Raw genomic sequence first — 57,193 nt, 5'->3', positions numbered from 1 at the left:
CCGACGCACGCCCCGACGGACACCTCGCCGACGGAGAGCATCATCGGACGCGAGGCGGCGTCGAGAATCGCCATGGCCGTACGCTCCACATCGAGCAGATCCTGAATGTCACGCATGATCACCGCGAATTCGTCGCCACCGAAGCGGGCAATCACATCGCCCTCACGCACGCTCGCGATCAGTCGCTTGGCCAGACGTCGCAGCAATTCATCGCCAAGCGCATGACCCCACGTATCGTTGACCAGCTTGAAGCGATCCAGGTCGACGAACAGGAGGGCCTGTGCGCCCGCGCCTTCGCGTGCGCGACGCACCGCGCCGGACAATGCCTGATCGAAGCCTTTGCGATTGAGCAATCCGGTGAGATGGTCCGTGTGCGACTCGCGCCGCCAGCGCCGCTCGTTCGAGCGCTCGACGGTAATGTCGCGCACGAATACGTGAACGCCGGCCAGCACGTTATGCGACGCCCACTCGGGCTGATAGCTCACCTCGAAACACCGGTAGGCGGCGTCTTCGCCAAAATCCCAGACGAAGGTTGCGGCCTCCCCCGCCATCGCGCGCGCGAGATGCGGGGCGAACTCGCGATACAGGGACGGACCCAGCAACTCGCGGGCCGTTGCCCCGAGAATGCGCTCACGCGGGCGTCGCATCCGGACTTCGCACGCCCGGTTCACGAACGCGAAGCGTTCGTCCCCGTCGAGAAACGCCACAAGATACGGCACGCGATCCGCCACTTCCTGCATGCGACGCACGTTCGCACGGGCCGCCTCGCGCGACATCTCGAGCGCTTCGGTCCGGTCGCTCAGTTGCTCCATCATGCTGCGAAACGTGTTGGCCAGCGCGCCGATTTCATCGGCTCGCTGCACGGGCAGCGACTGCACCGCACGCATGTCGCCCGCGCTTCTTTGCACCAGATCGCGCAGCGTGTCGAGCGGGCGTAGCAAGCGGCGCGTCACCCACCACATCACGAGTGCCGCGATGCCGATGGCGGCAATCGCCAGCAAGACGACCTGACGACGCACGCGCGAAATCGGACTGAACGCCTCTGCGCCGGGAAGCACCGCCACAACGAACCAACCGGTCGTCGTCATCGGGGCGCGCGCAACCAGCGGGATCATGTGGACCAGGTCGTTGGAGCCGGCATCGCGCACACCGCATAGCGTCTGCGAAGGACCGACCGTCGTCAGAATCTTGGTGACGTCCGCCTGAATGACGTAGCGTGGGGGACTTTCGGCAGTGATCAGACAGTAGCGACCGGTCTCGCCCACACGGCTGCTCGCCAGATCGACGATGAAGTTCTGCCGCAGCAGATTGACCGCACCGCCGACCACGGCGATCACCTTGCCGCGCGCGTCCGTCACCGGCACGGCGAGGACCACGCCGGGCGAGCGCGTGATCTTGCCGGCAATCACGCTCGACGCCGCTTGCGGCGCGCCCGCGAGCACCTCTCGGAAATAGTCCCGGTCGGCAACGTTGATGGGGGTGTCGGGGAACGTCGAGTCGTAGAGCATGCGGCCATCGGGCGCGGCCACAAAAATCGTGTTGAAGGTCTCCGGCATCGAGACCGAGAGTTTGGCGAAGGTCTCGAACTGCGCGCTCGTCATGACATTGGGATCGCCAATGTTGCGGGCCATGCGATGGAGAACGAGAAATTTGGAGCGCAACTTGTCGTCAAGCTGGTCGGCGGCAAGCCTGACATGCGTGTCGAGCTGCGCCTGCATCGAGCTTCGCAACTCTCCATAGACGAAAAACTCGATCCCGACGGCCAAACCGACGATCAATACCATCGAGACAAGTGCTGTCGCCGCTGCGACCCGTCCCTTCAACGACTTCACCATGCTGGCCCGTACGAGAGTAGCTTTTGTCTTGCTTTTGCATATTTTTGCGAGAGCTTACCACCCGAAACGGCACATTTTCGGGAAACTTGAGAAAAACTCGATGCCATCGTGTAGCGCCCTCATCCACCGTCCCCGGCGAACTCGATGGCGATCGTCGAGCATTCGATGACGGCACACCCCGAACCCGTCGTAAAATTGCGCATCCAACGCGCCACGATGGTGCGAACCGACGGGATCGACGACGGCCATGCGCGCGTCGCTCGCCGGCTCGCAGCGCCGACCGCGACAAGCGCCAGGCACCTGGTGGACGTTACCGTCGTGATGCCGGCGTTCATCGTGACCCGCATCGTGACTCGATACGCCCGACCCGAATTCATTCATGACCACCCAAGCGACCACCGTCCCCGCAGCATCGGCCCCAGCCGCGACCACGCCCGCCATGCCCACCATGACGCCGATGATGCAGCAGTACACGCGCATCAAGGCCGAGCATCCCAACATGCTCGTGTTCTATCGCATGGGCGACTTCTACGAGCTCTTCCATGACGACGCGGCCAAGGCCGCGCGTCTGCTCGACCTGACGCTGACCGCGCGCGGCCAGTCCGGCGGTCAACCCATTCGCATGGCGGGCGTGCCGCACCACGCCGTCGAGCAGTACCTCGGCAAGCTGGTCAAACTCGGCGAATCCGTCGCCATCTGCGAGCAGATCGGCGATCCGGCCACATCCAAGGGGCCGGTCGAGCGCAAGGTCGTTCGCATCGTCACCCCCGGCACGCTGACCGACGCAGCACTGCTCAGCGACAAGGTCGATCAATACCTGCTTGCCGTGCAAATGCCTGCCGCACGACGTGCGAGCGAGCGCGTAGCCGGCCTTGCGTGGCTCTCGCTCGCGAGCGGCGAGCTGCGTCTGATGGAAGTCGCCGCCGACAAGTTGCCGCGCGAACTGGAACGCATCCGTCCGGCCGAAACGCTCGTTCCCGACACTGCCGCAGAAGCCTTCGGCGGCCTCTCGCTCGGCACCACGACACGCGTGCCCGACTGGCACTTTGACACCGCTGCCGGCACCCAACGCCTGCGCGACCAACTCGGCGTGGCCAGCCTCACCGCCTTCGGTTGCGACGGACTCGACCCGGCACTCGGGGCCGCCGGCGCCCTGCTTCAGTACGCAGCCGCAACGCAGGGACAATCGCTGCGCCATGTGCAAAGTCTGAACGTGGAGCGGGAAGCAGCCTATATTGGTCTGGACGCCGCCACACGCCGCAATCTGGAACTGACCGAGACGCTGCGCGGCACGGAATCGCCAACATTGCTTTCGTTGCTCGATACGTGCGGCACGACGATGGGCAGCCGTCTGATGCGTCATTGGCTGCATCACCCGATGCGCGACCAGCAAGTGCCGCAGTCGCGACAACTGGCGATCGCGACGCTGCTCGAAGGCCCTGGCACGTGGCGTGCGCTCAACAGCGAACTGCGTCACGTGGCCGATGTGGAGCGCATCACGGCGCGTCTGGCGCTGCTCACCGCTCGTCCGCGCGACTTGTCGAGTTTGCGCGACGCGTTGCGACGTCTGCCCGAATTGCACACCACGCTGCGCGCGGTCGAAGCCCGTTCGCCGTTGCTGGCCATGCTGCATGAAGACCTTGCCATCCCCGACGACGCGCTCGCGCTGCTCACCAGCGCCATCGCCGAAGAACCGGCCGCCATGCTGCGCGACGGGGGAGTCATCGCGCGCGGGCACGATGCCGATCTCGACGAGCTTCGCGACATCTCGGAGAACTGCGGCCAGTTCCTCGTCGACCTGGAAGCGCGCGAGCGGGCGCGCACCGGCATCAACAATCTGCGCGTCGAGTTCAACAAGGTGCATGGCTTTTACATCGAAGTCACGCGCGGCCAGACGGACAAGGTGCCCGACGACTATCGCCGCCGTCAGACACTCAAGAATGCCGAACGCTACATCACGCCGGAACTGAAGACGTTCGAGGACAAGGCCCTGTCCGCACAGGAACGCTCGCTCGCGCGTGAAAAGATGCTGTACGACGCACTCCTGCAATCGCTGCTGCCGCACATCACCGAGTTCAAGCGCATTGCGCAGGCGCTCGCGCAGCTCGACGTGCTCGCGTCGCTTGCCGAGCGCGCGGAAACGCTCGGCTGGGTGAAGCCCGAGCTGGTGCAGGACCGCGTGGTCGACATTCGCCAGGGACGCCATCCGGTCGTCGAACAACAGGTGGAGCGCTTCATCGCAAACGACTGCTCGCTGGGCGACGCTCGCCGTTTGCTGCTCATCACGGGTCCGAACATGGGCGGTAAGTCGACGTTCATGCGCCAGACCGCGCTCATCGCGCTGCTCGCGTATGTCGGTTGCTACGTGCCTGCCGAATCCGTACGACTCGGGCCGCTCGACGCCATCTTCACGCGTATCGGGGCATCGGACGACCTTGCGGGCGGGCGCTCGACATTCATGGTCGAGATGACCGAATCGGCCGCGATCCTGCATACCGCGACCGACCAGAGTCTCGTACTGATGGACGAGATCGGACGCGGCACATCGACCTTCGACGGTCTCGCGCTCGCGTGGGCCATCGCGCGCCATCTGCTCGGCCACAATCGTTGCTACACGCTGTTCGCCACGCACTACTTCGAACTCACGCAGTTGCCCGACGAATTCCCGCAATGCGCGAATGTCCACCTCTCAGCCGTGGAGCATGGGGAAGGCATCGTGTTCCTGCACGCGGTGCAGGACGGTCCCGCCAGCCAGAGTTACGGCTTGCAGGTCGCACAGCTCGCAGGCGTGCCGATGCCGGTCATCCGTGCGGCGCGCAAACATCTCGCACTGCTCGAACAACAGGCGCTCGATCCTGCCGCGCCGCAGCTTGACCTCTTCGCGCCGCGCGCGGCGCCCGAGACCGACCTTGACGACATCGGGCACGCAACCGATGCCGGGGCGTCTCATGCGCTCCATGGCGCCATGTCCGAAGCAACGGCGCTCGATCCGGCTGCGGAAGCCACGCTTGCACGGCTGGCCGCAATCGATCCGGACGACTTGCGCCCACGCGACGCGCTGGATCTGCTCTACGAGCTGCGCGGTCTGTTGAACGGTCATACGCGCGACTGAGCACGCCATGCCAAGCCAGCGTCGTCTGCGCGCATCCCGTCGAAACGGCCACGGCCTGATGGCCGTGCGCCTCGTGACGCTCGCGCTGACGACCGGCCTGGCCTTGACGTGCGCGCCGCCGGTGAGCGCGAAGACCACCGCGAAAGGCGCCGCCAAAGCACAGCCAAAAGCCCCCTCCAAACCACCGCCGTTTGAGTTTGCGGTGTTGGGCAACACGCCCTTTGGCAACGCCGAAGTCCCTGTCACCCGCAACGTATTGGCCGGCATCGGCGATAGCCAGGCGGCGTTCGTCGTCCATGCCGGCAATCTGAAGAGTGCGTCCGAGTCGTGCCGAGACGACCTCATCACGCAACGCCTGAGCCTGCTCGCCAGTTCCCCCAAACCGCTGATTTTCGTGCCGGGCGCGAATGACTGGGCTGATTGCGAACGGGCATCCGACGGCGGCTACAACCCGGTGGAGCGTCTGGATTTTCTGCGCGATCATGCGTTCGACGACGATGCTCTGCTTGGCCCGGGCCCCGTCGGTTTCGCGCAGTTCGACCTGACGCGCCAAAGCGATATGGCGCGCTTTCGTCAATATCACGAGAACGTGCGCTGGTTCTATCGCGGCGTGGTCTTCGTCGGGATCAATCTTCCGGGCAACAACAACAATTACCGATCGGCGGGTGGGCGTAACGGCGAATTCGAGGATCGTGTGATTGCCACGCGCGTCTGGCTGCAACACGCACTTGTCTATGCTCAGCAGAACGACGCCGTCGGCATGGTCATCGTCGCGCAGGCGGATCCGGAGTTCGAGCCGGCACGCAGCGGCGGGATGGGTGGCATTTTCTCGGATCGCAACGGGCGTCGCGGCGTGGATGGCTACAAGGATTTTCGCGCCCAATTGCAGCGGCTGACGTCACGCTTCAAGGCACCGGTTCTGCTGATCGATGCCGGCAAGACGATGCGCCACGTGCAGCCGTTGCGCGATGCGCATGGCGCACAAGTCAAGTCGTTCACGCAACTCACCACCTATGGATCGCCAACGATCAACCGCTGGATTCGTGTGACGGTCGATCCACGAACACCGCAACTCTTCCGTTTCGAAAGCGCCCTGCTTTCTCCCAACAACGCCGCAGCGCCTGCGGCCAACGCGCCGCGTCCGGCAACCGGCGCCTCGGTGCAGGCAGCGCAGGGCACGGCGATTTACGGTGATGCCGCACGCGTGCCGTCAGGCGCTTCGGCAGCGTCACCGGGCGGGGCGTCGACGCCCGGTTCGTCGGCTCCATCTTATTCGGCGCTTTATCCCGCCTCCGGGCTCCCTGGCAACGCCAGCGCTGCCAGCTCGAATCCAAACCAGGGTGTGACCCCGATCGGGCCGATGCGACTGCCGAACGTCCCCTCACGCAGCGCGGCTCACGGCAACTGAGCGCCTCACCGCTTGCCCGGCCTACCTTCGTCTCGTCGCATCAGGTAGCGGTCTCACTTCAACATGCAAACGCCGGACAGACGCACCGCCATTCGACGATGCGCCTGTCCGGCGTTCGCTGCTGTCCTGCATTGCCGCGCGTTACATGCTTCGCCCTTGCGCGATCATTTCCATCGCCCAAGCGCATCGCGGCAATTCGCCATTAATGCAGCGTAGGGGCGTCGTCCTCGTCTTCGTCGACGATTTCGAGACCCGATGCACCATGGGCATGCTGGTGCTCGATTTCCTCTTCCGTCGCCTGACGCACGTCGGTCACCTTCAATTCGAAGCGCAGTGCCATTCCCGCGAGCGGATGGTTGCCGTCGAGCACGACCTTGTCGTCTGCCACGTCCGTCACCGTGTAGATCAGCGTATCGGACTCTTCGTCGCCATCTTCCGGCGTGCCTTCGAACTGCATGCCGACTTCGAGCGGCTCCGGGAAACGGCCACGCTCTTCGATCTTGATCAGCTCGGAATCGTAGTCGCCAAAGGCGTCCGTGGGCTCCAGCTGCAATTGGGTTTCAAAGCCGACGTCCTGACCATCGAGCGCTTCCTCGATTTTGGGGAACGTGCCATCATAGCCGCCGTGCAGATAAACCATCGGCTCGGCGCCGCTTTCTTCGATCAGGTTGCCCTGAGCGTCCGACAACTTGTAAGTCACCGAGACGACGGTATTCTTTTCGATCTTCATCAAACTCTCCGAAAAACAGCCCGCATTATACGCGCAGCCGTATGACAGCGCCCCGGCCGCGGCTGTATCGACGACATCGGTAACGCATGACGACATCTCGCCACCCTCTCGCCCTGTTGGGCGACCTCACGCCAGACGCGTTCATGAAACGCTACTGGCACAAGCGCCCCCTACTCATTCGGCAAGCCATGCCCGGCTTTACCGCACCGCTCACGCGTGACGCCTTGTTCGCCCTTGCCGCACAGGACGATGTCGAATCGCGTCTCATCAGCCAGACCCGCAAGCGCTGGCAGCTCGAACACGGCCCGTTCGAAGCCGACGACCTGCCCGCGCTCACGCGCAAGCAGTGGACGCTCCTCGTGCAAGGCGTGAATCTCCACGCACCGGCTGTCGACGCCCTCATGCAACAGTTTCGCTTTATTCCCGATGCGCGTCTCGATGACGTGATGATCAGCTACGCGACAGACGGCGGCGGTGTCGGCCCACACCTCGATTCGTACGACGTGTTCTTGCTGCAAGCGCATGGCAAACGTCGCTGGCGCATTGGACCGCAACGCGATACGACGTGGCAGGAGAACGTGCCGCTGCGCATTCTCAAGCATTTCGAAGCGGAGCAGGAGTGGGTGCTGGAGCCGGGCGACATGTTGTATCTGCCACCGGGTTACGCACACGATGGCGTCGCCGAGGGGGAATGCATGACCTACTCCATCGGGTTTCGCGCGCCGCTCGAACAGGAGATGCTTCAGAACTTCCTGTACTACCTCGCGGAAAACGCCGCCGAACTGCCCTTTGCGCGCCATTTCGCTGGCCGATACGCAGACCCGGATCAACCCGCCGTCAAACATCCCGCCGCACTACCCGATGCCATGATCGACACGCTCGTGTCGCAGCTCGAACGCGTGCGTTGGGGACAGAAAGAGGTGGAGGATTTTCTCGGTCGCTGGCTGAGCGAGCCGAAGTCGCATGTGTTTTTCGACCCTCCGGAGAAGCCGCTTTCGGCGACTCGTTTCGCACACGAAGCATCTTCGCGTGGGCTTGGGCTGTCGCCGAAGACGCACTTGTTGTATCGACGCAACCGGTACTACGTCAATGGCGAACCGCTGGAAGTCCCCGTCAGCGCGCGCTCGACGTTACGCCTGCTGGCTGACAGACGCGAGCTGAAAGCGGGTGAATGTGCGAATTTCGGGCAAAAAGACCAAGAAATCGTTGAAATTCTGTACGATTGGTACGCTTCGGGATGGTTAGCGCTTGGACCTGACTCGGGGCCCGTGCGAAAGTTGCGCGCCGTAAGGAAAAAAGCGGGGTAAATGCGCGAGATTGACGTGACGCGTTGGGGAAAACCCAATATAATTTCTCGCCAAGCAGCTTGCATGACCAAGGGTAATCCTCAATTGCCAATGTCTCGCAATCGGCTTTGCGCTGGCAAGAGCGTATTACCGTAACTAATATTTATTCGCTTGTCTTCTACCATAAAAGGACGTGATCATGAAGAAGTCTCTCCTCGTCGCTTCGTTGTTGGCTATCGCCCTGACCGCCTGCGGCAAGAAGGAAGAAGCCGCTGCTCCGGCTGCTGACGCTGCCGCTTCGGCTGCTACGGCTGCTTCGGACGCCGCTTCGGCTGCTGGCGCTGCTGCTGATTCGGCTGCTTCGGCTGCTGGTGCTGCTGCTGACACGGCCGCTTCGGCTGCTGGTGCTGCTGCTGACGCCGTTGCTTCGGCTGCTGACGCTGCTGCCAGCAAGTAAGCTCTCGCTGCCGCAAGGCAGTTGAGCAAAAAAAGCCGGTCTTTCGACCGGCTTTTTTACGTCTTTACGTACCATCTGCAGTCTGATACGCCCCACCTCACCAGCGCGCAGTCGTGCGCGCACCCCGTCAGCACATCAGCCAGTCGAACCCGCCTGCCTGCGTTGCCACGAGAATCTCCGTCGCCTGAGCGCCGATCACCGCCGACATGGCCGCCATGGCCAGTTCCGGCGTATTGTTCTGCTCGCTCAGATGCGCACAGATCACCCGCTGAAGTTTGGCCCGGTCGATAGCCCCGAGAATCTCGGCAGCCGCGTCGTTGGCGAGATGGCCGTAGGTGCCGCCAATGCGCGCCTTGAGCGACGGGGGATACTTACTGTTGGCCAGCATCTCGCGATCATGATTGCATTCGAGCACCAGTGAATCGCAGCCACCGAGCCTCTCGATCAGATGCGTCGTCGGACAGCCCGCGTCCGTGAGCACCCCGAGACGGCGAGCGCCATCCGAGAACACGAATTGCAGAGGTTCGCGCGCGTCGTGCGGCACCGTGTACGGATGGAGTTCGATGGCGCCAACAGCCAATCGCTCGTCCGAGCGACACCACCGCACGAGGGCTGCCTTATCGTCGGCCCTGAGCGTATCGCCGACCTTGACGGCCTGCCCCGTGCCCCAGCTCATGATGAGCGGGATCCGATACTTGCGAGTGAGGGAGAGCGCACTGCCGATATGGTCGGCATGCTCATGCGTGATGACAATGGCGTCGAGCGACGCCACGTCGATCGAGCGAGCCGCCAGGCGCCGCTCGACCTCTCGCATGGAGAATCCGCAATCGAGGAGGATACGTGTCGTGGAGACGCCTTCCGACGCCTCCACCAGCAGGGCGTTACCTTCGCTGCCGCTGCCTAAACTGGCGAACCGCACGCGCCGCCTTAACGGAGCTGGTTGCCGATCACGCTGATGATCGTTTGCGCAATCTGCGAGTTGTCGACGTTACCCTTGTCGTCGAGCACCTGCACACGCGTCTGGTTGTCGCCACGACCCTGCACGTTGACGCTGTACTTCTTCGCCTTCTTCTGGTCCTGCACTTCCTTGGCGTGGAAGAGACTATAGAAGAAACCGTTGTCCTTCGCGAGCGACGCCGGATCGACGTAGCTCACGAAGTACAGCCCCTTGGCGCGATCGCGATCGTCCACGGTGAAGTTACCACGGTCGAGCGCCACGCCGACGCGACGCCATGCGCGATCGAACGGCTCGTTGATGTCGAGGTACGACGCGTCGGCCGTCTTCACCACCTGGCTCGTCGGACCGCCCGCCTTGGCGCTTTCGACCTGCGCCTTGGCCTGATCGGCCTGCGCACCGAAGCGCTGCATCAGCTTGGTCAGCATGATCGCCTCGAGACCCGGATCGTTCGGCGCCGGTTCCCACTTCGTCGTGTCCTTCTGCGAGTTCGTGAACACTTCGACCATGCGACGGTGCGTGATGTAAATGTCGGTGCCGCCGTTCGGATCGCGTTCGACCCGGGTACGGAAGCGATCACGTTCGCCCGTCGAATACAGACCATCGAGCACCTTGCCGAGCAGATCGCGAATGATGTCCTGATTCAGCTTGGCGCGGTTCTCCGCCCAATCCGTCTCCATCACGCCCGTGTCTGCCGAGTCGATCGTCAGCACAAAGCCGTTTTCCTGCCAGAACTCACGCAGCGTCGGCCACAGGTCGCCGGCCGGCTTCTGGATCACGAGCCAACGCTCGTTACCGTCGCGCACGACCTTCATGCCCGGCACGCTCGGCAGCACGTTATCCGTGGGGTTGGCGGCCACGACCTTTTGCTGGGTCTCATAGTTCGACAGCGTGGCGGTGCCGCCCGGTGTCACGTACTTGCGGTCAGCGGCCTGAACGTTGGTCAGATCCGGCGGAACGTCGAGCGAGGGGCCGGTCTTCGAGCTCTTGTAGTCAACCTTGTCGGACGACAAGGCGCTCGAAAGCGAGCTACATCCAGCGACGAGGGCCAACGAGGCAATAGCGGCCCATGCCAGCACGGGACGAGCTACGGAATTACTGACGATTCGTTTCATGAGTCGCAAAAAAATGGGTGGGCAATCGAACCCGGGTGCCTGAACGACAGCTTAGACAACGGCGATGTTGGCCGACTTGAGGGCTTGGAGCACCGTGTCCTGATACGGCTGCGCCAGCGGCGTGAGCGGCAGGCGGATGCCCGACGCGATCATGCCCATCTTTTGCAGCGCCCATTTCACGGGGATCGGATTGGCTTCGACGAACATGGCACGATGCAGTTCGAACAACTGGAATTGCAGTTCACGTGCCTTGGCCACATCGCCGGCCAGCGCCGCCGCGCACAGATCGTGCATCGCACGCGGTGCCACGTTGGCGGTGACCGAGATATTACCCCGACCGCCCATGAGCATGAGCGCAACGGCAGTCAGGTCGTCGCCGCTATACACGGCGAAGCTCTTCGGGGCGCGCCGGATCAGGTCGATGCCGCGATCCAGATTACCCGTGGCGTCTTTCACGCCGATAATGCCCTGCACCTGCGCCAGACGCAGCAGCGTTTCGTTGCTCGCGTCCGCCACAGTACGGCCGGGCACATTATAGAGGATGACCGGAAGCTCGCCGGCTTCCGCAATGGCGCGGAAGTGCTGGTACTGGCCTTCCTGCGTCGGCTTGTTGTAATAGGGAACTACCTGCAGCGAAGCATCGGCGCCCACCTTTTTCGCGTGCTTCGTCAACTCGATGGCTTCCGCCGTGGAGTTGCCGCCAGTGCCGGCGATCACGTGTACCTTGCGGCCGCGCGACTGACCGGCTTGCGCCGTTTGCTGGACGGCGATCTCGATGAGCTCGCAGTGTTCTTCCACGTTGACCGTCGGCGACTCGCCGGACGTGCCCACGATGACGATACCGTCCGTGCCTTCGTCGACGTGCCAGTTGATCAGGTTGCGCAGTGCTTCACGGTCAAGGCTGCCGTCCTCTTTCATCGGCGTGACAATCGCGACGATACTGCCTTGAATCGGGGTTTGGGTAGTCATGTTTGATCGAACAATTCAGCGATAAGGGTGGATTGTAGCGGATTACGCTGTCGCCTCGTACAGCGCCGCAGTGCCGGGGTTTTCCCCGGGGGTCGCCGCACGTGTGGCACACAGCCGTTGCACACACGCCGCGCGCGGCGCCGGCATCGTGACATCCTCGAAACCCGCGACCCGCAACCCCGCCTCGCGCGCGATATCGAGCAATTCGCCCGGCGCCAGCAGAAACGCGGGATTCGACGGTTTGCCGTACTTTTCGTTTCCTTGCGCGAAGGTTTCGTAAATCAGGACACCGCCCGGCGCAACGCTCGCCGCAATGTGCGCAAACAAAGGACGGTGCAGGTAATTTGTGACGACGACCGCATCGAACGTCGAGCGCGCCGGCAATGGCCACGGCGCCCCCTCCAGGTCGGCGGCCAGCGTCGTGACGTTCGGTAGCGTTGACATCGTGGCAAGCGCAGCCGTGTCCCGATCGATCGCGGTGACGTACGCCCCCCGCTCGATCAGCCATCGCGTGTGCCGCCCCTGACCGCAAGCCAGATCGAGCACACGCGCGCCCGGCGCGATGAGATGCGCCCAGCGCACCAGCCACGGCGATGGCGCGCCGGCGCTGTGCGATGCGGGAGCGGCTTGCGTCATGAATACTGAAGTCCCATGGCTTCGCGCACGTCTCGCATGATCTCCTGCGCCGACTTGCGCGCCTTCTCGCAGCCGTCGGCGACGATCGCGCGCAGCAGCGACGGATCGTCCATGTACTTCTGCGCACGCTCGAGCATCGGCTGCTGCTCGCGCAGAATGCCTTCGATGACCGGCTGCTTGCACTCGAGACACCCGATGCCGGCGCTACGGCAGCCCTTCTCGGCCCAGTCACGCGTGTCGTCGTCGCTGTAGACCTGATGCAGTTGCCATACCGGGCACTTGTCCGGGTCGCCCGCATCGGTGCGGCGCACGCGCGCCGGATCGGTCGGCATCGTACGCACTTTCTTCGTGATCGACTCGGCGTCTTCGCGCAGACCGATGGTGTTGTTATAGGACTTCGACATCTTCTGACCGTCCAGACCCGGCATGCGCGACGCGGGCGTGAGCAACGCCTGCGGTTCCACGAGAATCAGCTTGCGCGCGCCTTCGAGATAACCGAACAGACGTTCGCGATCGCCCATCGACAACGACTGCGACTCGGAGAGCATGGCGCGTGCCTGCTCGAGGGCCTCGTCATCCCCCTTTTCCTGATAGGCGTTACGCAGTTCGAGATAGCGCTTCGAGCGTTTGCCGCCGAGCTTGCGCGCTGCGGCGAGCGCCTTGTCTTCGAAGCCCGCTTCGCGGCCATAGAGGTAGTTGAAGCGGCGCGCGATTTCACGCGTCATCTCCACGTGCGGCACCTGATCTTCGCCCACGGGCACGTGCAATGCGCGGTACAGCAGGATATCCGCCGCCATCAGCACCGGGTAACCGAGGAAACCGTACGTCGACAGATCCTTTTCCTTGAGCTTCTCGATCTGCTCCTTGTACGTCGGCACGCGTTCGAGCCAGCCCAGGGGGGTGCTCATGCCGATGAGCAGCGCCAGTTCGGCATGCTCGGGCACCTTGCTCTGGATGAAGAGGGTCGCCTGATTCGGATCGATCCCGGCGGCGAGCCAATCGATCAGCACGTCCCATACGTTCTGTTCGATGACGTCGGGCGTCTCGTAATGCGTAGTGAGCGCGTGCCAGTCGACCACGCAGAAGTAGCAGGGATACTCGGACTGGAGTTGAATCCAGTTCTTGAGCACACCGTGATAATGGCCGAGGTGCAAACGACCGGTCGGTCGCATGCCGGAGAAAACGCGTTCGGGGTACATGGTCTAGTTATCAGTCTGCAAAAACGTCAGGAAACCAGCGAGAGCAGCGGGGTCAGCATCCACTTGATCACATCACGCCCCCACTGAATCAGCGGCCACAGCCACACGCGACCGAGCACACCGCTGACCACCAGCGCCATCACAATGAAGAAGCCATAGGGCTCGACGCGCGAGAGCGCGTAGGCCGCGCGCGCCGGCAACAGCGATACGAGCACGCGCCCGCCATCGAGCGGCGGCACGGGAAACAGATTGAACATGCACATCACGAGGTTCACCACGAGGCCCGCCTGCGCCATCATCATGAAGAAAGGCTCCCGAACGCCCGCGAGTTGCAGCCCGAGGCCGAGCAGCACCCAGAGAATTGCCTGCACGAAGTTGCAGACCGGCCCGGCCAGGGCCACCCAGATCGTATCGACGCGCGGATTGCGCAGACTGCCGAACGCCACGGGCACCGGCTTGGCGTAGCCGAACAGGAACGCGCCGCTCGTCATGAAGTAAAGCGCCAGCGGCACGACAATCGTGCCGATCGGGTCGATGTGCTTGAGCGGGTTGAGCGTGACGCGCCCCATGAGAAATGCCGTGGGGTCGCCGAAGTGCTTCGCGACATAGCCGTGCGCGGCCTCATGCAACGTAATCGCGAAGAGGACGGGGAGCGCGTAGACCGCAATGGTCTGGATCAGGTCTGCATTCATAGCCGGCTATTGTAACAAGCGGACCTGCACGCCAGTATGACCCGGCCTGACAAAGTTCGGAACGCCCGCCCCTCAGGACAGACCGAACGGTGTCAGCGGCCCGCGCCCGCGACGCAGCACCTCCGGCGGCGTCACCGTCAGATCGACTACCGTGGACGGCTCTTTCGGACAGGCCCCGCCGTCGATGACCAGATCCAGTTGCTTTTCCAGGCGCTCGCGGATCTCCTCCGGATCGTTGAGCGGCTCCGTTTCGTTCGGCAGAATCAGCGTCGTCGCGAGCAGCGGCTGCCCCAACTCCTCCAGCAAGGCCAGCGTAATGGCGTGCTCCGGCACACGCAGGCCGATGGTCTTTCGCGAAGGATGCGAAAGGCGACGCGGCACTTCCTTCGTCGCTTCCAGGATAAAGACGTACGGCCCGGGCGTAGTCGCCTTGATCAACCGATATTGGCGGTTGTCGACGATGGCGAACTCGGCCAGTTCGGACAGGTCGCGCACGAGCAGCGAGAGCATCTGCTTCTCGTCGAGGCCCCGAATGCGGCGCAAACGATCGACGGCCTGCTTGTCGTCGATGTGACAGGCGATCGCGTAGCTCGAATCGGTCGGCAACGCAACGATGCCCCCCTTGTCGATGATCTGAGCGGCTTGCTTGATGAGACGCGACTGAGGATTTTCCGGGTGAATCTGGAAGAATTGCGACATGTTGTCGGAGGGTTACTGCCAGCGGCTCCAGACCGGCGTGAGATCGTCTGGCAGTGCAGGCAATTTGCCGAGCAGCGCGCGGCTCTCGGTCGGTCCATGGAAATCCGAGCCGCGCGAGGCAAGAAAACCATACTGACGCGCGACATCGGCATACTCGCGATATTGTTCCGGCGTATGACTGCCGGTGACCACTTCGATGGCCTCGCCGCCCAGATCGCGAAACTGATCGAACAGCGCACCGAATTCGAGCGGTGTGAATTTGTAACGCCCGGGGTGAGCCACGACAGCGATACCACCCGCGCCTCTAATCCATTGCACGGCGTCCTGAAGCGTCGCCCAGCGATGGGGCACGTAACCCGGACGGCCCTCCGACAGATACTTCGCGAACACGTCGGAGACCGACGCACACTTGCCGATTTCCACCAGGAATCGCGCGAAATGCGTGCGCGAAATCAGATCGGGATTGCCGACGAAGCGCAGCGCGCCCTCGTAAGCGCCGGGGATACCGGCGGCGGCCAGCTGGTCGCTCATCAGTTGCGCCCGGGCGGCACGACCGCCGCGCGTTGCCGCAAGACCATCGATCAGCGTGGGATTGTCGGGGTTGATGTTCAGACCGACGATGTGCACCGTGCGGTTCGCCCACGTAATCGAAATCTCGACACCGCTCACGTAACGCATGCCAAGCGCTTCGGCCGCCGCGCGCGCTTCGCGCTGTCCGCCGATCTCGTCGTGGTCTGTCAGTGCCCACAGGTCGACGCCGGCCTCGAAGGCGAGCTGCGCCACTTCGGAGGGCGCCAGGGTACCGTCCGACACCTTGGAATGACAATGAAGATCCGCGTTGAGCATGTTGATCCGCCGGGATGATGTGGCCGCTGCATGCGCTGGCATCGCTGCACATCGGAGACCACGAGATACCGGCGTATGACTGGATAATGACAGGTCCATTCTACCGCTCAAGTGCACGCGACGCGAGTTGCCCGATGTCTGCCGCCAACGGCATCGTCGTGGCGCCGTTCCGGCTACGGTATCACCGCGTGCATTGCGCCCGCCCCCATCCGTCGGACTACGCGCGGCAGAAGTCCTCGATCAGGCGGGCAACGGCTTCCGGCTGGTCGTGATGCAACATGTGACCGGCATCCTCCACGAAGGCTTCGGTCAAATTCGGAAAGGCCTCGAACCGTTCGCGGAAGGCCTCCCTGCCCTGCGTCCCCGCGAAATGGCGCAGCACGTCGGAATCCGTCGCCTCCACGTTCAACACGGGCGCACTCACGTTGCCCCACACTGCCATCGCTTCGTCGAGGCGATAGGGGTAAGGGTTCGCGATCTTGTGAGCCGCATCCGCGAGCAGATGCCACATGCCGTCGGGCGCCTGCCGCGCCCAGCGCTGCGACAACCAGGCTGCACGCTCCGGCGTGAGGCGCGGGTTGGTCTTGCACAACCGCGCGGCCACATCGTCGAGCGATGCGTACGGGCGCAGCGTCGGCATCGTCTGCACGTCGTCGAGCCAGCGGCTGAGCTGGCGAATCGCCGCGGTGGGCGCGGACGGCGGCAGGCCGAAGCCCTCCAGATTCACGAGACGTCGCACACGCGCGGGACGCACCCCGGCATACAGGCAGGCAACATTGCCACCCATGCTGTGGCCGATCAGGTTGACGGCCTCCCCCGGCTCGGCGTAGACGTCGAGCAAAGCATCGAGATCGGCAAGGTAATCGGGGAACCAGTAGCTGCCGGCGCGCCCCTCGGCGACCGGCCAGTCGGTGAGGCCGAACCCCCGCCAGTCCGGGGCCAGCACATGCCAGCGCTGCGCGAGCGTTTGCGCCACGAACTGGAACGAGGCCGACACGTCCATCCAGCCGTGCAACGCGAACAGCTTCGGCGCACCGGGGGTGCCCCATTGACGGACGTGATGGCGCAAGCCGCGCACTGTCAGAAACTCGGATCGGGAGTCGATCATGATGCCGGCAGACAATGAATATCTGAACGATTGAGGAACGTCGAGTATATCGGCGGACGTCGACAGCCCGGTAGCGAGGTCAAAAACCGACGCCTTGCCGAATCAGCGGAAACAAAGCGACCACGACAAGACGGCGACGAGATCATGACGAAAGGATCGCGAACCTTGCAACGTCGCCATTCGCTCGTCACTCGCTGGCTTGCAGCGCCGCCAGTTCGTCGTCGTCGAAGCCGGCAGCGCGCCGTGCCGCGAGGTTGAAGGGTCCGCGCAAACGCGGCGCCCCGTACTGCGCGGCCAAACGCGCATAAGTCTGCACCGGTTCGAGACCGGCACGCTCGCAGCCCCAGCGATACCAACGGTTGCCGATGGCCACGTGGCCGATTTCGTCTCGCAGGATGATGTCGAGAATCGCCGCCCCGGCCTTGTCGCCCGCACTGGAGAGCTTCGCCCTGATCGGCGGACTGGCATCGAGCCCACGGGCCTCCAACGTGCGAGGCACGAGCGCCAGACGCGCCAGCCAGTCGCCGGCAGTGCGTCGCGCCATATCCCAGAGGCCGTCATGCGCGGGGAAACAGCCGTAGACGTACGCGTCGCCCAGCGTCTTCAAATGCGCGCACAGCAACGAGAAGTGATAGGCCTCCTCCGCCGCAACCCCGAGCCAGTCCTCGTAATACTCGGCGGGCAGGTCGTCGAAGCGCCATAGCGCGTCGAGGGCGAGATTGATGGCGTTGAACTCGATGTGAGCGAGCGCGTGCAGCAAGGCAGCGCGCCCCTCGACGCTCGTCACTGCGCGTTGCTTCAGTTCGCGCGGCGACACCAGTCTCGGCAGCGCCGGACGCCCCGGGATTCCCGTGTCGAGTGCCGGGTCGTGGCGAGCGGCGTCCGGTGCCGGGGCCGTCGCTTCTGGTGTCGCTTCTGGTGTCGCTTCTGGTGTCGCTTCTGGTGTCGCTTCTGGTGTCGCTTCTGGTGTCGATTGTGCCGTCACGCCTGGCGTCGCGTCAGAAGTCATTCCGGCATGCGCGAGCACAAAGCGGCGTGCCGGGTACCAGCGTGCAGCCCCTTGTCGCACCTGCTCACGCAGCGCGGTGACGCCTGCGGCCTTCTCGTACGGATCGCAACAGCGCAGCAGTTCCAACGCGCGTTCACGCGCGCAATCGACGGCAGCCTGCTCGTCAGCGAACGGGGTTGATTCGGCGGGATGAGCGTCCCGGACATCGTTACGGACATCGCACCCGAAATGCGCGCCGGGAGCGGTAGTGAAATCGGCCATGACGTTACAATAGCGGTTTCGTCGATTTTAACCGCGAACCGAAGCCGCCATGCCGATCTATAAACTTGGAGACAAGACCCCGCAGATCCACGAGAGTGCTTTCGTGGCCGACACTGCGACCATCATCGGCGCGGTTGTGCTCGCAGAGAACAGCAGCGTGTGGCCGGGGGTGGCGATTCGCGGCGACAACGAACCGATCAGGATCGGCAAGGCGACCAACGTGCAGGAAGGCGCCGTGCTGCATGCCGACCCTGGCTATCCGCTGACACTGGCCGAAGGCGTCAGCATCGGCCATCAGGCCATGCTGCATGGCTGCACGGTCGGAGAGAATTCGCTGATCGGCATCCAGGCCGTGCTGCTCAACGGCGCCGTCATCGGCCGCGACAGCCTCGTGGGCGCCGGCGCTCTCGTCACCGAACGCAAGACGTTTCCGGACCGCTCCCTGATCCTCGGCGTGCCCGCCAAGGTCGTGCGCGAATTGACGGACGAAGAAGTCGCGAACCTCAAGCGTAACGCCGACGTCTATGCCACGCGTCGGCAGGTGTTCAAGGAACAATTGGTGCGTATCGGCTGAGTGCGCGTCCGGTGGCGGCGCGCGCGGCAGTCGGGCGCGTGGGCCTTTGCCGCCGGCGTGTTGAAAATGCGGCGTGCGCCCCCAGATAGTGCAACATTGACGCGCCATACCTCGGCTCGTGTGAAAGCAAGGCTCGCGCAAACGAGCGAATGACGGAAGTCCTGTGCGTTTTTCGCACGATTCTCGTCTCTCGCCATCGCTTGACGTCTCGGACCGTCTGCCACACCCATCCGCCGTTGCCGCATTTTTCAGGAATTCGACCGTGTCCGACCAACTTCAGAAATTCATGTTCGACGCCGCCCCCGTACGCGGCGAATACGTCAGCCTCGACGCCACCTGGCGCGCTGTGCTGGAGCGCCACGATTACCCGGTAGCGGTACGCCATTTGCTTGGCGAAATGATGGCGGCCGCCGCACTGCTCACCGCCAATGTCAAATTCGACGGCGCGCTCGTCCTTCAATTGCATGGCGACGGCCCCGTCACGATGGCGGTCGTCGAGTGCAATGCCGACCTCACCATGCGCGCGACGGCCAAGTACAGCGGCGACATTCCCGAGGACAGCTCGCTCAAGTCGCTGGTCAACGTGCACGGTCGCGCCCATTTCGCGATCACGCTCGATCCCCGCGTGAAGCAACCCGGCCAGCAGCCGTACCAAGGCGTGGTGCCGCTCTCGGATGAGCATGGCCCGCTCCCGGACATGGCCTCGGTGCTCGAGCATTACATGCATCACTCGGAACAGCTCGATACCCGGCTGTGGCTGGCGTCGGACGAGAACCACGCGGTCGGTATCCTGCTGCAAAAGCTGCCGGGATATGGCGGCACGGCGGGAAGCGTCGCGGAGCACGCTCCGGAAGAAGACGAGGACACCTGGAATCGCGTCTGCCAACTGGGCAACACACTCAAACGCGACGAAATGCTGAGCACCGAGCGCGAGACTATGCTGCATCGGCTGTTCTGGGAAGAGACGGTACGGGTGTTCGACCCGCAACCGACGGCGTTCCGTTGTACCTGTTCGCGCGAGCGCGTCGCCAATATGCTCCGGACGCTGGGAGAAGCGGAAGTCATGAGCGTGTTCGACGAACGCCCGAACGTGGAGGTCGCGTGCGAGTTCTGCCGCCAGACTTACCAGTTCGACAAGGTGGACGCGGCACAACTGTTCACCGAGTCGCCTCACGTGGCACCGGCTGGGCAGCATTGATATCGAGCGACGGAAAAGCACTGGCGCGCGGAACGACCGGCGTGCCAGTGAATCTCAGACGTCAATCGGCGTGAGATGAACCGTCGGCCCAGCGACGGACCGAACCGCCGTCAATCCACGGGTTATTGCGCCATGCCCCGACTCGCTACCCCCACCTGTTCCGCCGTGCCGTCGCAACGACGACGTCGACGTCGTCGTTCCGTGCGCGCGACCGCAACCGTGTTCAGTCTGCTTGCACTGACGTTAGCCGCGGGTTGTGCGCAACTGCAACTGCCGCCGCCAGACGCGCCCGCCGCACGTTTGCCTCCGTCCGACAACGTGACGCCCGCTGCAACGATGACAGATGCGCAGAAGCAGGCGTTGACGCGCCTGAACCAAAGCATCTACGACGAACAGGAAAACGCCATCGAGCGTGAGCGCGTGCAGCGCGCGCTTAACGACGCCATTCGCAGCTACAACAGCAACGCATACTTTTACGGCGGATGGGGCAGTCCCGGGTGGTATGGGCCAGGATGGTACGGTCCGGGCTGGTATGGCCCGCGATCGGGTGTCGGCATGAGCGTCGGCTTCTGACGAATGACGTCGACCTGGGCCCACGGGGCCGAAACAGGTTGAGGCCATCCGTTCGACCCAATACAGTTCGGCCCAATACAAAAGGCGCTCCCGAGGGAGCGCCTTTTGCGTTCTACTGCGTGAATTCGCTTGATTGCCGACGTCGGCGCACGGCGGTTAGTGATGCTGAGCCTTATGCCCTGAGCGCTCCTTGCCCTTCGTCTGCGACGGAGGCGGTGGCGGCGTGGCCGCTACCGTTTTGTGGGCGGGCTCGGTCGACGAGACTAGGGGCGCATCGGTACCGGACGCCCCTTGCGGCGCGCTGGCGCCATCGGCGCCCACGAATTGCACGAACACCTCGCCGTCCTTGACCATGCCCAGCTCGAAACGAGCACGCTCTTCGATCGCTGCCGTGCCGTCCTGCAAATCCTGCACTTCGCCGGCAAGGCGATCGTTACGTTCCTTCAACTGCTCGTTTTTCTGCTGTTCGGCGCTCAGCTCGTCGCGCAGTTCGTGCACGTACAACCAACCACCGTGGCCGAACCAGAGCGGATACTGGATGACTACCAAGAGCAGCACCAGTACCAAGGTCACCATTCGCATGCTTTCGCCTGGCAAGAGTTCCGGAAAGCCCGATCCGATCGAAATCAGGACCTAACTTCCCGGGGAAACGGAATTAGCGCAGATTGTAGAACGTTTCCTTGCCCGGATACGTAGCGATATCGCCGAGATCCTCTTCGATGCGCAGGAGCTGGTTGTATTTGGCGATACGGTCGCTGCGCGAGAGCGAACCGGTCTTGATCTGACCGGCATTCGTGCCCACGGCGATATCGGCGATCGTCGAATCTTCGGTTTCACCCGAACGATGCGACACGACTGCCGTGTAACCGGCGCGCTTGGCCATCTCGATCGCAGCGAACGTTTCCGTCAACGTGCCGATCTGGTTGATCTTGATGAGGATCGAGTTGGCCACGCCTTGCTCGATGCCTTGCTTCAGGATCTTCGTGTTGGTCACGAACAGGTCGTCGCCGACCAGTTGCACCTTCTTGCCCAGCTTGTCCGTCAGGATCTTCCAGCCGGCCCAGTCGTCTTCCGACATGCCGTCTTCGATCGAGACGATCGGGAACTTGTCGCACAGATTCGCAAGGTAGTCGGCGAACTCTTCCGAGGTCAGCGACAGGCCTTCACCGGCCAGTTCGTACTTGCCGTTCTTGAAGAACTCGGTCGACGCGCAGTCCAGCGCGAGCAGCACGTCATCGCCCAGGCGGTAGCCGGCGTTTTCCACGGCTTGCTGGATGGTCGTCAGGCACTCCTCGTTCGACGCGAAGTTAGGTGCGAAACCGCCTTCGTCGCCCACCGCCGTGCTCATGCCCTTGTCGGCGATCAGCTTCTTGAGCGCATGGAAGATCTCCGCGCCGCAGCGCAGCGCTTCACGGAAGCTCGACTGACCGACCGGCATCACCATGAATTCCTGGATATCCAGGCTGTTGTTGGCGTGCGCACCGCCGTTGACGATGTTCATCATCGGCACCGGCATTTGCATCGCGCCCGAACCACCGAAATAGCGGTACAGCGGCAGGCCGGCTTCTTCGGCGGCGGCCTTGGCGACTGCCATCGACACGGCGAGCATCGCGTTCGCACCGAGGCGCGACTTGTTGTCGGTGCCGTCGAGTTCGATCAGGGTCTTGTCCAGGAAGGCCTGTTCGGCAGCATCCAGACCCATGATCGCCTCGGAAATTTCGGTGTTGATGTGCTCGACCGCCTTTTGCACACCCTTGCCAAGGTAACGTTCCTTGTCGCCATCACGCAGTTCGATCGCTTCACGCGAACCGGTCGACGCGCCCGACGGCACTGCCGCGCGGCCCATCACACCCGACTCCAGCAGCACGTCGCACTCGACCGTCGGATTGCCGCGCGAGTCCAGCACTTCGCGCCCGATGATATCTACGATTGCACTCATGTATTCCTCGGTATCTATAAGACAAAAACGCTAAAGGGAACCTGCTTCGCGCCGCCATCCCGTCCGTCATTTGCCAGGTTCACGCCGGGCGCTGAGCGTACACCGGCAGCGTGCCGAATCCTGACGTGGATACCGATGCTGCGCATCGTGTGCGCGCATCGGCGGGGCAATACGTGGACGGGGGAACAACGGCGCCTCGAAATGAGGCACGGCGGCCTGTGGAATGACATCGATGTCGACGGTGCACTCGGCGTACTGCACGCGGGCATCTCCTCCGGAACTCGCCCTCGCGGCGGCCACTGAAGACCACTGCGCGACAAGCTTAACGATTCGACGCCATGCTGCCAAGGCGTCCGACCGCTATACCCGTCCTGTGGGCGTACTGATAGTGGCCCCAGGACGGTGTGTCTCATTTCAGTTGAAATTGTTTTCCAGAAACTCGCCTTGCTTCACCGCCGCGTCAATGGTCTTGAGCGTGGTGAGCAATTCGCGCATGCGCCCGAGCGGCACGGCATTAGGGCCATCCGAGAGTGCGCACGCCGGGTCCGGGTGCGTCTCCATGAACAGACCCGACACGCCCACGGCAACGGCTGCGCGCGAGAGCACCGGCACGAACTCGCGCTGACCGCCCGAGCTGGTGCCCTGCCCGCCGGGCAACTGTACCGAGTGCGTGGCATCGAACACGACTGGCGCCCCCGTCTCGCGCATGATCGCAAGCGATCGCATGTCCGAGACGAGATTGTTGTAGCCGAACGAAACGCCACGCTCGCAGGCCATGAAGACATCATCGGGCAGGCCGGCTTCACGCGCGGCGTCGCGCGCCTTGTCGATGACGTTGATCATGTCGTGCGGTGCGAGAAACTGCCCCTTCTTGATGTTCACCGGCTTGCCCGACTGGGCGCAGGCACGGATGAAATCGGTCTGGCGGCACAGGAATGCCGGCGTTTGCAACACGTCGACGATCGGCGCTGCCACGGCAACGTCTTCCTCGGTGTGTACGTCCGTGAGAACCGGCACACCGAGCTGACGACGCACTTCCTCGAGGATCTTCAGGCCCTGTTCGCGCCCCGGGCCGCGATACGACTTGCCCGAGCTGCGATTCGCCTTGTCGAACGACGACTTGTAGATGAAAGGAATGCCGAGCGCGCTCGTGATTTCCTTGAGCTGACCCGCGACGTCGATCGTCATTTGCTCCGACTCGACGACGCAGGTACCCGCAATCAGGAAAAACGGCTTATCCAGGCCAACGTCGAAACCGCACAGTTTCATGGGAACTCCTTGTCTCTCGCTCGCTGCGCGTCTCAGGCGGCCTTCTTGCGCGCTTGCTGACCGGCCAGCGCAGCTTCAACGTATGCCTTGAAGAGCGGGTGACCGTCGCGCGGCGTCGAGGTGAACTCGGGGTGGAACTGAACGCCCACGAACCACGGGTGCACCTGTTGCGGCAGTTCCATCATCTCCGGCAGGTTTTCGGTCGGCGTACGCGCCGAGATCACCAGACCCGCAGCTTCGAGCTGCGGCACGTAATGATTGTTGACTTCGTAACGGTGACGGTGACGCTCGTTGACCGTCTCGCCATAGATGCGCGAAGCCAGCGTGTCTGCCTTGACCGGCACGCGTTGCGAACCCAGACGCATCGTGCCGCCCAGATCCGAATCTTCGGTGCGTTGCTCGATCTTGCCGTCGCGATCCTGCCACTCCGTGATGAGTGCAACGACCGGATGCGGCGTGCCCGGCTCGAATTCCGTGCTGTTGGCGTCGGCCAGATTGGCGACGTCGCGCGCAAATTCGATCACGGCCAGTTGCATGCCGAGGCAGATGCCGAGGTACGGCACGCGATTTTCGCGAGCGTATCGAATGGCCTTGATCTTGCCTTCGGTACCGCGACGACCGAAGCCGCCCGGCACCAGAATCGCGTCCAGATGCTTGAGGGCGTCGGTGCCGTCCTTTTCGATCTGTTCCGAATCGATGTACTCGATATTCACGCGCGTTTCCGTGTGGATCGCGGCGTGACGCAGCGCTTCGATCAGCGACTTGTACGATTCGGTAAGATCGACGTACTTGCCGACCATACCGATCGTGACATCGTGCTTCGGGTTCTCGACGGCGTGGACCAGACGCGTCCACATGGACAGGTCCGCCGGCTTGGCTTCGATCTTCAGTTCTTCGCAGATGATCCGGTCCATGCCCTGGTCATGCAGCATTTGCGGAATCTTGTAGATCGTGTCGACATCCCACACCGAAATCACGGCGTCTTGCGGGACATTGGCGAACAGCGAAATCTTGGCGCACTCGTCTTCCGGGATCTGTCGATCGGCGCGGCACAGCAGCACGTTGGGCGAAATGCCGATTTCGCGCAGCTTCTGCACGCTGTGTTGCGTCGGCTTGGTCTTGAGCTCGCCCGCCGTCGCGATGTACGGCACGAGCGTCAGGTGCACGAAGGCCACGCTGTTGCGGCCCAGGCGCAGATTCATCTGACGTGCGGCTTCGAGGAACGGCAGCGACTCGATGTCACCGACCGTGCCGCCGATTTCGACGATAGCGACGTCCGGATGGCCGTCCCACGTCGAACGCGCACCGCGCTCGACGAACGCCTGAATTTCATTGGTGATGTGCGGAATGACCTGAACGGTCTTGCCGAGATACTCGCCACGGCGCTCCTTGCGGATCACCGATTCGTAGATCTGGCCCGTCGTGAAGTTGTTCGCACGACGCATCTTCGCGCTGATGAAGCGCTCGTAGTGACCCAGATCCAGGTCGGTTTCCGCACCGTCCTCGGTCACAAACACCTCGCCGTGCTGGAACGGGCTCATCGTGCCCGGGTCGACGTTGATGTAGGGATCAAGCTTGAGGAGGGTGACTTTGAGGCCACGCGATTCGAGAATCGCGGCCAGAGATGCGGCAGCAATTCCCTTACCAAGAGAGGAAACCACGCCGCCCGTGACAAAAACGAATTTGGTCATCGCAGTAATTGCTCGCGGGAAAGCCGGATTATACCCGAAAGCGGCCCTGCCCTCGACCTGCGGCGCGGCAAATTTTGGCCTTGACAGGCACCGGGCGTGACGTCTCGTCAGGACCGGCGCGCTCCGGCGGGCCTCTGGGCCCGGCTCAGTCCGGCTCAGTCCAGTTCACTCGGTCCGGTTCAGGCAGCCAGAGGACGACGGTGCTCGCCCTTGAGCTCCGCGAGCATGTTCCGGATGGCGGTGGCCGTCTCCAAGGGACGCTCCATCGGGAAAAGGTGCGTGCCCGGCACGTAGCGCAGATGGGTGCCGACGATCCGGCGTGTCGCACCGATCCCCGCCTGGCGCAATTCCCGCGACGCCGTGCCCGCAAGAAAGCCGACCGGGACCGGGACACCGCGCATTGCGCGCACCGCCAGAGAGGGCGGCAGCGTCAGATAGATGCGGTATTCGATCTCCCGTGCGAACGCCAGACGCCGCGCATCGCCCTGCCCGGTCGGCAGCGTTCCGCAGTCGATATAGTCGCGCAGCACGTCCGGATCCCAACTGGCAAATGCGGGCTTACTCGCAAAATGCTGCCACGCACTTTCCCAGTCCGGCCACTGGTCGCGGCGCCTTTTCGTCACGCCCGCGGGCGACATACGTTCGTAGAGACCGGTCAGCATTCCCAGACGCAGCATCTGAGTGCGCCAGCCGGGCGTCACGATAGGCGAATCTACCATCACCACGCCGCGCACGCATCGCGGCGCCTTGAGGGCGGCCATGAGACTGAGAAAGCCGCCGAGCGAATGTCCGACCAGCCAGACCGGTTCGCCGCCGTATTGACGCTCGAGCGTGTCGACCAGTTCATTTCGCAAATACCGCCAGCCAGGCGTCACAGGGTAGCGTGGATCTTGCCCGATGCGATCGATGGCGCGCACGTCGTACTCGTCGGCCAGCGCGCCGAGCATCTTGCGATACACGCCGGCCGGAAAACCGTTGCCGTGCGAAAAATGGATGATGTCTCTTGTCATGGAATTCTCTGTCCTCGCGAGCATCTGCCGTTCACGATCATCAGGTCGCATGACACTCGCCGGACCATTCTAGCGAACCGCTCGTCGAGTACCGGTAGAGGTTTCCGTCGAATCCACATGCCAGTACCGCCGGTAATGCTCACGATAGGCCTGCGCTTCGATCCCGTGCGGACCGGTCGCGAACCGCACGCCGCCATGCATGACGCTTTGCCAGATTCGTGCCCCACCCGCGCGATAGCGTGCCACCACCGGGGGCTTCGGATGACCGAAACGGTTGCGATATCCCGTCTGAAACACCACGTGCGCGGGCGACACCGCAGTAACGAACGCGGGGGTCGATGAGGTCAAACTGCCGTGGTGAGGCGCCAGCAGGATGTCCGCGCGCAATGTCGATCCGAATCGCGACACCATTACACGCTCCTGCATGGCTTCGGCGTCCGCCGCGAGCAAGGCGCTGTGCCGGGCGTTGGCGACGTGCAGCACACAGCTCACGCTGTTAGGCCCCGCACGCCCCTTCCATCCTTCGCGCAACGCCGCCTGGTCGGGATGCAGGAACCGGAAAGTCACGCCATCCCAGGTCCATTGCTGACCGGCGAGACATGTCCGATGCGATTTTGCTGCGCCACGCGCCCTGTGCCCTTCGGGCAGCGATGAGAACACCTGTGCGGACGGAAAGGCGCGCAATACGCTCAACGCTCCCCCGAAATGATCGTCATGGGCATGACTCACGACCAGTCGATCGAGTCTTGCCGCCCCAATCGAGCGCAGGTACGGCACGATCACGCGCCGGCCGGCATCACTGCGCCTGCCGTAGGGCGGCCCGGTGTCGAAAAGCAAAGTGCGGCTGGCCGTTTCGATCAGTACCGCATTGCCCTGCCCGACGTCGAGCATGGTCACGCGAAACTCTCCGGCCGCAGGCCGCTGCGAAGACGCAAACACCGCAGGCCCCATGAGTGCGAAGCCCGCAAGGCGAACGCCGCACGCAAGCCAGCGAATCCGCGCGAGCCGCTGCGGCAGCGGACTCAGACAGGCGACCACGCCCGCCAGCGCGGCGACTTGCGCCCACCAGGGCGAGACCGGTGCGCGCCACACTGCCCACGGCACGGCGGCGAGCGTGCGCAACCACTCGGCGAGCCACGTAACGACCGCGTGCGCCAGGAAAAGCGCCCAGTGCGCCAATTCTGTGGGCAACAGCAAGCTCACCAATGCCAGGGGCGTGACGATCAACGTCATCACCGGTATTGCGACCGCATTGGCCAAAGGCCCGAGGACAGGCACCGTTCCGAACCATGCCAACGTGAGCGGCACTAATCCGATCGTGACCGCATACTGTGCCCGCGCAGCTTGCCCGAACCGGGTGCGCATCGACGCGCCCCAGCGTTGCGGCATTGTCGGGGCGTTGGACGCCCTTGCATCGTCAACTTTCGCGAGACTCGGCGGTGGCGCGTCCTCGCGTCGCACGCCGCGATCGCGTTGACCATACCGCTGCACCCGCACCGGGTTCGCCACCTCGGGGCGCTTCGCCGCCATCACCAACGCCGTCACGGCACCGAAGGACAGCCAGAGTCCCGGCGTGACGACCGCCCATGGGTCGAGCAGCAGAACGATTGCCAAGGCCCACGCCAGCACATACGAAGGTGCGGCAAACCGCCCGCTCAGCAGTGCCGCGACAACGATTGCCACCATGCCGACGGCGCGTCTGACGGGCACACCCCAACCGGCAACCGCACCATAGGCGACGGCGGCCACGAGACCCGCCACGGCCGCCGCCTTCGGCGCCGGCCACCAAAGCGGCAAACTGACGCGGCGGTAGCAGGTTCGGCGCCACAGCACGCCAACGATCGCTGCGAGCGCCCCAGCCACCAGCGATACATGCAACCCCGAGATCGCCAACAGGTGGCTCACACCAGTATCCGCAAAGACTTGCCAGTCGTCGTCCGGAATGTCGCCACGCTCGCCCAGCGCCAGCGCCATCAACACACCGCCATATTTCGCCGAAGGTCCGAGCGCCCCCCGGAAATCGTCGCGCAGCCGCTCACGCCACGCGTCGAATCCATAGCCCGCTACCGGAGCGCCTTGCAGTCGAAACGCGCCATTCGCGTGCGTGGTGCGTCGGCCGCCATATGCCGTTCGCACATATCCCGAGGCGCGAACGCCTTTCACCAGCGCCGTCAACTCGGCGTCCGTGCCGTGCCAATTTGCGAGGCCGCGCGGCACCTTGAGGCGAACCGGCAGTTGCCAACGCTCTCCCGCGCGCGGCAATCGCCCCGCGTGCGCCGAGTTTGCGTGTTCGTCGAATGCAGCAGCGCGTACGCGGATATCCGCAGGCTCTCCCGGATCCGCCCGCTCTCCTCGATCCCTTGTGCCCTTTATGCCCTTTATGCCCTCCAAGCCCTTTGCCTCCGCCAGACCCTTTGCGCTCTTTTCACCGCCTCTCCACGTCGCGACGCTTTCGTTCCGCTCAAAAAGTGGCTCACCCCGGCCAAACGGGGCACGGCCCGGCCAAACCAGTTCGATTCGTCGGGGAACACGTACGGCGCGGCACGCCGACTCGGCCGCACGCCCCTGCTGCTCCTGTTGCCCCTTTTGCCCATCTCGCAAAACTCGAGACGCAGCGCGAGATGCACGCGGCAACGCGGGCGGCACCTGAGGCGCTCGCCGAGCACAGGCGTTCTGGCCAGAACACCCGTCACACGGTCCGCCGCCCTCTCCCGGCACGCTTGCGATGAGCGCGTTCTCGACGTCGAATGCGAAGCGCAGGCCCTCTCCGGTGGACGTCGGCAACCCTGCAACTACCCCCGTCACCGTGATGTCCCGGCCCTCCAGCGCAGCCGGCAACCGATCGCTCATTCGCACGTCGGCCCGATATGCTGCCCATGAGTAACCACCCACGCCCGCGCACAGCGCCAGCACCGCAACCCCGGCAGATCGTCGCCAGCGAGATCCGCGCCACAGGACGAATCGCTCCCGCTCAGGACCGAAGTCCCCGCAGCCGCCCGTCGCCAGGCATCCCCCCTCGCTCGACCCGCACGAAGCGCTCGAAGCGCGCGACCTCCCCGATCTGTCCGCGACCTTTGAACCGCGCCAAACGGCGACCACCGCCCCAAGCACGAATATCGACACCGCGACGCCCACCGTCGCAGCAAACCAAGGCCCGGTCGGGAGCGTCGACGCCTGTTGCAGCCACCAGATGCCGGCGACCCAGGCGAGCAGCACAATTCTCATGACGTTACCGCGTCATGTGTTCGCATTCGCGCGACGCCTTGGCGTCAGCGCGACTGCCCGGAAGCGTCGTTGGAAATATGGGAGATCAGGGAAACCTCGGCGGGACCATCACTGGGTGTCATCGCCATCGCGCCGGAAAGACGTGGGAGCACTCTGCACGCGTTGGCACAGGTCGCCTGAGACAGCGCGTCGAGCGACATGCCACGCAGCTCGGCCATGACTCGCGCCATTCGCGGCAGTTCAGCCGGGCTGTTACGTTGTTTGTAGCGCCATTCCGGGGCGATATCCGGCGCATCCGTCTCCATGACGATGGACGACAGCGGCATCTCCACGGCGAGGCGACGAATCTGCAAGGCGCGATCGAACGTCATTTGTCCGCCGAACCCGAGGCAGAATCCGCGCTCGACGAACATATCCGCCTGCTGTCGACTGCCGTTAAACGCATGCGCAATACCGCCGCGCGGTGAAAAAATGCGCAATTGCTTGAGCAAGGCATCTTGCGAGCGCCTCACGTGCAGGATGACCGGCAGATCGAAGTCCCGCGCAATCTTCAGTTGTTCGACGTAGAAAAATTGCTGGCGCGCCGGGTCGAGCGTCTTCACGAAGTAGTCCAGCCCGATCTCGCCAATACCGACGAATCTCGGATCGCTCATTGCGCGCTCGACGGCAGCACGCAGCGTTGCAACGTCTCCGTCCCGCGCCCGCGGCGTGTACATCGGATGGATACCGAGCGCATAAGCCCCGCCGGGAAACGCTCGCGCGGCCGCGCGGGCGGCATCGAACGTCGCGCATTCGACGGCGGGCACCACGAGTCCCGCCACCCCCGCAGCCACGGTGTCGGCAATAACGGTTGCACGGTCGGCGTCGAACTCGGCCGCATCGAGATGGCAATGGGTATCGATCCACATGGTCATATGTCCTTGAACGTCAATTCTACGGGTCGATGACAAGGCTCGCACATCGTGCTTTTCGTGACCATCGGACAACACCGCGTCCGGTCTAGGACGTTGCCGAAAAAATGCCTGCTTCGCAGGTTCGAAAAAAAACGCCGGGAAATCCCGGCGTCTCGTCTTGGGCGGATCGCGAAGCCTCGCACATGGCGCTCAGGCGAGTTCCAGCACGCCCTCTCGCAATCGCAATGCCCGGTCGCAGCGACGCGCCAGATCGATATCGTGCGTCACGATCACGAAGCTGGTCCTGAGTGTTTCAGACAATTCCAGCATGAGCTCGAACACAGTCTCGGCGGTGTGCCCATCGAGGTTGCCGGTCGGCTCGTCCGCCAGCACGCATGCGGGCTGCGTCACCAGCGCCCGCGCCATCGCCACACGCTGACGCTCGCCGCCCGACAATTCCGAGGGGCGGTGCTTGACTCGCGAACCCAGTCCCACGCGCTCGAGCATCGCTTGCGCCGCGGCTCGCGCCTGTTCGGTCGGCATACGGCGAATGCGCAGCGGCATCGCCACGTTGTCGAGCGCCGAGAACTCCGCCAGCAAGTGATGGAACTGGTAGACGAAACCCAGCGACTGATTACGCTGCGCCGTCTTGTCACGCTCGCGCAGCGACGAAAACGGCTTGCCCAGCAACGAGACCTCGCCGCGCGACGGATCGTCGAGCCCGCCCAGCACGTGCAGCAGCGTGCTCTTGCCGGAGCCTGACGCTCCGACGATCGCCACCTTCTCGCCCGGCGCGACATCGAGACTCGCGCCGTTGAGCACCGTCACGTTCAACTGACCTTGTCGGAACGTTTTGTGCAAGTCGCGCGCGCGAAGCACCGGACCGTCGTATGCCAGATTCGCCACCGGGGCCATCGATTGATTCGCATTACTCATAGCGCAGGGCCTCCGCCGGTTTGACGCGCGAGGCACGCCAGCTCGGATAGATCGTCGCCAGCGCCGAGAGGATGAAGGAAATCACCCCGATGCGGATCACGTCCGACGATTGCAGATCCGAAGGCAATTCGGAAATGAAATAGATGTCCTGCGGCAGGAAATGAATGCCCAGCAGGCGCTCGATGAACGGCACGATGGTACCGATGTTCACGGAAATGAGACAGCCGAGCCCCACGCCGAGCAACGCGCCCGCGAACCCGATCGTCACCCCCTGCACGATGAAGATCTTCATGATCGAGCCGGGCTGCGCGCCGAGGGTGCGCAAAATCGCGATGTCCGCATACTTGTCGGTCACCGTCATCACCAGCGACGACACGAGGTTGAATGCCGCAACCGCGATGATGAGCGTCAGGATGATGAACATCATGCGCTTCTCGGTCTGCACGGCAACGAACCAGTTCTTGTTCTGCTGCGTCCAGTCACGCACCCACATGTTGCCGGACAGCGTCTTGGCCAGTTCGCGCGCCACGAGCGGCGCCTGCTCCATGTCCTGAATCTTCAGGCGCACCCCCGTCGGGCCGTCCAGTCGGAACAGCGTTTGGGCGTCCTGCAGATCGATCAGCGCGAGCGAGCTGTCGTACTCGTAATGCCCGGCCGTGAAGATCGCGACCACCGTGAACTGCTTCACTCGCGGCAGCACCCCTGCTGGCGTGATCGTGCCTTGCGGCGCCACCAAAGTGATCTTGTCGCCGATGCGCACGCCCAGCGCACGCGCGAGCTCACGCCCTAGCACGATGCCGAAGCTGCCGGGTGTCAGGTTCGAAAGCGTGCCATCGGTGATCTGCTTGCCGAGATCGGAAACCTTGGCCTCCTCGCTCGGCACGATCCCGCGCAGGACCACGCCACGCACGTTGTCGTCTCGTGTGAGCATGGCCTGTTCGCCCACGTACGGTGCGGCGGCGATAACGTTCTTGTTTTGCAGCGCCTCGGCGGCCGTGCGCTGCCAGTCCGGCAAGTTGCCGTCCACCGCAAAGACCTCGATGTGCGCCAGCACGGAAAGCATGCGGTCCCGAACTTCCTTCTGAAAGCCGTTCATCACCGAGAGCACCACAATGAGCGCTGCCACGCCCAGCGCAATGCCGGCCATGGAAATGAAGGAAATGAAGGAAATGAAACCGTTGCCGGATGATCGCTTGCCGGTGCGCGTATAGCGCCAGCCGATCTGCCATTCGTATGGGAATTTCAAACGGATTCCTGATTCTTGATAAGGATCGATCGGAACGCTCCGACGCCGGTCTTCACCGGCGCTGGCCGACTGCCCGAGCCCCGCACCCCGGCCCCTGCCCGGTATGCTGCACGGCACGTTCCGTACCTGACGTCAGGGTCACCCAACTGCCAGCGCGAAGTTTGCCATACAATTCGCCTCGACATGGATACACCTGCCCTGCACTTTCTCTTGCCGTTCGCGCTCCCCGCGTCGGCACATTTGCCCGCTCTGCTGGCCGAATTGGAGTTGCCTGCGCTCGAAAAGTTGCTCGCGCGCGGCGTCCAGTCGGCGCAGGACGTGCCTGAAGACCCGTTCGTCCCCACGCTGCCGCACGAGCGTTGGCTTGCCGACGCTTTCGGTCTGCCCGGCGGCCCGGCGCGCGCGCCGCTCGCCCCCTTCATGCTGCTCGAAGACAGCGGGACGCTCGACACCCGGTTCTGGTACTGCGCGCAACCCGCGCATATCCACATCGCCACCGATCATCTCGTGCTGACGGACCCGGCCGAACTGGCGCTAAGCACGGAGGAATCTGCCGCCCTTTTCGCGACGGCTCATGCACTGTTCGCCGAGGAAGGCGCCGAATTGATCGCGCCGCGCGCCGACCGGTGGTACCTGAGCGCACCGGCCCTCGGCGATCTCCTTACCGCCTCCCCGGCACGCGCGGCGGGCCGCAATGTCGACATCTGGTTGCCCCAGGGCAAGGCGGAGCTGACCTGGCGCAAATGGCAGAACGAGGTGCAGATGGCGTGGTACGACCATCCGGCCAATCAGGCGCGCGAAGCGCGCGGTCTGCCGCCCGTGAATGCCATCTGGCTGTATGGCGGCGGTCAGCGCATTGCCGCCGCGCGGATGAACCGTCCCTGCGTGAGCGTGCTGGCCGACGCCCCCGCGACCCGGGGGCTCGCGAATCATATGCAGATCGCGCTCCACCCAACGTCTGCCGGCATCGAAGCTGCCGACGGCCGTACGTTGGTGCAGATCGACACCCTTACGCCCCATTTCCTGATGGAAGATTGGGCGCGCTGGCGCGATGCCCTCGTCGAGATCGATCGTACGTGGCTCGCGCCCGCGCTAGAACGCGTCACCAAGGGACAGGCCCGGGAAGTCGCGCTGACCCTGTGCGGTGACAGCCACAGTGTCACGATCCGCTCACGCATTGGCGATCTGCGCAAGTTCTGGCGTCGCCAGGCGCTGCCCGCGCGCGTGGCGGCACTGGCTCGCGCCGGCGAGGAAGCGGCATGACCGAGATCGTCACCCGTCATGTCGACGACGCGACGGCCGACGCCCTGTCTCGCGACGGCGTTCATCCGGTGCTCGCACGCCTGTTCGCATCGCGTGGCGTGGCGCAGAGCACTGAAACCGAAACGGCGCTTGCCCGCCTGATTCCGCCCACGCAACTGAAGGGGGCGCAAGACGCTGCCGTCTTTCTTGCGGACGCCATCGCCGCCGGCAAACGCATGCTCGTCGTCGCCGACTATGACTGCGATGGCGCAACCGCCTGCGCCGTGGCCGTACGCGGCCTGCGCATGTTCGGCGCCAACGTCGAGTATCTGGTGCCGAACCGTTTCGAATATGGTTACGGCCTCACGCCGGAGATCGTCGCACTGGCGGCCAGCGGCAAGCAGGGACCGCCGGATGTCCTGATCACCGTCGACAACGGCATTGCCAGTCTCGACGGCGTTGCCGCAGCGCAAATGCTCGGCATCGAAGTGCTCGTCACCGACCATCACTTGCCGGGCGCCGAATTGCCCGATGCGCGTTGCATCGTCAATCCGAATCAGCCGGGCTGCGAGTTTCCGAGCAAGCATCTGGCTGGTGTCGGCGTGATGTTCTACGTGCTGCTGGCGCTTCGCGCCGAATTGCGGGGACGCGGCGCGTTCGACGCCAGCGAACAACCCCGCCTCGACACGCTGCTCGATCTCGTGGCGCTGGGAACGGTGGCGGACGTCGTCAAACTCGACGCCAACAACCGCATCCTGGTCGCCCAGGGCCTCTCCCGCATGCGTGCCGGACGTATGCACCCCGGTATCAACGCCCTCTTCCGTGCGGCTGCCCGCAACGCGCGGCAGGCGGGCAGCTTCGATCTCGGGTTCGGTCTGGGCCCGCGCCTGAATGCGGCTGGACGCCTCGCCGACATGTCGCTCGGCATCGAATGCCTGCTCACCGACGACGATGCCCGGGCCTGGGCGCTCGCGCAGGAACTCGACGCGATGAACCGCGAACGCCGCGAAATCGAAGCCGGCATGCAACAGGAGGCGCTGGCGGATCTGGCACGTTTCGATCCCCGTGCCGCAACCACGCTGTGCGCCTTTAACGAGACGTGGCACCAAGGTGTGATCGGCATTGTGGCCGCGCGCCTGAAAGAGAAGTTCTACCGGCCAACCATCGTGTTCGCGCCGGGCGACGACGGGCAAATCAAAGGCTCCGGACGCTCGATCCCCGGATTCCATCTGCGCGACGCGCTCGACCTCGTCACCAAGCGCGAACCCGGTCTGATCGGCAAGTTCGGCGGTCACGCCATGGCCGCCGGCCTGACGATCGCCGCCGATGCGCTACCGCGCTTTCAGGCCGCCTTCGAAGCCGTCGGTCAGGAATGGCTTGATGAAAAGGCGCTCTCGCGCGTGATCGAAACCGACGGCGACATCGGCGACGATTGCTTCGTCCCGCCCTTCGTGGCCATGCTCGACGCTCAGGTCTGGGGACAAGGATTCCCCCCGCCGGTGTTTTCGGGAGAGTTCGACGTGCTCTCGCAGGCCATCCTCAAGGACAAGCACCTGAAGCTGCAACTGGGGCGCGGACGCATGCGCTTTAACGCGATCTGGTTCAATCACGCCGACACGCTACCGAGTCGTGCGCGCTTTGCCTATCGCCTGGCTGCGGACACCTTTAATGGCGTATCCCGCGTGCAAATGATCGTGGAGCATGCGCAAGGCTGATCGCGCACTGCGTGCCTATTGGCCCATAGTCATAGCCATGGGGCCATGGCCATGGCCGATGCTGCGGGAGCGACACACCGAAGCCTACGCGGGCTGCGTCTCCGCAACGTACTCCCGCATCACGCGCAGAAAGGCTTCGCGCGCGGGATGGACGTCGACGCCCCGATGACGCACGAAGAAGTTGGGGACGGCGGCCAGATCCTCCATCGCATGACCGACGATGTTCGCCTCCTGCCGATATCGCTGATAGATGCCACGCGGCACCAGCGAATAACCCACGCCCGCGCCGACACACGCGACGATGGTCGCGTAGCTTCCGTAACTCAGAATGCGCCCCGGCGTCACCGCGTTCGCGGCGAGCCACTGCTCCATCGTGCCGCGATACGGGCAACCCTGCGGCCACATGAGCAGCGTGGCGCCCGACAGATCGGCGGCCTCTTGTACACGCCCTGCTCGCGCGGGGGCAACGAGCACGATCGGCTCGCGATAGATCTCGTCGGCCACCACGGACCTCTGCGCCTGCGCTTCCAGACAGGCCGTCCCGGCGATAAGCGCCGCGTCTACTCGGCCATGCTGGATCTCATCGAGCAGATTCAAAGAGGTGTCCGTGACCAGATTCAGACGCACCTTTGGATACGCCGCGTGAAATCGCGCCAACACGGCGGGCAGACGCGAGGTTGCGGACGACTCGATGGCGCCCAGCGAAAAATCGCCGGATGGCTCGCTTGCCGGATTGAGCGCCGCGCTCGCTTCGCGCGAGAGGGCGAGAATCCGGTCCGCGTAACCAAGCAACGTACGTCCGCTCGGTGTGAGTTGCAGTCGACGTCCCTGTCGATGAAAGAGCTTGACGCCCACCGCGTGTTCGAGCGCCCGAATACGGGCGGTCACGTTCGACTGCACGCAATGCAATGCCTCGGCAGCGCCGAGCACACTCCCCTCGTCGACGATGGCCTTGAACGTCTGAAGTTGCAGAAAATCCATGGAAGGCTCCGTGGCAGGTTGCCTAAGGGGGCAAAAGGGGGCAAAAGGGGCGGCAACCGTTCCCCCGGCGTCGGAATCGTACGTGACGACCCACGTTTACTTCAATAATAGTGAACAAAAAAGCCAAAACAATTCACTTTTTCAATGCATAAGAAGCGCATAGACTCCGGGTTATCCCTAGTGCGCTGTCTGTCACGGCATTCCGCCCCCGACCAGCACAACGCGCCCTCCTGAAGGAACGCACATCATGTACCGCCCTCTGTTCGTCGCTGCCAACGTGAACGCCTACGCCCCGGTGCTGGCAGCGCCGGCCACACCGCTTGGCCTGTTCTTCCGCGCCGTCGAGCAATGGCGCCTGCACTACGAGCAAACCTTGCAAGCGGAGGCGCTCGCGTCGTTCGACGACACGTCGCTCGCCGATGTCGGCTACGTGCGTGACGCGTTTGGCCTGCGTCAGATGCCACGATAAGGCACGATCAGGCGCGATCAGGCCGATAGGGGGCACGACTCGCCCACGGTTCTGCCAGGATCGGACGCGAATCGGCCACTGTCCGAAAGTCGTCAAAAACGCCCGAATAGACAGGGGAAACAGGGGCTTCGCTGCGCTATAATTGCGGTTTTACCGAATTCGCAACCCTCATAGCTCATGGAAGCAGAACGCCTCAACGCCCTCGAATCCCTGCTCGCCGACCTGCGCACCCGCGTCGGCGAGCTCAGGGGGTATCTTTGACTTCGATGTCAAGCAAGCTCGCCTGACCGAAGTCAACAAGGAACTCGAAGACCCCAACATCTGGAACGATTCCAAACGTGCCCAGGCATTGGGTAAGGAAAAGAAGGCGCTCGACAGCGTGGTCACCAACCTGACCGAACTCGACGCAGGGCTTTCCGACACGCAGGAACTGTTCGACATGGCCCGCGACGAGGGCGACGAAGACTCGCTCGTGGCGCTGGAGAGCGATACGCAGGGGCTCGCTGCGCGCGTGGGCGAAATGGAGTTCCGCCGGATGTTCAACAATCCGGCCGACCCGAACAACTGCTTCATCGATATTCAGGCCGGCGCCGGCGGCACCGAAGCCAACGATTGGGCCGGCATGCTGCTGCGCCAGTACTTGCGCTATTGCGAACGCAAGGGCTTCAAGGCCGAAGTGCTCGAAGTGTCGGACGGCGACGTCGCCGGCATCAAGAGCGCCTCCCTCAAGGTCACCGGCGATTATGCGTACGGCTATCTGCGTACCGAGACCGGCGTGCACCGCCTGGTGCGCAAATCGCCGTTCGACTCGTCGGGCGGTCGCCACACGTCGTTCGCCAGCCTGTTCGTGTACCCGGAAGTGGATGATTCGATCGACATCGAAATCAATCCGGCCGACGTGCGTACCGACACCTATCGCGCCTCCGGTGCGGGTGGCCAGCACATCAATAAAACCGACTCCGCCGTGCGTCTGACGCATATCCCGACGGGCATCGTCGTGGCTTGCCAGAACGACCGTTCGCAGCACCGCAATCGCGCCGAAGCGTGGGACATGCTTCGCTCGCGTCTGTTCGAACATGAAATGCGCAAGCGTCGTGCAGAGCAGGACAAGCTCGAGTCGAGCAAGACCGATGTGGGCTGGGGTCACCAGATTCGCTCGTACGTGCTCGACCAGTCGCGCGTGAAGGATCTGCGTACCAGCGTGGAAACCGGCAACACCGGCAAGGTGCTCGACGGCGATCTGGACGACTTCATCTCGGCGAGCCTCAAGCAGGGAGTGTAAGGAATGGCGTTTGTCCGCACGCTAGCCGTGTGGGTGGTGAGTGCGTTGTGCTTGCAGCGCGCCGCCGTTGCTGCCCCGGCCAGTACACCGGGTGCACCGGGTGCAAGTCCCGAGACGGGACCGTACCTGCATGAACTGCTCAAGCGCCCGGATTTCTCGGGCGCTTACGCACGCATCGTCGCTCCACGCAATGTGCCCGCGTGGGTGCGCCAGGGGGGAACCTCGACGCCATCGCAACGTGTCAGCGTGGCGGGCAAGCCCTGGTTGCTGGTGCAGAGTTGCAAGCCGCACGACTGCCCGAGCGAGTACGTCCACATTTTGTACGAGCCGCGCTCGCAGGCGATCGCGGCGCTGTTTGTGCGGGACCCCAGTGCAGCGGCCAATGCCAGCCCGCATCAGGATCGCACCGAACTGATCTGGCTGGGTGCGCCCGACGGCTCGCTCAAGAATGCCCTGCTCCACACGCTGCGTTTTACCGAATAACCTCATCGTTCGCATCATGACCGATCAAAACACCCAGGCCGACCCGGCCAATCAGGCTAACGACCTGCCGCAGGACGACAACAAGCTCATCGCCGAGCGTCGCGAGAAACTGTCGGCGATTCGCGCGAGCGGCGTGGCGTTCCCGAACGACTTCCGTCCCGAGCAACATGCCGGCGACCTGCAGACCCGCTATCAGGACGTCGACAACGAAACGCTCGAAGCCGAGCCCATCGCCGTGTCGGTGGCCGGTCGCATGATGCTCAAGCGTGTGATGGGCAAGGCCGCCTTCGCCACCGTGCAGGACGGTAGCGGCCAGATCCAGTTCTTCATCGGTCGCGACGATGTGGGCGCCGACTCGATGACCGCCTTCAAGGGCTGGGACATCGGCGACATCATCGCCGCAACCGGCACCCTGTTCCGCACGCGCACCGGCGAACTGTCGGTGAAGGTCAAGGAACTGCGACTGCTCGCCAAAGCGCTGCGCCCGCTGCCGGACAAGTTCCACGGCCTGGCTGACCAGGAGACGAAGTACCGTCAGCGCTACGTCGACCTGATCACCTCGCCGGAAACGCGCAACACATTCCGCGCCCGCGCGAAGGCCATCGCCTCGATCCGTCAGTACATGACGGACGCCGACTTCATGGAAGTCGAAACGCCGATGCTGCATCCGATCCCGGGTGGCGCTGCGGCGAAGCCGTTCATCACGCACCACAATGCGCTGGATATGCAGATGTACCTGCGTATCGCGCCGGAGCTCTATCTGAAGCGCCTGATCGTCGGCGGCTTCGAGCGGGTATTCGAGATCAACCGTAATTTCCGTAACGAGGGCGTGTCGCCGCGTCACAATCCGGAATTTACGATGATGGAGTTCTACGCGGCTTACACCGACTACCGGTGGCTGATGGACTTCACCGAAGCGCTGATCCGCCGCGCTGCCGTCGATGCGCGCGGCACCGCGACCATCGAATATCAGGGCCGCGAGCTGGATCTGGCGAAGCCGTTCCATCGTCTGACCATCGTCGAGGCGATCCTCAAGTACGCGCCGGAGTACACCGCGGAACAACTCGCCGACATCGAATTCGTGCGTGGTGCGTTGCTCAAATACGGTGTGAAGACGGATGCCCCGCAGTTCAAGAACGCGGGTCTCGGTGCATTGCAACTGGCGCTGTTCGAAGAGACGGCCGAGAGCCAGTTGTGGGAGCCGACGTTCATCGTCGATTATCCGGTCGAGGTCTCGCCGCTGGCGCGCGCCTCCGACACGTTGCCCGGGATCACCGAACGCTTTGAACTGTTCATCACGGGCCGCGAGATCGCCAATGGCTTCTCGGAGCTGAACGATCCCGAAGATCAGGCCGCACGTTTTCGCGCGCAGGTCGATCAGAAAGACGCCGGCGACGAAGAAGCGATGTATTACGACGCCGACTACATTCGCGCGCTGGAATACGGCATGCCCCCGACGGGCGGTTGCGGCATTGGCATCGACCGCCTGATCATGCTGCTCACCGACAGCCCCAACATTCGCGACGTGCTGCTGTTCCCGCACCTGCGCCGCGAAGACTGATCGTTCGGCAAGCAACATATAGCAGGCGAAGCCGCAGCCCTCATCAGGTGCTGCGGCTTTTTTTATAGCGACGTCGAACGCACACGACGCGCCGCTTGCGCACACGCGGCGTCGGGCCATTCGTTGCCGCCTGAAGACGCTTCGTCAGTCGTTCCGGTCATTCCAGTCACCGCGTCCGCTTCAGTCGCTCCAAACTCTCCAGTCGCTCCATTCGCTCCATTCGCTTCAGTCGACCCGGCTCGCAAGCATGCCTGGCGACGACGCGTCAGTGCGTCACGCCCCGGCTCCCCCCCGATGAGCGCATCGCGCCAATCCGCACCGGCGCACTCGCGCAGAAAGTCGGACAGCTCGATGGCAGCGACGCTTGTGACGTCACCATCGGACGACATGCGCTCCACCGCTTGCGTGACATTGGACAGGCAGTCCTAGAGGCCACCCGCATGCATGTGAAACGACACGATGCGCGCACATATCCCGTCCATCAGTTCGCCCCGCTCGTCAGTCGCCAGATGCGGCAGAACGGCACGACCGACGGCACAGAACAGCGCTGTATTCGGATTGGACGCCCAAACATCTTCGTCGATCGCAGGCAACGCGGCTTGCCACGACGGTGCCAGCGCCCGCCACCCCAGGTCATACTCGAGCGCCGCCATCGTCCCCGGCTCGAAGCCGGGCTCGCGAATGTGGACGGACGGCAACGACAGCGCTTCGATCGTCGCGAACTCGCTGGCACCGACCGACGCGCTCCCGACATCGGCGGCTGTCCCCGAGGCGCTGTGCCTGTCCGGTCGTCGAAGTTCTCCGACGCCAACGCCCAGGCACGACATGCGGTGGGCGATATCCGTCGCCACTTGCCCCGGCCGGACCTCCGTGGGACATCCCCCCGATGCTCGGGTCGCATCCAGCATCTCCATCCAGACTGCACTGACTCGATTCTCGTTCAGAAACGCCACCCGATCCGACTCGGAACGCAGATGCATCGCCGTGCGCCGCTGGACCTGCACTTCGACCGGGGACGTCTGAGGCAATAGCGTGTTGCATGTCTGTCTCGGGCGCGGCTCCGCAACCGCGCGCAGCGCCCGCGCCGCTGCGAGATCGGTCGCTAATGCGACGCGCTCGACGTTCGACATGTGCGCTCCCGCAATGGGCGATATGAACCCTGCCGAGGCATGCGCGGTCGTAGCGGGAACGATGGATGCGTAGGAACCTGCGGCGTACGACGAGAGCGGTGAGAAAGCTGGCATACGTAGTCTCCGGTAATGGCAGCGAATGTGCCTGGACCGAGTCTAGGTAGCCGTTCGTGCGGCATTTTCGGGTCGCGAGCGTCGCCTACGTGAAACGCGCCAACAAGCGGTTCCCGTTTCAGAAAGCCGGAATTCCACGATAGGCGGACGGCCAGTCGCCATCGAGCTGTAACCAGGTCCGAGAAATGGGGAGAATCGCCCCGCTCGATGCGCCTTCGATCAACTGACGCAGTGCCAGCGACGACACCGTCTTTGTATCGGTAGGAAACGCAACGACGAATGTGCGATTCACAGCGATGGCCGCAAATGTCGTGGCTTCAAAATGCTCGACCATCGACTGATACAGGTTGCCCAGCACCAGCGCACCGGCAGGAGCCATCCAGTTGCCGCGAGCGCCGCCGATCATCGTGCCGTCGTCGAGCCGCGCGATACCGAATTCGAAGTGGCGCGCTGTCCACGCCCGCGACAAATTCGACGCAGCTTGCGCAAATATCGCTTCGAACGTCAGCCCCGCGGCGCGCAGATCCGCACCTTGCAAACGCCGCAGCCCTGTCGGGCTGTCGAGCACCAACGTGACGAAGACGTCGTCGGAGAATGGCTCACTGACGTCGCCATCCGGGTCGTGCGCTTCGACCCAGTCGCGCGTCACGACATAGGGGTAGACGTGCAGATGACTTGCCGTATCCAGCGGATTTTCGAGAGGCGGGAGTGTATCGATCATGGGAGTCGGACAAGGCAATGGAGATGACGTTCACAGACGATGCGTGCCATTATGCGCGCGGCGATGGCTTACGACTTGCCGACTTGCCGACTTGCCGTGCACGCCATGCCGTCACCAGCATTAGCGCCGGCACCAGCACGACGCCCCATTGCCCCATTGGCGTCCAGAGCACGGCGAGGTACGCCTGCAACGGCAGCAACCAGATAGCGGCCCGCAATCTGTCACTGAGCCACGCTAGCGTTGCACCAGACGCGGTGGCGGGTTTCGTTGCGCCGAGACACAGCAACGGCACGATCAGCCACACCAACTCGTAATAGAGGAGATATGGCTGGGATAGCAACGTCGCAGTCATGGCCGCGGCGACCCTCAGCGATAACGGCCCCTGCTTCGCCCATAGCCACGCCGCAATCAGAACGGACGGCACCGCCACAACGCCGAAGAGCGCATATGCCGCGCACAGCGACGCCCCATGCAAACGTGCGGCCGCAAATATCGTTGGCATCGCGTGCCAAATGCCGCCCGCACCCTGCTGAACCACCACCGCATTGAACGTCGAGACCGACGCAAGAAACGCCTGCCACAGCGCCCATCCTTCCCAGCCCAATGTAAGCGCGCAACTTACGGCGCCCGTGACCGCCATCGCCATCAAGGCACGCCACTGTCTGCCGCATAACCACCACAACGGCAGCAATACCGCAAATTGCGGCTTTATGACGAGCAGCCCACCGCAGAACCCTGCAAACAGCGGGCGCGTGCCGGAAAGCGTCAGGGCTAACGTGACCAGCAGCAACGTCACAACGGCGTTCTGCCCGGCCAACACCGTGATCCAGAGGCCAGGAAACGCGATGACCACAAGCCATGGCCAGCCAGCCCTTTTTCGCCATGGCGATACGGCGACAGCGAACAAGGCGACACAGACGGCCACGTACACGGCGTACGTCCACCGGTATGGCAGCGCCGAAAGCGGTTGGATCGCCCATTGGTACGTCGGCGGATAAAGCCAGTACCCGACTTCCGTGTAGGCGGGAAAAAACTGAAGTTGCAGCGCGCTGAGCGTTGGGCGGTCGAAGGCGGTAAGCGCACCAAGATGCGTCGTGATCCAGGAGACCGTCCAATAGACACGCAAGTCGTGACCCAGTGGCGGCATCCCTGTCGTTCCCTGCGCCTCACTCGTCAACCAACTAAACGCCCATGCTCCCAACGCGCCCCACTGCAATAGCAGCACGATACCCGCCGCGATCACGACGCCACGCGCCACGGGAGGATTGGGACTACCGGCGCAACCGGAACTATCGCAGCCAGATGACTCTGTTGGCGCACTTGGCTCACCGGGTTCAGCGAGCTCAACGGGACCGCCGCGCGATCGGCGCGAGTCAAGGTAGTTGTCGCCTCGATCATGCGGCCAATGACTGCATTTGGAGGGATTCCGAATGCGTTTTTACGACGGAGTCGCGTTCGGGGTTCAGGGTCACCGCACCGATCGGTTCCCAGTTCCGTGTGCTGCCCGACCAGCGCCGGGGATTGCGTTCACGGGCCTGGAGATATACCTCGTGGCGAGCGGCGAGGATCGCGACGTCTTGCCCCGCATGACGCTGCGCAGGGCTGACGTATTGGATGCCGCTGTGCCGGTGATCGTGGTTATACCAGTGCACGAAGCTCGAAGCCCAGGCGCGAGCCTCGTCGAGGCTGGCGAACCCCTTGTCCGGGAACTCCGGGCGGTACTTTGCCGTGCGAAACAGGCTTTCGACGAAGGCGTTATCGTCGCTCACTCGCGGGCGCGAGTACGATGGCTTGACGCCCAGCCAATTCAACATTGCCAGCACGGTCGTGGCCTTGAGGGTCGAACCGTTGTCGCCGTGCAGTACCGGCTTGGCTGTCATGGCATGGATGCTTTCGGCCAGCGCCGTGCGCTTGACCAGATGTGCGGCGTGATCGGAGTCGTCGGTGTCGTGAACCTCGAAGCCCACGATCTTGCGGCTGTACACGTCGAGAATCAGGTACAGGTAGAACCAGCGCCCGACGATTTCGGCCGGCAAGTACGTCATGTCCCAACACCACAGCTGGCGCGGCGCAGTGGCTATGTGCGTGGTCGGCGGGCGACTCTTGCGCGGGGACTTGGCGCGGCCTCGGTGCTGGTTCTGCCCATGCTCGCGCAGCACACGCTGGAAGCTCGATTCGCTGGCCAGATACACACCTTCGTCGGCCAGCATCGGGACGATGCGCGCCGGCGGCATGTCGGCAAAGCGCGGCTCGTTGGCCACTTGCAGGATCTGCTCGCGCTCTGCTGGCGTCAGCGCATGGGCCGGTGTCAGCCGCACCGCGTTGGACCTTCCATCACCCGATACGAGCCCTTGGCTGGCCTTCCAGCGCTGCAGGCTGCGCTCGTCGATGCCAGCGATCTCGCAGGCCTGCTCCAGCCGCGCGCCGGCCTGTTGAGCGGCTTCGATGTCGTGGGCCAGGGTCTGGCGATCTTCGAGCCCGATCATTCGTCCTCGCTTCTGTTTTTGTTGAAGATCGCCTCGACTTTTTTTGATAGCACCAGCAGAGCTGCTGCCTCAGCCAGAGCTTTTTCCTTGCGGCGCAGTTCTCGCTCGAGCTCTTTGATGCGACGACGGTCGTCCTTGGTCTGCTGGGGACTGGCGCGCTTCTGCGCAGGCCCGGCAAGTGCTTGCGTTGCGCTGTCGCGCCATTGCTGTAGTTCCTGCGGGTACACGCCGTGTTCGCGACACCAGCCACCGCGGGCAGCCTCGTCCATGGCTGCCGTGGCAATCACCGCTTCCAGGCGCGCCGCGGCCGTCCAGTTGCGCTCGCGTGCGGGCCCGGCCAACTCCTCACTGCGCCAGCGCTCCAGCGTACTTGTGCTCACCCCGGTCTCACGCGCCACCACCTCCAGCGGGGCGCTCTCCGGCGGCAGCAACCGAGCTACCGCTCTGTCCTTAAATTCTTGTCCGTATCGAGCCAACTTGTTCTCTCATCATCACCCCCTTGCTGTGGGAAACCGCAGGAGGAAGGCCGCCGCCTACGGCGCCGGCCTTCCTCCTACATCTACGAAACTTGAATCGGTCGAAGATCCAAGTTCTATCGGGGCGACAACTATTCTGCCTCGGGGGGCGATGCAACGCCCGGCGACGTCGGTGGCAACTCGCACGATGCCTGTCGATTCACGTCACGCCTCCCCAACGACTTGTTTCTTTTGTTAAGTCCACCGCGTCCACACCGCGTGCCGCCCCTTCGGGAAACCAGAAAATTCCCTTATATTTCAATGACATAAAACAACCACAACGCCATTTTTAGCGACACCCTGACGATGCACATCTTACATCGCGTTACAAAATGAAACGGATGCCCCGTTTGCCGTAGCGGAAACTTTTCTCATGCGAAATCGCCCGTGCACGCCAGCACGTAGAAGAGGATTCGCACTAACCGCACGATGGAGAAAACAACATGGATAACGATCTGCAACCGCGTCGCATGCATCCCTTGGTCGCTGCCGCAGCCGGCAGCATCGTCGTCGTCAGCCTGCTCGGTGTGGCAGCCATCACGGGCGTGCTGCCCGTTGCCAAGAGCACGGATGGCCCGGCACCGACGTCCAACAGCGCCCAATACGCGCTGACGAATCCGCAACAAGCGGCGCTGCCGGGTCAGTCGCCGAGTCGGTCGGCATGGCAAGCGCCCGCACAGCAACCGGCTCAGAACGCCCAGAATTCGCAAGGCGCTCAGTACGCAGCGCAGCAAGCCCCAACCGAGCGCGCTCCCGCTACGCAACCGTCGTATGCGCAACAGGCGCCCGCGCAACGGCAGGCATCCACCTGCTCGACGTGCGGCACGGTGCAGTCCGTCGAGCCGATCCGCACGGAAGGCCACGCCACAGGCCTGGGCGCGGTCGGCGGCGCGGTGGCCGGCGGCCTGCTCGGCAACCAGTTCGGCGCAGGTAACGGGCGTACGGCAATGACGGTGGTGGGTGCACTGGGCGGCGGCCTTGCGGGGAACGAAGTCGAGAAGCGCGTCCGCTCGGATACGGTGTACCGCGTCTACGTTCGCATGGACACCGGCAAGACGCGCTACTGGACGTACCAATCCGCGCCGGGCGTACAACCGGGCGACCGCGTGCGTCTCGAGAACAACGGCCTGGTACGCGCAAGCTGACACGGATCGCACGTCAATCGCACGTCAAAACGCCGCGATAATGCAAAAGCCGCTCGAAAGAGCGGCTTTTGTTTGCATACATCAACGAACGTAGCACCTGCCTCGAACGGGCATCCGCCCGAGCATTGGTCAGACGATCAATCGGCTTCGTCGATCCACGCCTGTTGAATGGCTTCCAGAATCTTCTCGCCGGAGCGATCCGGTGCGTCATCGAAACCGTCGAGCGCCACCACCCACTTATGCAGGTCGGTGAAACGCACGTACTGCGGGTCGACGTCGGGATGCGCTTCGGTCAGCGCGATCGCGATTTCCAGGCTGTCGGTCCATTTCATGGGAAGCTCCTTTGTGCTGTCTTGTCACCGCACCCTACACGACGCCCAGGGGCGACGGGATCGGCGCTGGCGTCGATCAGTGATTTTCTTTGGCGTGATTGATCGTGTACTTCGGAATCTCGACGACCAGATCGGTGTCTTCCGGCATCAACGTCTGGCAGGAAAGGCGCGACGTCGGCTCCAGTCCCCAGGCCTTGTCGAGCAAATCCTCTTCCTCGTCCTCTGCCGGTTCCAACGATTCGAACCCTTCGCGCACGATGACGTGACACGTCGTGCAAGCACACGACAACTCGCACGCGTGCTCGATCTCGATGTGGTTGTCCAGCAGCGCTCGGCACACGGACGTACCCGGAGCAACCTCCAGCACAGCGCCCTCGGGGCACAGCTCGACGTGAGGCAATACAACGATTTGTGGCATGGCTTTGAATTCCGTGTGTGTCTTTACAGTTTGTCGATGTCCGCGACGCGACGGCCTGCCAGCGCGGCCCGGATGCTCTTGTCCATACGGCGCGCAGCAAACGCATCCGTCGCATGCGAAAGGGTTTCCGTCGCTGCCTTGATTGCGCCCTGATCGTCCCCCGAAGCCTTCTGACGCAAGTCTGCCAACAAGCCGTCGATCTGCGCCCGTTCGTCGGCGTCGAGCAATTCCGGATCGGCTTGCAGCGCGCTGTCGATGGCGACCAGCAGACGCTCGGCCTCCACTTGCTGCTCACGCAGCGCGCGAGCGCGCATGTCCTGTTCAGCCGAACCGAAACTGTCCTGCAGCATGCGCGAAATATCCTCGTCGGCAAGACCGTACGACGGCTTGACTTCGATGGACGCCGCGACGCCGGAATGCATTTCCTGCGCGAACACGGACAGCAGGCCGTCCGCGTCGACCTGATACGTGACCCGGATGCGCGCGGCCCCGGCCGTCATGGGCGGGATGCCACGCAGTTCGAACCGGGCCAGCGAGCGGCAGTCGGACACGAGTTCACGCTCGCCCTGCAACACGTGAATGGCCATGGCCGTTTGGCCATCCTTGAACGTGGTGAACTCTTGCGCGCGCGCCACCGGGATCGTCGCGTTACGCGGGATGATCTTTTCCACGAGCCCCCCCATCGTCTCGACACCGAGCGAGAGCGGAATGACGTCGAGCAACAGCCAGTCGTCGCCCTCCGCCTGATTGCCTGCCAACAGGTTGGCCTGTACGGCGGCCCCCAAGGCGACAACCTGATCCGGGTCCAGGTCGATGAGCGGCTCACGTCCGAAGAAATTCGCGACCGCTGCGCGCACTTGCGGCATACGCGTTGCCCCACCCACGAGCACCACGCCCTTGACGTCCTCCGGCCCCATTCCTGCGTCGCGCAATGCCTTGCGCATCGGTCCGATCGTGCGTTGCACCAGCGGCGCGCCCAACTCGGTAAATTGATCGCGAGTCAGCGTCAACGCCAACTTGCGCTCACCGGACAGCGTGAGTGAGAGCGGCGCTTGCTCGGCCTCCGTCAACGCCTCCTTGGCCGCACGCGCGTGGTCCAGCAAACTGCGTACGTCTTCCGGGGTCAGCGATGCAGTATCGATGCCCGCCGACTGCACTGCCCAGCGGTAAATCGCCAGATCGAAGTCATCTCCGCCGAGGGCCGAGTCGCCGCCCGCAGCGAGCACTTCGAACACGCCCTTCGTGAGACGAAGGATCGAGATATCGAACGTGCCGCCACCGAGGTCGTAGACGGCGTACAGTCCTTCCGCTGCGTTATCCAGACCGTACGCAATGGCAGCAGCCGTCGGCTCGTTGAGCAACCTGAGGACGTTCAGCCCCGCGAGTCGCGCGGCATCCTTGGTCGCCTGACGCTGGGCGTCGTCGAAGTACGCTGGCACCGTGATCACGGCACCCACGAGGTCGTCGCCCAGCGTGTCCTCCGCGCGCTGACGCAGCGTCGCGAGAATCTCGGCCGACACTTCCACCGGACTCTTCACGCCACCCGCCGTGGTCATCTGCACCATGCCGGGCGCGTCGACGAAGTCATAGGGAGCATTGTCCGCATGCGCGACATCGGCCAGGCCACGGCCCATGAATCGTTTGACGGAAACGATCGTGTTACGCGGATCCGTCGCCGCCGCCGCCTTGGCGTCGTAGCCAATCTGCGTACGATGGCCGCCCAGATAGCGGACGACAGACGGCAGCAACACGCGGCCTTGTTCGTCGGGGAGGACTTCGGCCACACCGCTGCGCACGGAGGCGACGAGCGAATGCGTCGTGCCCAGGTCGATGCCCACGGCGAGTCGCCGCTGGTGCGGCGCGGGGGACATGCCGGGTTCGGAAATTTGCAGAAGGGCCATGACTTTGCAATACGGACGACGCGTCGACGCGTGCGCCCTGTTCTCAAGCAGTTCTCAATGACATGTGACGGCGCCGCACCGGGCCGTCACGCGTTTTCCAGCATTTCGATGCGCTGCGCGATATCTTCCTCGGCGCGCGCAATGAACATCAGTTGGCGTACGGCTTCGGCCGCCGGTTGCCATGCGGCGCTCTCAAGCCACTCGCCCAGTTTGGCGAGCCGCACACGACGGTCGTCGCGCAGCGATTTGGCAAGCGCATCGAGGGCGCCGACGTTGCGGGCCGCCACGGCGTCGTCGATCGCTTCGCGCCATTCCATCTGTTGCATCAGGAAATCGGGGGCCATCGCGGTATTGTTTTCCGCGCCCACGTCGATGCCCTGTAGCGTCAGCAAATACGTGGCCCGCTGTAACGGATCACGCAACGTACGGTACGCAGCATTAGCCTGCGCGGCCCATTGCATGGCGACACGACGCTCTGCCTCGCTCGCGCTGGCAAATCGATCCGGGTGCACGCGCGATTGCACGGCGCGGTATGCTGCCTCGAGCGCATCGGTATCGAGCGCGAAGCGCTGCGGCAGATCGAACAGCGTGAAATAGTTGTCAGTCAATGCACTCATCGCGCCCATTCATCACGTTGCATCTGTTTGCGGACTCCGGACCTCGGGTCCCGGGCCCTATTGGACCCGTAAAAAAAGCGGCTCGCGCCGCCTTGTTGCCTACGCTACTGCTCTGGCCTGCCACTTCCGCCACTTCCGCCACTCCCACCATTGCCGCCACCTGCCGATTCGTCGTCGGGTGGCTCGTGGCGTTCGCACTTGCGGCACGGTAGCTCGCGGCCCAGCATGGCCTTGCGTCCCGCCGGGCTCTGCGTCCATGTCCGAATCTGCCACGGGGGCAGATGCCGGACATGTTGCCCGTGACCGCACGCCAGACGCGCCACCCATTGGCCTTCGTCGTCTTGCCGAAAACCGATGATCGTGCGCATCGGGGCCGCGCCAGCCTGTGACACGAACGGCACGAATGGCGCAGCGTCAGACGCGGAACGACTCGCCGCAGCCGCACTCGTCCTTGACGTTCGGGTTGTTGAAGCGGAACCCTTCGTTCAGGCCTTCGCGCGCGAAGTCGAGCTCGGTACCGTCGATATACGGCAGACTCTTGGGATCGACGATCACCTTCACGCCGTGGCTCTCGAAGACCGTGTCTTCGCCCGCCACGTCATCGGCGTACTCCAGCTTGTAGGCCAGGCCCGAGCAACCGGTCGTCTTCACGCCCAGCCGCAGGCCCACGCCCTTGCCGCGCCGCGTCAGATAACGCGAAACGTGCTGCGCGGCCTTCTCGGTCAATGTAATGGCCATCTTGCCTGATTCCTTGTTCGTCGCGCCGCTCAGGCAGCCTGAGCCGTCTCGGCCGTCTGGCCGTGCTTCTGCTTGTAATCGGCCACGGCCGCCTTGATGGCGTCTTCAGCCAGAATCGAGCAGTGAATCTTCACCGGCGGCAGCGCCAGTTCCTGCGCGATTTCGGTGTTCTTGATTTCGAGCGCCTGATCGAGCGTCTTGCCCTTGACCCACTCCGTCACCAGCGACGACGAGGCAATGGCCGAACCGCAGCCGTAGGTCTTGAACTTGGCGTCTTCGATCACGCCGGCTTCATTCACGCGGATTTGCAGCTTCATCACGTCGCCGCAGGCCGGTGCGCCGACCATGCCCGTGCCGACCGCGTCGTCGCCCTTCTCGAACGAACCGACATTACGCGGGTTTTCGTAGTGATCCAGAACTTCCTTGCTGTACGACATGGCTAACTCCTTGAATACTCAGTGTGCGGCCCACTGGATCGAATTCAGATCGACCCCGTCCTTGTACATTTCCCACAGCGGCGACAGATCGCGCAGCTTGCCGATCTTGCTCTTGAGCAGTTCGACCACGTAGTCGACTTCCTGCTCGGTCGTGAAGCGACCCACCGTGAAGCGAATCGAGCTGTGCGCCAGTTCGTCGTTGCGCCCCAGGGCGCGCAGAACGTACGAAGGCTCGAGGGAAGCCGACGTGCACGCCGAACCCGACGACACCGCCACATCCTTGATCGCCATGATCAGCGATTCGCCTTCGACAAAATTGAAGCTGATGTTCAGGTTGTGCGGGACACGCTTTTCCATGTCGCCGTTCACATAAACTTCTTCCATTTCCGTCAGACCGGTGAGCAGACGGTCGCGCAGCATGCGGATGCGCTCGTTCTCGACCGCCATCTCTTCGCGCGCCAGACGGAACGCCTCGCCCATGCCGACGATCTGGTGCGTAGCCAGCGTGCCCGAACGCATGCCGCGCTCGTGACCGCCGCCGTGAATCTGCGCCTCGATACGCACACGCGGCTTACGACGCACGTACAGCGCGCCGATGCCCTTCGGGCCATACGTCTTGTGTGCCGAGAACGACATCAGATCGACCTTCAGCGCGGCCAGGTCGATCGGCATCTTGCCCGTTGCCTGGGCTGCGTCGACGTGGAAAATGATGCCCTTCTCACGGCAGATTTCACCGATCGTCGCGATGTCCTGAATCACGCCGATTTCATTGTTCACGGCCATGATGGACACGAGAATCGTGTCCGGACGCAGCGCCGCCTTGAAGACTTCCAGATCCAGCAGGCCGTCGTCCTTGACGTCCAGATAGGTGACTTCAAAGCCTTCGCGCTCGAGCTCGCGCATCGTGTCGAGCACAGCCTTGTGCTCGGTCTTCACGGTGATGAGGTGCTTGCCCTTGCCTTGATAGAAATGCGCCGCGCCCTTGATGGCGAGGTTGTTCGACTCGGTCGCGCCCGAGGTCCACACGATCTCGCGCGGATCCGCGTTCACCAGCTTGGCGACTTCCTCGCGTGCCTCTTCCACGGCTTGCTCGGCAGCCCAGCCGAACGAGTGGCTGCGCGACGCCGGGTTGCCGAACTGCTCGCGCAGATACGGCAACATCTTGTCCACGACGCGCGGGTCAATCGGCGTCGTGGCGCTGTAGTCCATGTAAATGGGGAGGTTGAGGGTGTCGTTTTTCATGGGGTGCTCCAGGATCGTGCCGTGGCGCCTGTTATGAACGGGCCATATCAAAGACCGAATTGGGGATACGCGTCGTCATCGTCTGGTTGCTGTTACCGGACTCGCGCGTGTCGCGCAGCACAGCCTGCTGGGCCTGCTTGCTGCGTTGCTGCTCGACGAGGTCGCGCAGCGAAACGGAATCGAGATACTCGACCATCTTCTGGTTGAGTGTCGCCCACAGTTCATGCGTCATGCAGTGACCGCGATGGCCGTCCTGGCCCTTCTCGCAGTTACCTTTGCTGCCGCACTGTGTGGCGTCGAGCGGCTCGTCGACCGCAATGATGATGTCGGCGACGGTCACCTCTTCTGCGCGGCGCGCAAGACTGTAGCCGCCGCCCGGCCCGCGCACGCTCTCCACGATCTCATGGCGACGCAGCTTACCGAACAGTTGCTCCAGATAAGAGAGCGAAATTCGCTGACGCTGACTAATGCCCGCAAGCGTCACGGGACCCGCGTCCTGGCGCATGGCCAGGTCGATCATCGCCGTGACGGCGAAACGGCCTTTCGTGGTAAGTCTCATGATGATGCAGGGGATTAATCTCGACTATTTTCGTCAAGTATAAATTCCCTACGAATTTAGTCAAGTACTTCAGGCCCATTTTTTGCGGAAGTTCCCGATCCCCGTTGTGAAAATTCTTATTTTTCGGGACGAGGGTCTCCTTGGGGGACCCGCTGAGGGAACAGCAGCACCAGGGGATTGCGCAACACGGCCCGCCAGATGGCGCGTTGGAGTTGCCGACGATCGCCCAGACGCAGTGGACGCGATCGGAGCGCCATATGGAATGCTAACGCAAAACTGACGCCGACGTTGAGCAGTCCCATTGCCGCGACGCCGGCGAACGCCAGCCAGAGGGCCGGATCATGCAGCACCGGCATACCAAGCACGCCGATCGACGTGGCGATGGCGCCGGTCGACAACGTCACGTGGCGCACTTCGAACGGCAACGCAAACGCTGTCAAGACGGCGGGCACCAACCCCAGCATGAACCCGAGCATGAGGTTCCCGAGTACCGGCGCAATATGACGACGGCAACCATCCGCGAGCCGGGCCGCGCCGTTTCGTCCGAAGACGAAACGCAGACGACGGTTGTATGCCAGCACGTCGCCAATGCCGTGCAATGCAAACCAATTGTCTGCCCAGCCGGAAATCAGACTTGAACACCACAGCAACACGCCCGTGAGGGCCGCAAAGAACGGCGTGACCCCGAGAATCGAGAACGAATGCAACGTTGCCTGCGCCTTTTCCGGCGAAATCGTATTGACGCCGAGCGCCGCCGACACGGCCCATTGCACCAGCAGGCAGAACGGGAACACCATGGCCAGATTGCCAAAAATCGCCGCGGCCTGCGTACGCACCAGCGCAATCACTTCCCCGACGAAGGCGTCCATGCCGGCGGGCGTATCGACATCGTCGAGCCGGCGGGCAATAGCAGGCGCCGTCATGGCCGGTTGCTTGGTCGCCAGCGTGAAATGGCAGAAGTGCATGAACAGGAAGCACAAGGCATAGTTTGCTCCGGCAAAAAAACCCTCCACCACGGTCGGCAGGTGCGCGCCGGCGATCAGAAATTTGACATAGACGGTCACGACCGTGACCAGGCCGCCGCCACAGGCCATGCGCAGCATCGAGAAATACTCGCTGCGGTTACGCGCAATATAGTGTTCGCCCGTCTCCGCGCTGCGCTCGACCACCTTGCGCGCCAGCAACCCGAACGACATGCGCGCCAGTTCGCCCACGCTCTGGCTGGCCCGGTTGGCGCGCACGAGGTCCGCAACCAGCCGAACGCGAGCAACGGCCCGATCACCGCGATCCCCGTACGTCAGCCAAGCCTCCAGCAACCGCTCAAGCCGCCGAATTCGCGCTTTGGCGCGCTCGACCAGAAACACGATATCGACGCTCACGCCGTTCTCGTCCAGATGGGCATACACCTGACGTATGGCACGCCCGCAATCGTCCAGCAGTGCGCGAAAGACGTTGATCTGCTGCAGGAAAACCTGCGACGGTGGCGCGCCGTGGGAGAACGCCTGACCGGCGTCTTCCAGTGCCTGCATGGCGCGCCCGAGCCGATAGAACGGCGAGTCGGTGACGCGCGAATACGACAGGCGCGAGCGCACCGACTGCGACAGCCCGGTCGAGGCAATCTGATCGACGAGGTGATGCATGGCCGCCAGCAGGTCTTGGGCAAACGGGTTCCAGTCGGCGTCGGCATCTTCGGCCTCGCCGTGGTGCAGCAATGCGACGAGGTCCCCCAGGAGATCGGGCGGCATCGCGGCGATCCAGTCGGCCGCGTCGCCGTCCGGGAACATCAGCGAACACAATGCGGACAGGTCGCGACGGGTCGGTGGCGGCGGAATCAGGGCCTTTTCGATGCGCTCGACCAGAGCACCCCAGAATCCGGGCCGGATAGGCATGCCGGTGTCGCAAAGCAACGAAATGGCGTCGCTTTCGTTGATGACGCTGCGCAGCGTCCGGGCAACCGGCAGACGCCACTGCGGGTTGCGATCGAGCATTTGCAGCAAATAGCGCAATCGTGTATGGGGACGGTATCGCGCCACCTCCCCGTGCGCGCGATCTTCATTGACGAGCGCCCCGCGCTTTTGCACCCAATGTGCCAATTCGACGAGCCATTGATTGCGGACCGCCAGCGGCGCCGACGGGTCGGCATGTGCCAGCAGTTCGTCGAGTTGATGGCCGGCATGGCGCGACGCGCGCCATTTGCGCCAGTACGAACGAAGCGAATTGAGCATCTATCGGGAAACGAGTGAAAAGCGGAAAAATATCGGGAGACAAACCGAAACAAGTGACCGCGACGTCAATCGACCGGTCGATCATGCGCCGCGGAAAGGATAGTTAATCGGGCTTTCCCAAATGAGCGAGAAAGCCGTCGAGACCGTCTTCAATATAGTCGAGCACTGTCTCGAAGCCTTGCTCGCCACCGTAATAGGGATCAGGCACTTCGGTGGCGTCGTAACGGGTTGCGAAATCCATCAATCGTACGATCTTGTGGCGATATTCGGCGGGACAACGCACCATGAGTTCGGACACATTGGCGTCGTCCATCGCCACGATCCATTCGAATCGTTCGAAGTCGCTCGCCTCCACCCGACGTGCGCGCAGCGAACTCAGGTCATAACCGCGCCGTTCGGCTGCCGACTGCGTGCGGGCATCGGGCGCATGGCCGATGTGGTAGCTGTGAGTCCCTGCCGAGTCGACCTCGACGATTTCGGTCAGCCCGGCTTTCGCGAGCCGTTGGCGGAAAATACCGTCGGCACTGGGGGAACGACAAATGTTGCCCATGCAAACGAACAGGACCGATGTTTTTTTCATTGGCGTCTGAAATGGAAATTCGTGGTGAATGACTCGACGAGGATTGTCCCGGCCATCAACGAAATGGATTAAAGTCGGCTGTCTGAATCAGCCAAAGGATCCGGGCCAATCGTCAGGCGTTTCGCCGCGTTGCCGACAAAGGACAAAAGCTTGGCCTGGCCTGTGCCACACGTCGTCAACGACCCGCCACCTTCCCATGAAAATCCCGAACGCCGCCAGCCTGATCCTCGCATTCTGCCTGGCAATGCCAATAGCCAATGCCGGCGAAGTCAATAAAGCGCTTTGCACCTTTAACGGGATTCCGCTTCGCGGCAAGGTGAAGTTTGTGAATAGCTTTCCCGACATCAAGATCCAAGTCGTGTCGAGCTTTCCGGACCTGAACGTGCAGAAGGTGTCCGCGTTTCCCGACAGTTGCGGTCAATGGCAGATTGTGGATTCGTTCCCCGACTTTACGGTCCAGATCGTGTCGTCGTTCCCCGATGTCAAGGTCAAATGGGTATCGTCTTTTCCGGGCGTGAATTGATCCTTTCGGTGTCATCGCCCCCGGTTCGCTCCGGCGGACACCGTCATCCACCGGACCGAACCTTCTCGCCTGCCCCCCCGTCCAACCGAACTTAGCGCCCCACCGCTTCAGCCTTTGGGCCCCAGTTCTGCCTCGCTCGCGCCATCGGTGCCGAACACCAGCGCCTTGACGTGCAGCAACTGGTCGCGCACCTTGGCCGCCTTCTCGAACTCCAGGTTTCGCGCATGCTCCTGCATCTGCTTTTCGAGCTTCTTGATCTCGCGGGCCAGCTGCTTTTCCGACATGTCCTGATAGTGAGCCTGCTCTTTGGCCTCGGCCAGTTCCGCCTTCGCGTCCTGCGGATCATAGACACCGTCGATGATGTCCTTGATGCGCTTCTTCACGCCCTGCGGCACGATGCCGTGCGCCTCGTTATGCGCGATCTGCTTGGCGCGACGACGTTCCGTCTCGCCAATGGCCCGCTTCATCGAATCGGTCATCTTGTCGGCATACAAGATGGCGGTTCCGTTGACGTTACGCGCCGCCCGCCCGATCGTCTGAATCAATGAGCGCTCGGCGCGCAGGAAACCTTCCTTGTCCGCATCGAGAATCGCCACGAGCGAGACTTCCGGAATATCCAGCCCCTCACGCAGCAGGTTGATCCCAACCAGTACGTCGAACGCGCCCAGACGCAGATCGCGAATGATCTCTACGCGCTCTACGGTGTCGATGTCGCTGTGCAGGTAGCGGACCTTCACGCCGTTGTCCGACAGATACTCGGTCAGTTGCTCTGCCATACGCTTCGTGAGGGTAGTCACAAGCACGCGCTCTTCCACGGCGACACGCTTGTTGATCTCCGACAGCACGTCGTCGACCTGCGTGCGCGCCGGACGGACCTCGATCGTAGGATCCACCAGCCCGGTCGGG

The 57,193-nt window shown here is 63.3% G+C and carries 53 protein-coding genes and 1 pseudogene (2 of these 54 running past the window's edge); 15 read left to right on the top strand and 39 right to left on the bottom strand.

From position 1 onward, the window contains the following. On the bottom strand, nt 1-1,784 hold the 5' portion of the coding sequence (locus UC34_RS09090; RefSeq protein WP_167370648.1) for a sensor domain-containing diguanylate cyclase. The gene continues 175 nt to the left of window position 1, outside the view; the window shows 1,784 of its 1,959 coding nt (coding positions 1-1,784); its start codon is at nt 1,782-1,784; its stop codon lies off the left edge, out of view. A gap of 490 nt (nt 1,785-2,274) precedes the next feature. On the opposite strand from UC34_RS09090, the gene mutS reads away from it, so the two are divergent. Both mutS and UC34_RS09075 read left to right on the top strand, forming a co-directional pair. Next, nucleotides 2,275-4,947, top strand: coding sequence for a DNA mismatch repair protein MutS (gene mutS / locus UC34_RS09080; RefSeq protein WP_044457936.1), 2,673 nt, complete (start codon nt 2,275-2,277; stop codon nt 4,945-4,947). Between the two features lie 7 nt (nt 4,948-4,954). Beyond that, nucleotides 4,955-6,355, top strand: a complete 1,401-nt coding sequence (locus UC34_RS09075) for a hypothetical protein (RefSeq protein WP_157123108.1) — start codon at nt 4,955-4,957, stop codon at nt 6,353-6,355. Nucleotides 6,356-6,557: 202 nt separating this feature from the next. On the opposite strand, the gene UC34_RS09070 is transcribed toward UC34_RS09075, so the two are convergent. Then, complete coding sequence (locus UC34_RS09070; RefSeq protein ID WP_044455290.1) at nt 6,558-7,085, bottom strand: FKBP-type peptidyl-prolyl cis-trans isomerase; 528 nt, start codon at nt 7,083-7,085, stop codon at nt 6,558-6,560. A gap of 86 nt (nt 7,086-7,171) precedes the next feature. On the opposite strand from UC34_RS09070, the gene UC34_RS09065 reads away from it, so the two are divergent. Then, nucleotides 7,172-8,392 carry a ribosomal protein uL16 3-hydroxylase gene (locus UC34_RS09065; RefSeq protein ID WP_044455289.1) on the top strand — a complete coding sequence of 407 codons (1,221 nt, stop codon included), beginning with the start codon at nt 7,172-7,174 and terminating at the stop codon, nt 8,390-8,392. 178 nt (nt 8,393-8,570) lie between these two features. Continuing rightward, on the top strand, nt 8,571-8,828 hold the full coding sequence (locus UC34_RS25360; RefSeq protein ID WP_072617452.1) for a hypothetical protein: 258 nt from the start codon (nt 8,571-8,573) through the stop codon (nt 8,826-8,828). Nucleotides 8,829-8,955: 127 nt separating this feature from the next. Here the strand turns inward: UC34_RS25360 and UC34_RS09055 are convergent, their stop codons facing one another. The 10 genes from UC34_RS09055 to UC34_RS09010 form a co-directional block, all read right to left on the bottom strand. Next, a complete protein-coding gene (locus UC34_RS09055; RefSeq protein WP_044455288.1) occupies nt 8,956-9,747 on the bottom strand; it encodes an MBL fold metallo-hydrolase in 792 nt (263 codons plus the stop codon). Between the two features lie 8 nt (nt 9,748-9,755). Next, nucleotides 9,756-10,898 (bottom strand): outer membrane protein assembly factor BamC, encoded by a 1,143-nt coding sequence (gene bamC / locus UC34_RS09050; RefSeq protein WP_044455287.1) that lies wholly within the window; start codon nt 10,896-10,898, stop codon nt 9,756-9,758. 51 nt (nt 10,899-10,949) lie between these two features. Further along, nucleotides 10,950-11,867: a 4-hydroxy-tetrahydrodipicolinate synthase gene (dapA, locus tag UC34_RS09045; protein ID WP_044455286.1), complete on the bottom strand. Its 918-nt coding sequence runs from the start codon at nt 11,865-11,867 to the stop codon at nt 10,950-10,952. Between the two features lie 42 nt (nt 11,868-11,909). Beyond that, on the bottom strand, nt 11,910-12,503 hold the full coding sequence (locus tag UC34_RS09040; protein ID WP_044455285.1) for a class I SAM-dependent methyltransferase: 594 nt from the start codon (nt 12,501-12,503) through the stop codon (nt 11,910-11,912). Beyond that, the gene (locus UC34_RS09035) at nt 12,500-13,702 is read right to left on the bottom strand and encodes a tryptophan--tRNA ligase (RefSeq protein WP_044455284.1); all 1,203 of its coding nucleotides are present in this window, start codon (nt 13,700-13,702) and stop codon (nt 12,500-12,502) included. The genes UC34_RS09040 and UC34_RS09035 overlap by 4 nt, the downstream gene beginning before the upstream one ends. 26 nt (nt 13,703-13,728) lie before the next feature. Then, the gene (locus UC34_RS09030) at nt 13,729-14,394 is read right to left on the bottom strand and encodes a site-2 protease family protein (RefSeq protein WP_044455283.1); all 666 of its coding nucleotides are present in this window, start codon (nt 14,392-14,394) and stop codon (nt 13,729-13,731) included. A 72-nt stretch (nt 14,395-14,466) separates the two neighbouring features. Further along, a complete protein-coding gene (locus tag UC34_RS09025) occupies nt 14,467-15,093 on the bottom strand; it encodes an L-threonylcarbamoyladenylate synthase (protein ID WP_044455282.1) in 627 nt (208 codons plus the stop codon). Nucleotides 15,094-15,105: 12 nt separating this feature from the next. After that, nucleotides 15,106-15,939 (bottom strand): 3',5'-nucleoside bisphosphate phosphatase, encoded by an 834-nt coding sequence (locus UC34_RS09020; RefSeq protein WP_044455281.1) that lies wholly within the window; start codon nt 15,937-15,939, stop codon nt 15,106-15,108. Nucleotides 15,940-16,156: 217 nt separating this feature from the next. After that, on the bottom strand, nt 16,157-17,047 hold the full coding sequence (locus UC34_RS09015) for an alpha/beta fold hydrolase (protein ID WP_044457934.1): 891 nt from the start codon (nt 17,045-17,047) through the stop codon (nt 16,157-16,159). A gap of 187 nt (nt 17,048-17,234) precedes the next feature. Continuing rightward, nucleotides 17,235-18,056, bottom strand: a complete 822-nt coding sequence (locus tag UC34_RS09010) for a ferritin-like domain-containing protein (protein WP_044457933.1) — start codon at nt 18,054-18,056, stop codon at nt 17,235-17,237. A 310-nt stretch (nt 18,057-18,366) separates the two neighbouring features. Between UC34_RS09010 and UC34_RS09005 the strand changes: the two genes are divergently transcribed. From UC34_RS09005 to UC34_RS08995, 3 genes are all read left to right on the top strand, one after another. Next, entirely contained in the window at nt 18,367-18,891 is a 525-nt protein-coding gene (locus tag UC34_RS09005) for a gamma carbonic anhydrase family protein (RefSeq protein WP_044455280.1), read from the top strand. Between the two features lie 262 nt (nt 18,892-19,153). After that, complete coding sequence (hslO, locus tag UC34_RS09000) at nt 19,154-20,089, top strand: Hsp33 family molecular chaperone HslO (RefSeq protein ID WP_044455279.1); 936 nt, start codon at nt 19,154-19,156, stop codon at nt 20,087-20,089. 219 nt (nt 20,090-20,308) lie between these two features. After that, entirely contained in the window at nt 20,309-20,662 is a 354-nt protein-coding gene (locus UC34_RS08995) for a hypothetical protein (protein WP_157123106.1), read from the top strand. Between the two features lie 156 nt (nt 20,663-20,818). Here UC34_RS08995 and ftsB read toward each other — a convergent pair whose 3' ends face one another. From ftsB to UC34_RS08945, 10 genes and pseudogenes are all read right to left on the bottom strand, one after another. Then, nucleotides 20,819-21,244 (bottom strand): cell division protein FtsB, encoded by a 426-nt coding sequence (gene ftsB / locus UC34_RS08990; protein ID WP_044455277.1) that lies wholly within the window; start codon nt 21,242-21,244, stop codon nt 20,819-20,821. A gap of 73 nt (nt 21,245-21,317) precedes the next feature. Then, a complete protein-coding gene (gene eno, locus UC34_RS08985) occupies nt 21,318-22,601 on the bottom strand; it encodes a phosphopyruvate hydratase (protein WP_044455276.1) in 1,284 nt (427 codons plus the stop codon). Nucleotides 22,602-23,015: 414 nt separating this feature from the next. After that, complete coding sequence (gene kdsA / locus UC34_RS08975) at nt 23,016-23,870, bottom strand: 3-deoxy-8-phosphooctulonate synthase (protein WP_039399289.1); 855 nt, start codon at nt 23,868-23,870, stop codon at nt 23,016-23,018. A 32-nt stretch (nt 23,871-23,902) separates the two neighbouring features. Further along, nucleotides 23,903-25,561, bottom strand: coding sequence for a CTP synthase (locus tag UC34_RS08970; RefSeq protein ID WP_044455274.1), 1,659 nt, complete (start codon nt 25,559-25,561; stop codon nt 23,903-23,905). Nucleotides 25,562-25,740: 179 nt separating this feature from the next. Next, the gene (locus UC34_RS08965) at nt 25,741-26,571 is read right to left on the bottom strand and encodes an alpha/beta fold hydrolase (protein WP_044455273.1); all 831 of its coding nucleotides are present in this window, start codon (nt 26,569-26,571) and stop codon (nt 25,741-25,743) included. A gap of 69 nt (nt 26,572-26,640) precedes the next feature. Then, nucleotides 26,641-28,833 carry a ComEC/Rec2 family competence protein gene (locus tag UC34_RS08960; RefSeq protein ID WP_052810953.1) on the bottom strand — a complete coding sequence of 731 codons (2,193 nt, stop codon included), beginning with the start codon at nt 28,831-28,833 and terminating at the stop codon, nt 26,641-26,643. A gap of 519 nt (nt 28,834-29,352) precedes the next feature. After that, nucleotides 29,353-29,796: pseudogene (locus UC34_RS26120) on the bottom strand (hypothetical protein); the annotation flags it as partial. Between the two features lie 44 nt (nt 29,797-29,840). Beyond that, nucleotides 29,841-30,704, bottom strand: coding sequence for a TatD family hydrolase (locus UC34_RS08955; protein WP_044455271.1), 864 nt, complete (start codon nt 30,702-30,704; stop codon nt 29,841-29,843). A 195-nt stretch (nt 30,705-30,899) separates the two neighbouring features. Next, nucleotides 30,900-31,625, bottom strand: coding sequence for a lipoprotein-releasing ABC transporter ATP-binding protein LolD (lolD, locus tag UC34_RS08950; RefSeq protein WP_044455270.1), 726 nt, complete (start codon nt 31,623-31,625; stop codon nt 30,900-30,902). Next, entirely contained in the window at nt 31,618-32,871 is a 1,254-nt protein-coding gene (locus tag UC34_RS08945; protein WP_044455269.1) for a lipoprotein-releasing ABC transporter permease subunit, read from the bottom strand. The genes lolD and UC34_RS08945 overlap by 8 nt, the downstream gene beginning before the upstream one ends. A 183-nt stretch (nt 32,872-33,054) precedes the next feature. Between UC34_RS08945 and UC34_RS08940 the strand changes: the two genes are divergently transcribed. Next, on the top strand, nt 33,055-34,134 hold the full coding sequence (locus tag UC34_RS08940; protein WP_044455268.1) for a hypothetical protein: 1,080 nt from the start codon (nt 33,055-33,057) through the stop codon (nt 34,132-34,134). Continuing rightward, complete coding sequence (recJ, locus tag UC34_RS08935; protein WP_044455267.1) at nt 34,131-35,828, top strand: single-stranded-DNA-specific exonuclease RecJ; 1,698 nt, start codon at nt 34,131-34,133, stop codon at nt 35,826-35,828. The genes UC34_RS08940 and recJ overlap by 4 nt, the downstream gene beginning before the upstream one ends. Before the next feature lie 84 nt (nt 35,829-35,912). Here the strand turns inward: recJ and UC34_RS08930 are convergent, their stop codons facing one another. Beyond that, on the bottom strand, nt 35,913-36,809 hold the full coding sequence (locus UC34_RS08930) for a LysR family transcriptional regulator (RefSeq protein ID WP_044455266.1): 897 nt from the start codon (nt 36,807-36,809) through the stop codon (nt 35,913-35,915). A gap of 247 nt (nt 36,810-37,056) precedes the next feature. On the opposite strand from UC34_RS08930, the gene UC34_RS08925 reads away from it, so the two are divergent. From UC34_RS08925 to lysS, 4 genes are all read left to right on the top strand, one after another. Then, the gene (locus tag UC34_RS08925; RefSeq protein WP_044455265.1) at nt 37,057-37,278 is read left to right on the top strand and encodes a hypothetical protein; all 222 of its coding nucleotides are present in this window, start codon (nt 37,057-37,059) and stop codon (nt 37,276-37,278) included. 177 nt (nt 37,279-37,455) lie between these two features. After that, nucleotides 37,456-38,560, top strand: a protein-coding gene (gene prfB / locus UC34_RS08920; protein WP_174556765.1) for a peptide chain release factor 2 whose coding sequence is annotated in 2 segments (ribosomal slippage) — nt 37,456-37,527 and nt 37,529-38,560 — 1,104 coding nt in all. Because the reading frame shifts where the segments join, the coding sequence is not laid out codon by codon here. Nucleotides 38,561-38,563: 3 nt separating this feature from the next. Beyond that, nucleotides 38,564-39,043: an Ivy family c-type lysozyme inhibitor gene (locus UC34_RS08915; protein WP_052810952.1), complete on the top strand. Its 480-nt coding sequence runs from the start codon at nt 38,564-38,566 to the stop codon at nt 39,041-39,043. Between the two features lie 16 nt (nt 39,044-39,059). Then, nucleotides 39,060-40,604, top strand: coding sequence for a lysine--tRNA ligase (lysS, locus tag UC34_RS08910; protein WP_044455264.1), 1,545 nt, complete (start codon nt 39,060-39,062; stop codon nt 40,602-40,604). Between the two features lie 425 nt (nt 40,605-41,029). On the opposite strand, the gene UC34_RS08900 is transcribed toward lysS, so the two are convergent. The 4 genes from UC34_RS08900 to UC34_RS08885 all read right to left on the bottom strand — a co-directional run bounded on the left by UC34_RS08900 (nt 41,030) and on the right by UC34_RS08885 (nt 45,531). After that, nucleotides 41,030-41,848 (bottom strand): hypothetical protein, encoded by an 819-nt coding sequence (locus UC34_RS08900; protein ID WP_044455262.1) that lies wholly within the window; start codon nt 41,846-41,848, stop codon nt 41,030-41,032. 118 nt (nt 41,849-41,966) lie between these two features. Continuing rightward, nucleotides 41,967-42,569, bottom strand: a complete 603-nt coding sequence (locus tag UC34_RS08895) for a hypothetical protein (protein ID WP_044455261.1) — start codon at nt 42,567-42,569, stop codon at nt 41,967-41,969. A gap of 49 nt (nt 42,570-42,618) precedes the next feature. Continuing rightward, complete coding sequence (locus UC34_RS08890; RefSeq protein WP_157123102.1) at nt 42,619-43,827, bottom strand: glycosyltransferase family 87 protein; 1,209 nt, start codon at nt 43,825-43,827, stop codon at nt 42,619-42,621. Nucleotides 43,828-43,963: 136 nt separating this feature from the next. Further along, a protein-coding gene (locus UC34_RS08885) for an IS3 family transposase (RefSeq protein ID WP_157123100.1) occupies nt 43,964-45,531 on the bottom strand; the annotation gives its coding sequence in 2 pieces (ribosomal slippage) (nt 43,964-45,093 and nt 45,093-45,531; 1,569 coding nt in all). A 482-nt stretch (nt 45,532-46,013) separates the two neighbouring features. On the opposite strand from UC34_RS08885, the gene UC34_RS08875 reads away from it, so the two are divergent. After that, on the top strand, nt 46,014-46,715 hold the full coding sequence (locus UC34_RS08875; RefSeq protein WP_044455258.1) for a glycine zipper 2TM domain-containing protein: 702 nt from the start codon (nt 46,014-46,016) through the stop codon (nt 46,713-46,715). Between the two features lie 137 nt (nt 46,716-46,852). Here the strand turns inward: UC34_RS08875 and iscX are convergent, their stop codons facing one another. From iscX to UC34_RS08820, 11 genes are all read right to left on the bottom strand, one after another. Further along, nucleotides 46,853-47,047 (bottom strand): Fe-S cluster assembly protein IscX, encoded by a 195-nt coding sequence (gene iscX, locus UC34_RS08870; RefSeq protein WP_044455257.1) that lies wholly within the window; start codon nt 47,045-47,047, stop codon nt 46,853-46,855. Nucleotides 47,048-47,123: 76 nt separating this feature from the next. Beyond that, nucleotides 47,124-47,465, bottom strand: coding sequence for an ISC system 2Fe-2S type ferredoxin (gene fdx, locus UC34_RS08865; protein WP_044455256.1), 342 nt, complete (start codon nt 47,463-47,465; stop codon nt 47,124-47,126). Nucleotides 47,466-47,488: 23 nt separating this feature from the next. Beyond that, nucleotides 47,489-49,366 carry a Fe-S protein assembly chaperone HscA gene (gene hscA / locus UC34_RS08860; protein ID WP_044455255.1) on the bottom strand — a complete coding sequence of 626 codons (1,878 nt, stop codon included), beginning with the start codon at nt 49,364-49,366 and terminating at the stop codon, nt 47,489-47,491. A gap of 86 nt (nt 49,367-49,452) precedes the next feature. Then, entirely contained in the window at nt 49,453-49,983 is a 531-nt protein-coding gene (gene hscB, locus UC34_RS08855) for a Fe-S protein assembly co-chaperone HscB (protein ID WP_044457929.1), read from the bottom strand. Nucleotides 49,984-50,087: 104 nt separating this feature from the next. After that, on the bottom strand, nt 50,088-50,351 hold the full coding sequence (locus tag UC34_RS08850; RefSeq protein ID WP_072617449.1) for a DUF3565 domain-containing protein: 264 nt from the start codon (nt 50,349-50,351) through the stop codon (nt 50,088-50,090). 46 nt (nt 50,352-50,397) lie between these two features. Then, the gene (gene iscA, locus UC34_RS08845; protein WP_010807461.1) at nt 50,398-50,721 is read right to left on the bottom strand and encodes an iron-sulfur cluster assembly protein IscA; all 324 of its coding nucleotides are present in this window, start codon (nt 50,719-50,721) and stop codon (nt 50,398-50,400) included. 29 nt (nt 50,722-50,750) lie between these two features. Beyond that, on the bottom strand, nt 50,751-51,158 hold the full coding sequence (iscU, locus tag UC34_RS08840; RefSeq protein ID WP_044455254.1) for a Fe-S cluster assembly scaffold IscU: 408 nt from the start codon (nt 51,156-51,158) through the stop codon (nt 50,751-50,753). Nucleotides 51,159-51,176: 18 nt separating this feature from the next. Next, nucleotides 51,177-52,400 carry an IscS subfamily cysteine desulfurase gene (locus UC34_RS08835; protein WP_044455253.1) on the bottom strand — a complete coding sequence of 408 codons (1,224 nt, stop codon included), beginning with the start codon at nt 52,398-52,400 and terminating at the stop codon, nt 51,177-51,179. A 31-nt stretch (nt 52,401-52,431) separates the two neighbouring features. Beyond that, nucleotides 52,432-52,959 (bottom strand): Fe-S cluster assembly transcriptional regulator IscR, encoded by a 528-nt coding sequence (gene iscR / locus UC34_RS08830; protein ID WP_044455252.1) that lies wholly within the window; start codon nt 52,957-52,959, stop codon nt 52,432-52,434. Between the two features lie 116 nt (nt 52,960-53,075). Beyond that, the gene (locus UC34_RS08825) at nt 53,076-55,184 is read right to left on the bottom strand and encodes a site-specific recombinase (RefSeq protein ID WP_044455251.1); all 2,109 of its coding nucleotides are present in this window, start codon (nt 55,182-55,184) and stop codon (nt 53,076-53,078) included. 103 nt (nt 55,185-55,287) lie between these two features. After that, complete coding sequence (locus UC34_RS08820; RefSeq protein WP_044455250.1) at nt 55,288-55,764, bottom strand: low molecular weight protein-tyrosine-phosphatase; 477 nt, start codon at nt 55,762-55,764, stop codon at nt 55,288-55,290. Nucleotides 55,765-55,960: 196 nt separating this feature from the next. Here UC34_RS08820 and UC34_RS08815 point away from each other — a divergent pair, with 196 nt between their 5' ends. Beyond that, nucleotides 55,961-56,287 (top strand): 7(1) septoil knot domain-containing protein, encoded by a 327-nt coding sequence (locus UC34_RS08815; protein WP_052810951.1) that lies wholly within the window; start codon nt 55,961-55,963, stop codon nt 56,285-56,287. Between the two features lie 107 nt (nt 56,288-56,394). Here the strand turns inward: UC34_RS08815 and uvrB are convergent, their stop codons facing one another. After that, on the bottom strand, nt 56,395-57,193 hold the 3' end of the coding sequence (gene uvrB / locus UC34_RS08810) for an excinuclease ABC subunit UvrB (protein ID WP_044455249.1). 1,289 nt of this gene lie beyond the right edge of the window; the window shows 799 of its 2,088 coding nt (coding positions 1,290-2,088); its start codon lies beyond the right edge, outside the window; it ends in the stop codon at nt 56,395-56,397.

This window comes from Pandoraea vervacti (genome assembly GCF_000934605.2).
Classification (GTDB): domain Bacteria; phylum Pseudomonadota; class Gammaproteobacteria; order Burkholderiales; family Burkholderiaceae; genus Pandoraea; species Pandoraea vervacti.
The sequence above is the reverse complement of the archived record's forward strand: the minus strand, read 5'-3'. Positions and strand labels throughout refer to the sequence as shown.

What these genes read in the sequence shown, in the direction of transcription:
- mutS (WP_044457936.1), top strand. Translation starts at nt 2,275, where the DNA reads ATGCCCACCATGACGCCGATGATGCAGCAGTACACGCGCATCAAGGCC.
- UC34_RS09075 (WP_157123108.1), top strand. Translation starts at nt 4,955, where the DNA reads ATGCCAAGCCAGCGTCGTCTGCGCGCATCCCGTCGAAACGGCCACGGC.
- UC34_RS09070 (WP_044455290.1), bottom strand. Translation starts at nt 7,085, where the DNA reads ATGAAGATCGAAAAGAATACCGTCGTCTCGGTGACTTACAAGTTGTCG.
- UC34_RS09065 (WP_044455289.1), top strand. Translation starts at nt 7,172, where the DNA reads ATGACGACATCTCGCCACCCTCTCGCCCTGTTGGGCGACCTCACGCCA.
- UC34_RS25360 (WP_072617452.1), top strand. Translation starts at nt 8,571, where the DNA reads ATGAAGAAGTCTCTCCTCGTCGCTTCGTTGTTGGCTATCGCCCTGACC.
- bamC (WP_044455287.1), bottom strand. Translation starts at nt 10,898, where the DNA reads ATGAAACGAATCGTCAGTAATTCCGTAGCTCGTCCCGTGCTGGCATGG.
- dapA (WP_044455286.1), bottom strand. Translation starts at nt 11,867, where the DNA reads ATGACTACCCAAACCCCGATTCAAGGCAGTATCGTCGCGATTGTCACG.
- UC34_RS09040 (WP_044455285.1), bottom strand. Translation starts at nt 12,503, where the DNA reads ATGACGCAAGCCGCTCCCGCATCGCACAGCGCCGGCGCGCCATCGCCG.
- UC34_RS09035 (WP_044455284.1), bottom strand. Translation starts at nt 13,702, where the DNA reads ATGTACCCCGAACGCGTTTTCTCCGGCATGCGACCGACCGGTCGTTTG.
- UC34_RS09030 (WP_044455283.1), bottom strand. Translation starts at nt 14,394, where the DNA reads ATGAATGCAGACCTGATCCAGACCATTGCGGTCTACGCGCTCCCCGTC.
- UC34_RS09025 (WP_044455282.1), bottom strand. Translation starts at nt 15,093, where the DNA reads ATGTCGCAATTCTTCCAGATTCACCCGGAAAATCCTCAGTCGCGTCTC.
- UC34_RS09020 (WP_044455281.1), bottom strand. Translation starts at nt 15,939, where the DNA reads ATGCTCAACGCGGATCTTCATTGTCATTCCAAGGTGTCGGACGGTACC.
- UC34_RS09015 (WP_044457934.1), bottom strand. Translation starts at nt 17,047, where the DNA reads ATGATCGACTCCCGATCCGAGTTTCTGACAGTGCGCGGCTTGCGCCAT.
- UC34_RS09010 (WP_044457933.1), bottom strand. Translation starts at nt 18,056, where the DNA reads ATGACTTCTGACGCGACGCCAGGCGTGACGGCACAATCGACACCAGAA.
- UC34_RS09005 (WP_044455280.1), top strand. Translation starts at nt 18,367, where the DNA reads ATGCCGATCTATAAACTTGGAGACAAGACCCCGCAGATCCACGAGAGT.
- ftsB (WP_044455277.1), bottom strand. Translation starts at nt 21,244, where the DNA reads ATGCGAATGGTGACCTTGGTACTGGTGCTGCTCTTGGTAGTCATCCAG.
- eno (WP_044455276.1), bottom strand. Translation starts at nt 22,601, where the DNA reads ATGAGTGCAATCGTAGATATCATCGGGCGCGAAGTGCTGGACTCGCGC.
- kdsA (WP_039399289.1), bottom strand. Translation starts at nt 23,870, where the DNA reads ATGAAACTGTGCGGTTTCGACGTTGGCCTGGATAAGCCGTTTTTCCTG.
- UC34_RS08970 (WP_044455274.1), bottom strand. Translation starts at nt 25,561, where the DNA reads ATGACCAAATTCGTTTTTGTCACGGGCGGCGTGGTTTCCTCTCTTGGT.
- UC34_RS08965 (WP_044455273.1), bottom strand. Translation starts at nt 26,571, where the DNA reads ATGACAAGAGACATCATCCATTTTTCGCACGGCAACGGTTTTCCGGCC.
- UC34_RS08955 (WP_044455271.1), bottom strand. Translation starts at nt 30,704, where the DNA reads ATGTGGATCGATACCCATTGCCATCTCGATGCGGCCGAGTTCGACGCC.
- lolD (WP_044455270.1), bottom strand. Translation starts at nt 31,625, where the DNA reads ATGAGTAATGCGAATCAATCGATGGCCCCGGTGGCGAATCTGGCATAC.
- UC34_RS08940 (WP_044455268.1), top strand. Translation starts at nt 33,055, where the DNA reads ATGGATACACCTGCCCTGCACTTTCTCTTGCCGTTCGCGCTCCCCGCG.
- recJ (WP_044455267.1), top strand. Translation starts at nt 34,131, where the DNA reads ATGACCGAGATCGTCACCCGTCATGTCGACGACGCGACGGCCGACGCC.
- UC34_RS08930 (WP_044455266.1), bottom strand. Translation starts at nt 36,809, where the DNA reads ATGGATTTTCTGCAACTTCAGACGTTCAAGGCCATCGTCGACGAGGGG.
- UC34_RS08925 (WP_044455265.1), top strand. Translation starts at nt 37,057, where the DNA reads ATGTACCGCCCTCTGTTCGTCGCTGCCAACGTGAACGCCTACGCCCCG.
- UC34_RS08915 (WP_052810952.1), top strand. Translation starts at nt 38,564, where the DNA reads ATGGCGTTTGTCCGCACGCTAGCCGTGTGGGTGGTGAGTGCGTTGTGC.
- lysS (WP_044455264.1), top strand. Translation starts at nt 39,060, where the DNA reads ATGACCGATCAAAACACCCAGGCCGACCCGGCCAATCAGGCTAACGAC.
- UC34_RS08900 (WP_044455262.1), bottom strand. Translation starts at nt 41,848, where the DNA reads ATGCCAGCTTTCTCACCGCTCTCGTCGTACGCCGCAGGTTCCTACGCA.
- UC34_RS08895 (WP_044455261.1), bottom strand. Translation starts at nt 42,569, where the DNA reads ATGATCGATACACTCCCGCCTCTCGAAAATCCGCTGGATACGGCAAGT.
- UC34_RS08875 (WP_044455258.1), top strand. Translation starts at nt 46,014, where the DNA reads ATGGATAACGATCTGCAACCGCGTCGCATGCATCCCTTGGTCGCTGCC.
- iscX (WP_044455257.1), bottom strand. Translation starts at nt 47,047, where the DNA reads ATGAAATGGACCGACAGCCTGGAAATCGCGATCGCGCTGACCGAAGCG.
- fdx (WP_044455256.1), bottom strand. Translation starts at nt 47,465, where the DNA reads ATGCCACAAATCGTTGTATTGCCTCACGTCGAGCTGTGCCCCGAGGGC.
- hscA (WP_044455255.1), bottom strand. Translation starts at nt 49,366, where the DNA reads ATGGCCCTTCTGCAAATTTCCGAACCCGGCATGTCCCCCGCGCCGCAC.
- hscB (WP_044457929.1), bottom strand. Translation starts at nt 49,983, where the DNA reads ATGAGTGCATTGACTGACAACTATTTCACGCTGTTCGATCTGCCGCAG.
- UC34_RS08850 (WP_072617449.1), bottom strand. Translation starts at nt 50,351, where the DNA reads ATGCGCACGATCATCGGTTTTCGGCAAGACGACGAAGGCCAATGGGTG.
- iscA (WP_010807461.1), bottom strand. Translation starts at nt 50,721, where the DNA reads ATGGCCATTACATTGACCGAGAAGGCCGCGCAGCACGTTTCGCGTTAT.
- iscU (WP_044455254.1), bottom strand. Translation starts at nt 51,158, where the DNA reads ATGTCGTACAGCAAGGAAGTTCTGGATCACTACGAAAACCCGCGTAAT.
- UC34_RS08835 (WP_044455253.1), bottom strand. Translation starts at nt 52,400, where the DNA reads ATGAAAAACGACACCCTCAACCTCCCCATTTACATGGACTACAGCGCC.
- iscR (WP_044455252.1), bottom strand. Translation starts at nt 52,959, where the DNA reads ATGAGACTTACCACGAAAGGCCGTTTCGCCGTCACGGCGATGATCGAC.
- UC34_RS08825 (WP_044455251.1), bottom strand. Translation starts at nt 55,184, where the DNA reads ATGCTCAATTCGCTTCGTTCGTACTGGCGCAAATGGCGCGCGTCGCGC.
- UC34_RS08820 (WP_044455250.1), bottom strand. Translation starts at nt 55,764, where the DNA reads ATGAAAAAAACATCGGTCCTGTTCGTTTGCATGGGCAACATTTGTCGT.
- UC34_RS08815 (WP_052810951.1), top strand. Translation starts at nt 55,961, where the DNA reads ATGAAAATCCCGAACGCCGCCAGCCTGATCCTCGCATTCTGCCTGGCA.